We start from the raw sequence: 49,120 nt of genomic DNA on the forward strand, positions 1-49,120 counted from the left end.
CATTAGTGATTGTACTCACTTAACTCAGTGTCCAAAACTGCTGGTGCGGATCATTCGTTTCGAGTATCGGAGATTACAGAGTTAGTTCAACACGATGATATTTACACTCCCTCCCCTAGCTTCAACGAGAAACTAATCAGAGAAGAATTACACTGGAATACTCAGGGTATTGTAGAGGTCATCGCACAGGTAGGTTCTAGTCGAATTGATGATTACCAGAGGTCAGAACAACCTATAACAATTCAAGTGCTGAAAGAGTTGGGTTATGGCTCGACACTTATAAGCATTGAGACATCAGATATTCACGCATTAATGCCAGTCCTCAAATCTTGGCTGCCTGATATCGATGTAATTTCTCCATCATGGGTAAAACAAGCCTTGGTTAGAGATATTGAAGCCTATCTAGCGACTTGTTCATGAGTAGGTTTATCGACGGCGTCGTCATTACGTCGACGACGACACCCTAATCTATCGAAACTTCTATCTCATCGAAGCAGTCCATTCCGACGTAGCTTAGGAAATTGGTTTCCCACATCGAATAGAACTCAGCGACACTGGATTCAATAATGGGAACTTCACCCATGTAACGGATGTAAGCCACACCATGACCAAAATCAAAGTCGATTTCTTTCTCAAGTTCAGGCATCAATCCACAGTAACTAAAGTCAGTGATGTAGTCGAAAATCCACTGGTCGTTAAGTCTAGTGATACGAATCTCGACAGGGTGATACCCTCCACTTTCAGGACAGTAAGCACGTTCTCGAAAATTGATGGTTACAGCATGGGTTGACGGGGTTAGTTTCTTAGAGCGATCAATAACCATGTTAATTACATCTTGAAGGTCGGTACTAATTGGTAGCACTAGACGCTCTTTATCGAAGACTAAATTCATAATGAGATCCTTCTGTTATTTTTTCTGGGTAGGTTTGATGTGATTAACGAGATCGAGAAGCTCCTTTTTCCTATCTTGGTATTTCTCTGAAACGATATGTAAGTAGATAGACGACTCAGCTTTCACGGCTAAACCTAGACCACGAACGATAGCGGCACAGAAGCCCTGGTTGTTAGCGGAGCCAGAAGAATAAAGGGATTTGTAGACCTGACTTTTCCATGGTTTATCACCCTGAGATTCGATAACATCAAATAACTTAGAGCATGGAATCCATTGTTTTGAATGTAACCCTGCCCCTCCTGTCTGCCCAGCAATCCGGAAGTTGAGTTGTTTATCCTCAATATTTTGCGCAATCTCGAAGAGAACTTTCCCTTGAGATTTTGAACCTAGTTTGTCTGCTTCCCCTGATTTGAGGATGTTCGAAAATGGATTGTGTTTTGACGTGGCTTTAGATCCATCAGCTTCTGCATTAGCTGTACTGCCTTTAGATTGGTTCATAGAAACTTTCCTTTATTTATTGAACTAGAAAGAAGAAACTCACCGTTACTAATCGGTAAAAGTTATTCTAATTCAATAATATAAATTCATTTCGAGACTTATTACGCCTAGAGACTTCTTCCTGTCTTTTCCTGTCCGGTTCCTGTCTTTCCACTCAACTTTACCCCCATAACCTCGACGGCGTCGTCGTACTCTACCAACCCCAACAACCCCATAATCCCCGTCGTCGGCGTCAGAGAATTCATGCGGATAATCAGGTGATGTGATTTTGCTGGTGGATTTCGGAGTGATTCGGGGCAGGGTTACTATGTTGATTACAGGGCTGAAGCTTGGCTCATAATCGTTCGGTCCCCAGTTCAAATCTGGGAGGGGCCACCAAATTAGAAAAGCCAGAACAATTCACACTGCTCTGGCTTTTTGCTTTTCTGAAGCTGCACAACTCACAGCTATGTTTCCTACAAATAACCAATCGTCCCACACAATTCCAATTCCCTCTCTGTGACTAAATATACTTTTCTTTTATAAAAAAATCGGCAATATGAGAGTACGTAAATAATTCAATCGTTCAGGGAAGAAACATGAAAGACGAAACGCTCTCGATTCACTTCGGCTACGACACTGATCCAACCACCAAATCAGTTGCGACCCCTATTTACCAAACCGTTGCTTACGAATTCGATGACGCACAACACGGCGCTGACCTCTTCAATCTTGCGGTACCCGGTAATATCTACACTCGCATAATGAACCCAACCAACGATGTGTTGGAAAAACGCATGGCGGCCTTAGAGGGTGGTATTGCAGGCTTAGTGGTGAGTGCGGGCAGCGCGGCGATCAACTACGCCATTCAAACGTTGGCACAAATCGGTGATAACATCGTTTCAACGCCTCAGCTTTACGGCGGTACTTACACTCTATTTGCTCACATGCTGCCAAACCAAGGGATAGAAGTTCGCTTTGCCAAAGACGACAAACCTGAAAGCTTAGCGGCACTGATTGATGAAAAAACCAAAGCGGTTTACTGCGAAAGTATCGGTAACCCCGCTGGTAATATTATCGACTTAGAACGAGTTGCTGAGCTTGCTCACGCACAAGGTGTAGCTGTGATTGTCGATAACACGGTGGCGACACCTGTGTTGTGTAAACCTATCGATTTTGGTGCTGATATTGTGGTGCACTCACTCACCAAATACGTTGGTGGTCACGGAACAACATTGGGTGGCGTGATTGTCGACTCAGGCAAATTCCCATGGGCAGAGCACAAAGATCGCTTCCCAGTATTTAATCAGCCAGAACCTTCTTACCACGGTGTGGTGTACACCGAGGCTTTTGGTGAAGCCGCGTTTATTGGTCGTGCTCGAACGGTTCCACTACGTAATACAGGCGCTGCACTGTCGCCTATGAATGCCTTCATGCTAATGCAAGGTCTAGAAACGTTGTCGTTACGCATGGAGCGACACACAGAGAACGCACTAAAAGTAGCAGAGTACCTTCAGCAACATGAGAAAGTGAGTTGGGTGAGCTACGCTGGTTTATCAACGTCTGAGTCCTATCCGCTGGCTGAGAAATACATGCAAGGTAAGCCGTCTGCCATTTTATCTTTTGGCTTGAAAGATGGTTATGAAGCCGGTGTTCGTTTCTATGATGCGCTACAAATATTCAAGCGCTTGGTGAACATTGGCGATGCAAAATCTCTCGCTTGTCACCCTGCTTCTACAACACACCGTCAATTAAGCGAAGCGGAACAAAAGCAAGCAGGTGTGTCACCAGAGATGATTCGTCTCTCAGTAGGTATCGAGCACATTGACGATATCTTGGCTGACCTTGAGCAAGCACTTAGCGCTTAATGCTTAATGCTTAATGACGCTACAGCTAGCTCTAACACGAATCGTTAACTAGCAGACACAAAAAAGCCCATCACAGGATGGGCTTCTTATTATCTAATTGTCGGAGGACATTAAAGTTTAAAACTTTTCTCTTGTATGGGGCTTATTGCTACGTAATGCTACAAAGATGAAAGTGACAATAAAGATTGAAACTAACTATAAGTCAATGCTCAATATCAAGTAATAAGTGACAATAAAGGTTGAAATTAAACTGCTCCGTTAACCTAAGCATTACCAACAATTGCATTCCTGCAAGCTAAACTCATAACTCTAGCAAACTCACAAGGTAGCGCATTACCAATAATTTGACATACACTATCAACTGTATCAGTGGCAAATTCGAAACTATCCGGAAAAGTTTGCAACCTAGCAGCTTCTCTCACTGATATAGTTCTTAATTTTGTAGGATGCCCGAAACGCCCTTTACTTAAAGTCGTGCAGCCTCCAGTAATGGTAGGTGATACAGTATCAAAACTCATTCTTCCATACACATTTGAAAAGCCACGGTCATTTCCCTTATGACAATTTGGTCTCAACCTATCTGGTATATCAAATCTACTTCCCCCTGGCTTTAAGTATTTCAGACGCTCTATATTAATTGGAGAAATATCTCTACGTACATTCCAATTAAACTTCTGTGGTCCACCATCAACATATGTATCTTTCAACAATACTGGCTCATCAAGACCATCAAAAGCTTCCCTAACCGTTACCCAAGGTTTTGTTCCTGCTTTTAATTTTTCAGAATGTGTAGCACTCGGTATTTTGACTTCAAACCCTAATCCAGCTAATAAGACAAATCTTCTTCGATGTTGTGGAACTCCATAATCTGCAACCTGAAAAACCCCATAGTTTGACAAGTAACCTAGCTTATGTATTTCGTCTAAAAATGCGTCTAGCAACGGTTTTCCTTTACTCATTAAACCAGGTACATTTTCGATCATTATAGTCTTAGGCATTATATCTTTTACTAATCTACCGACTTCATTTATTAAATTGTTTCTATCGTCATCTCTTTTGTACTTTCTTGTCAGAGATGAAAAACCTTGGCAGGGTGGGCAGCCAGCTAAAAGATCAAACTCCCCCTTTAAAATACCACTTCGTTTAAGTATTTCCGTCCCTGATACTAGTCTAATATCGTCTTCAAAGACAAATGAAGCCTCATGATTCGCTCTAAATGTTTCAGCCGCATTTTTATTGTTTTCAACGGCTGATAAAATGCTAAATCCGGCCTGTTTCATCCCTTCAGAAAGGCCACCACCACCAGAAAAAAGATCTATTGAACTAAGCATGCAGTGTCCCACCGGTTTTTCTATCTATACGCTCAAATAGTTCTTGTAACTGCGGTTTAGATTCTGCCATTTTTTTCAATAGTTCCATCGATTCACTTCCACCAAATTCTACAGCTTTTTTAATTCTAATATCATCATAAAACTCAGATACGCCATACAGCATAGAAGCTAGCAGCTCAACATAATCTTTTCTAGATCTTAAGCACACATCCTGCCACGATAGAACATGTACATTTGGATCTCTGTTCTTCTCTCGCCACTGACTAGGGTTCCGACCTATCAAATATCCAAAGACTTCAGCATCTGGATATTGATCTTCAAACCAGCCCATGTAAGTGTTCAGCTGATTTAAATGGGGGCGGGCTAAATCCACTTGAGGGCTTTTTAACTCAATAAGAATAATTTTACTATCATTAGAATCAGAAAAAACTGTAAAGTCAGGCCTAGTCCCTGAGTCTGGTTGATTCTTAACGTCCAAAGCAGTCGAGCCATGAGCCAGCAAATTTCCATCTATAGCTGCTTGTTTCGCGATTTCTTTCATTGTTTGATTAGCAAAAACTTTTCCTTTATCAGATCCAAGAATCCAAGGAAACTGCTCTAACAAATTTTGCAATTGAGGCTCTGTACCAGTTTTTGTTAACTGCTCTAGTTTTGTTAGTGCAAATATCTTTTGAGATACCATCACAGATAAAGACATGGACTCCGGAACTAAGTGTTTATTGATTTCATCTATGGTTTTAATAAATTCGTCTTCATCTTCAATATCTTTGACTCGACTCCAAAGAGATTTAATTACAACTTGGCTAGGAGCATGAGTCCAAGCAGAAGTGAGCTTTTGAATAACCTCAGTTTGTAAGCTTTCATCCTTTTGTATTTTAGGACTCATACTGCAAACAATTTCTGAAATCGCGTTTTGTTCAACCTCGGTAACTCTTAGTTCATTCGGCAGTTGTTTAATCTTATCTTTTACTCGACCTTTATTGTCACTCAGTTGATGTTTTTGAAATAGATTAATCCATTTAGCGGTTAGTTCTGCGCCTTTTGAATACATTTCCTGTGCATCTTCATTCTCCCAGTTAATACTAGTTCGATCTGTCGATACAACATCTTCATCTAATTCATCTAGCCAATCAGCTTCAATTACACCGTACATATATCTTGACCAAATCTCACGCCCTTTCAACCCAAAGACAAATGGACGATCTTGGGCTATTTTACCGTGAGCATATACACCGACCCCAGCCTGATCTTGTGACCAATCAGCCTTAGCAACAAAGCCAACCCAATACCTAATTTCACGGTCAATACCATTGACATTAATAGTTTCGGTTTCCATCCCCTCATTTGGGATACGAAAATTAAACGTAGGCAATGCTTCATCTTTACTTACTTTTTTATCATTAACCAAAACAGAAAAGTCATCTCGTAATAATGTAATAGTAAACCGCTGACCGATAGACTGCTTTAGCTGCTCTAAAGGTATTGATTTTTTTAAAGACAATGTTTCCATGATAATGGCTGTACCGTGTCCAACATTTTTTGTACGTTCAATGAACTGCGCTACCTTACCTGTTTTATCTAAACTCAGAGGTAAATCACTTAATTTAATTCCGTTACTGATAACATTTGGTTCATAAAGAATTGGTGATAATGAATCATCTTCGTTAGATGAAGACAGCATTCCGTTTAGATCAAGTTCAATCCAATAGCACTTTCTATCTTCTTTCGATACTGTAACCAGAGAGAGCTTTTGCGCTATTCCGAATGGCGCTAATTTACCAATCCCTTTTCTTCCCATAACACAACGTTGCTTGCTCGTTTGTTTTGCTAGGTCATCCCCTGAACGTTTTTTCTTACCTATGATCAGATAATTTTCTTGGAGTTCTTTCTCTGTCATTCCAAAACCATTATCTGTCACACAAAGATGGTCACCTCCGATATCTATCCAAACATTTTGTGCATCTGCATCCCAAGAATTTGAAATGAGCTCAGCTATCACATTTGTAGGCTTGTTCTGGTATAGCTTTAACCCTAAATGCTCAATGATGTTATGGCTGTACTGCAGTCAAATTTAGAGGTACCTGACATAGATAAGTTCCTTCTTCGGAGTAGCAAGTATTTCGCTTGTTATCTTCGTTTAATGGGATTAATATAGTTATTCATTAATTCAATAATTCAATAATTCAATAATTCAATAATTCATGAATATATGAATAATTGGAAAGCAAAAAAAGTGCTTCAAGTAGCACTTCTTGATTATATGCAACTAAATAAATTAACTCAGGGGGAAGCCGCTGAGAAGCTTGGGACATCTCAAGCGAGCATTAGTCGAATAGTAAACGGAAGATGGGAGCGTTTAAGAAATAATAAGATTGAATCTATTGCAATGAAGTTAAATGTAACTTTAAAACCAGATTTTTCTTTTGGTATTAAGAATTGTGGTGAAATAGAACAGGCAGTAATTGACGTGTGGGATGGGACCGAACAACATGCAAAAGCGATCGCTAATGTAATAAGAGCCGCAAGTATTTGTTAAGATTACTTTTAAATTATAACTTGCTAGCTACTCTCCTAGCCCAATCTAAGATTGATTCGGTTGGAATCCCCGTTGGGTGCCCTTCTACTGACGTAGGGTGAGAAATACCAATATGCTTATTGATGCCAAACATGGCGTCCATCTCTTGTGTTGGCCACCCCAAAGACTTTGTCACCACGCCTTTTTTGATTCGAGAAAACTGTTCTTTCCAGTTGCGTGTATCTATTTGCCGCACACATTTAGTAGAGATCCATTTATTCAAACCTGTTACATCTATTTCAAGCAAGTAATTAACATGACCGTTCCGTTCAACAACAACGCAACGAATCGTTCTCTTTGCACCAGAGTCAATCAGGTGGCATTTACTACGCCCAACCTGATCCAGTTCATGAGTGTATGAGTCAATGATTGTGCAGGCGTATTTTTCCTCTAGCATTTGCACCATCATGTTGAAGGCCGTAAAACGAGAGGCATACTCCTCTGACCTGTTAGTACAATCTTGCATACCTCCGCCCATGTCTGCCGAAGGTATCTCACCATTACTGCCAGGCTCATTGGTACTGACCTTATCACCAGCTTTCTTAGCTACATCTTTACTTCTATCTGGCCGATGACTCCTTTTGGGCGTTGTTGCTTTCGATGTTGAAAAACGATTTTTAAACCTTACTGAGCAAGTATTTTCACCTAGTAAAAATGCATGGTTAGCATCGGAAGCCTCACGATCATCATCGATAATATGATCTTCTGGGCGCTCGTATGGTTCAGGGCATTTTCCACCACTCGTTGGCTCTTGGCCTTCATCTGGATGCGAAAATGAAGGGTTGTGGAAATAGACCCTAGACGGCATTTGAGCATTAATTTCAATATCCGTGATCCTTTCAACCAGAAAGTAGCGACCACTCGTATCAAGTCTGCCGTCATATGAGAAAGACCACCCAGACATTTGTGGCGGATCAAAGTGAAATAGCCAACGCTTATACCCCGCAGATACACCTTGTTCCTTTTCGACGTTGAAATATCTAAAAATCGACTCAAATGAACGCTTTGCATTGCTATCAATAAGTAGCCAACTCAACATTCCTCTCGTTGCTGAATCATTGAATGCCGAAGGAGGAAAGTTTGATGTTTGCAACACTTCGATATTGGCATAGTCCTCCTTGGTGTTTACTTCGACCTTGAAGTCGGTAAGCAAACGAGAAGACATTAATGACGCTCGCGATAAGTACGAGCTGGCATAAAATAGAACCCTTGCCAGCTCAAGCTGAGGAATAACCAGTTTAGGGGCAGCGCCTCGGTCTAATACAAATGCATGTTGCTCTGACTCTTTCTTTCTCAAAGACTCTGCTGACTCTGAGTCGGGGAACTCACTCAAGCTACTGTGTCGAAGGAACTCATTACCTCTAAATTTGTGACGCCCTCGTTTAGCGTAACTTTCTGATAACCCTCTTTGATTAATTATTTTTCCTCGATACAAAGCAGGAACGTTAGAAAATGCAGTCGCATGAAAATTATTTTTCTGCTGAGGGGGATAGCACCAAACTTCAATTGAAGGCCGGTAAGACGAATCACTTGTTCGTACTAATACTTTACCTGTATGGACTATACGTACATCATCGTCACACTTGTAAAACCTAGCTCCCATATCATTTCCTTATTTGTAATCTGATCCTGTTGTTACCCAGCCAAGTAAATCTGCGATAACTGGCATTATTCTTTCGTTGGGAAGGCTTGCTGAACGCATCAATTGCCAGCGACTCATTCCTGAACCTCTTTTTGATTTTGCGATTACTGCCATGACTAGCCGACGAGCTTGAAACTCAAAGACGCTTTCTTGATACCGATTCAAAGCAAGAGATAGCAAGGGTAATAAGTTCAGTTTTTTGCTCACCGAGCCGTAATCATCTAGCTGCTTAAGTAAGAAATTTTTGCTTCTTCGAGGGCCATCAATAACGGTATCTAATCGTTCGACAATCCTAATAAGCTGCTTAGTTAGTGATCGGTCTCTTGCGCTCCAATCTACTTTTTTCTGCCTTACATGAGATTGGGATTGATGGACTCGATTGAAAGCTAATAGCCAATCTCTATCATTTCGGTACAGCCAAGCATACAGTGCACCACCACCTGGAAGTTTGCGTGCTTTCTTAATAGGGGTCTTACCTATTAAGTTACGCCACAACTTACGTTTTTCTTCACTTGGATTTGGCACAAGATGAGCATCGTCCTTCGAGAGAGATACTGTCACTTTATCTTTTGATTTTACTTTTTTTATGATTTCACTAGCCGACATTTCAGGAATAAAAGCAGACCAAACCGTTAAGTGCTGTAGATAGCTAAAAGCTTTACGATGATAGCGAAATAACGTGCGAAGCCAATTAGTCTCTCTATCAGAATTAATAGTTAGTTCAGGGGTAACGATCTTGCTTACAACTAAGTCTGCAATCTTATCGTGAGCAATCTGCTTATTGCCTTTTCCACACCCAAAGTCGTGCGCTAGATGATTGTAGAAAAGGCTCCATTGATGCTGAGTCGGGGAGTCTTGGACTGGTAAACACATTACCTCTTGAGCTTTGCTCACTAAGTAATCAAACCGCTTCGCTGTTATATTCTGGTCGTCACATAAAATGGGCAGGCATTGTATTCGGTCACATGCATGGTACATGTGCCTACTATCATGGTAAGAGGTTGTCGATTGACTAAGAAGTCCATGCTTAGGGCAGTAAGGTAAAGATGGCAAAAACCACAATCTAGACCAATAACTTTCCCCATATTTTTGCTTTTGTTCCGCGACACAAGCTGGGCAAACACAAAAGTTATCCGACGTTTTTACAATAGAAGCTGGGGCTCCTAGCATTAGATGAACAGAGCCCTTAGCACAATGTTCCATTCGCTCCATCGCTCTAATCCTAATGCTTTCATCAACAAAAGGAGCGTAAATCGGGAACATTGTATGTTCATAAATAAGCTGTTGGACGTCAAATCGTCCCGTGTTAACTAGCTGCTCTGATATCGAAGACAAATGACTAGGCAGGTCAGTTGTCGCAATCACTTTTCTGTCACCATACACTTCATCTAGTAGCTGTTTAGAACTTGTAATCGCACTGCGAATTCCAGCTCTAGCCACCAAGCTATAGATTAATTCATCTGGATAAGGGACAGGGAAGCAGTGCAATATTAAACCGCCTTTTCTAACAGTGACTGAATGTCTAGAATCAAACCCGACTTTGACATTGCTGTGTACACTTCATTATCAGAATCAGATTGAGAGTGAACAAACCTCAAATCCTCACTATCAAGGGTATGCCACTGAGTCTGTTTGATTGCGGATGCCCTCTTGCCCTTACTTGGCTTAGCCTCTTTTTTAGATTTTAACAGCTCAGGATTGGCAAGTTGCTCATGTACCAATGGGAGTAAGCTTATCCATGTCAAATCAGGATGTTGATCAAATAGCTGTCGTATTACAGGAGCTAAAAGCGTTGAGTCAAACTCATCTTTTAGGGCCATATATACACGTCGCTCTTCATCGGTTCTGAGCTGTTGATATGCAAACTCCTCTGGTGTCTGCTGAACAGTTGTTGCTACCTGTTTTTGCAACTCAAGTAACCGTTTATCAGTGTTGCTTAGTTTAAGGTCTGAAAACTTAATCATTTCTTCGACATCACCCGAGCGAAGAGCAGCTAGCATTGGGTGAACAGGTTTTAATTCATCCTCGTAAACCTGTTGCATTAATTTAGGTGTGATCCTTTCTACTTTTGTCGCGATTGCTCTCAGCTGACACAAGACATATAGCTTAACCACAATATCCAAGACACCTTGGCTTAGGTCATACCATAGAGAACGAATGTCATCCGACAACACCTCATCACGTTTTTGTAGCCATTGAAGAGTCCATAACTTATCCGTGAGCGCTTTCCATTCTCTTCCTTCTTCCATTGGATCCCAAAAAATCGCTCCAAGACCAGAGCCTCGCCTTGCAGATCTCATATCAGCCTCAAATATCTCGCGGGCTCGTGGTGTTCCAACCAAAATCACAGGAAGGCCAATGGTATTTACTAATGTCACAAAGAAATTAAGCATTTTCTCAGAGCCTCCCGAGCGAGAACGACTAAGGTGCTGTATTTCATCAATAATAAGAACACCTACTGCATGAGCATTTGCAACCTGAGCCATTGCAGCTAAAAGTGTTTCAATACTCGGTCTTTTGCTCATCGAGTATTGTCTTTCGTAGTTGGATGTCCCTAATGCTCTATCCATCGCACGAAAAAAGTTCAAGCACAGCTCTTTCAGTGATCCATCATGGGAGCAATCAATTTTTAAATAAACGACTTGCTCGAGATTTCTGTCTGGATGGTAAATAACTTGAGGGTATAACGACAAAAGCTGCTTGATCGCCGTTGTTTTGCCATTTCCGCTACATCCAATCAATGTCATGCTTTGGGCTGTAGAACTAACTTCCGTGAACTTTATCGCCTTCAAATCACCAGATAAAACACGCTCGTAACCATTTTGTATATGTCTTGCCCAATCACCTGTTTCGGGATTTCTTCCAACATAGCCACGCCGTATCATCAATGAAAGTCGTTCATGCAACTGTATGTGCTGACTGAGGGGCTGGAAAAAATCATCAATAACACGACAGATACTATGCGCTCTTTCGATGCCATTTCGATGGATATCTTCTGCGGTACACCTTAACGAGCCCTTCAGAGCAATCGAGTCGTCTAGGAAACTATTTATCGGTGGTAATGCCTCTATCAGCGGGTTATTTCGATAAGCTGAGAGCGTAGCACTTTGATAGACGGCTACTACACGATGATCTTGGCTTTTCTTCATCAGTTATCATCCTCGTCATCAAATAGCTCCGGTATGAAGTCAGGCAGTCGATAACTTTCCTCCTCTCCCTTTATAGGTATCACCGACGCGACTTCTTCTTGTTTAGCCCTAACTGGCTGTATTGCTAATTCCTTTCTCTCTTGCTCTCGAACATTCCGTTTATTGCCTTTGATGTCATTTATCTTTTGCGCGTTGCTCAATGTACTGGTTTTACGATTTTTTGTAGCTTTCTTCAGTTTCTTTTCAAGAAGATCATCAAAATCTCGTTCTACGGGTGCAAATTGATAGTTAGCTTCAGCCAAAGTCTGTTTTTGAGCTGCTTGACGTTCCCATACTTGATACCAAGTTAGATCTCGGAACTCTCTACTTCGACTAGAAAGATCACAAACCCAAAATGTGTTTTTTCCTTCTTCAGGAAACAGATATATGTGATTAGCAGAACCAAGCTCATAGGCTGCAAATAGTTTTTTAGGTCTAGACACTTCCGAAGAACGGTGCATCCAACCTGTCTGAATAATTTCTTTTCCTGTGTAGGTTAATCCCCATAACTTTATACCCAATTCAGATACAGTGACTTTTTGACGAGGTAACAGCAGTATTTTTGCAATATCCGTATCAATAGCTCGTAAACGCCCAGTACGATTCTGTAGGCCCCACCTCCAAAGCTCAATAGGGATCGATGGAAGGCTTTCTGGCATATCAGGAGCACGATCGTACTTATCCAATGGCTTGTTTAAGTTGTGAGCAAGTATTGAATAGAGCAGTATTTCAATAAAGTCTGATCTCGCCACAGCAGCTTCAACTCTATAGTCTCTTTCACCATGCTTCTTAACCTTGTTACCAGTTACGACACCTGGCATATAGGGCTTGAACTTAGCCTGCAATGTACCAAATGATCTCTCGACAATGCCTTTAGCATCGCCTCTTCGAGGTGGAGCACTTTCAAGGCGAACACCAATAGCATCAACCAAATAATTTGCTTGGTGGCTCATCAATTCGCCACGATCAGCCAGCAACACATCGGGAATGCCTATGCATGGCCACTGTTCTTCTGAAATATCGATACCATATTTTGCGCAAGTTTCTATTTTGCTGCTAAAGCTGCATATCAGTGCTTTCATTGCAACGGGGAAAGATGGGTTATCGAAACCAATATAAAACCCTGCAACCATACGGCTAAAAACATCAATGACCATATAAATCGTCGGCCGACCGATAACCTTGTCTGCATCGTCATCATCGACTAAGTAAATATCTGCAATGGTGGCATCAATCTCATATCGGCTCCCTGGGCCTAAAGCTTGCTCGGTTGCAGTTCCATGTAGTGGCCTAACATCTTTATTGTAATTGCTTTGAGGTGTTTGAACGGTAAGCTTTGTGACCTTGCTATACTCGGTTTTGTAGAAGTATCTAAATTGGCGGAGTGTTGGAATTTCATGCTCTTCAACATCTGGGTTCTTTAACTTATATGCTTTTGAAAACTTTCTATGTGCATAAGCAACGGAGTTCCCTTTATCATTCATCAAATATTTATCACAAATAATTCGGAACTGTTTTCTGATTTCTTCAGTGACTTGTTTGCCATCACCGACACCGTAAACCCTAGACTTACCAGCTTTATTTGTTGTGAAGTTTCTTCTCTTTCCGGCAGCGCCTGAGTTTTTGTAGTCTGGTATTAGGGCATTTTTTATTTGTCCACGCTGCCAATATCTCCGAACTAAACGATAGATGGTCGATTTGGTTTTATTTGAATTGGCAACCGCATGACTAACCCTTTTTGCTCGAACCCTTTTGTCAAATGCTCCTTCACCATCTACGATAGGCTTAATCAAATCAAAGTCGTTCTGCCTTTTCTGATATGCATTTGACTCTTTGGTCCAAGACTCTCCTTGAAGGTATGAATAAGGGTCCGGAATTTTTTCTATACGCCCTTCATCAACCCAGTTACGGCATTCATCAAAATAGACTCTTTCCGGTAAACCTTTATCCTCATCAATAGCAATCCAATAGAAGTAATTTGTCTCGGTAAAAAGCACGCGGTAAGCCTTACCGTCAAACGCTAGAGTTTCGTTAACTGGCCACATTACGATGCCCCCCGAACAAAGAAACGCTTCTAAACGCAATTTCTTTCGCTTTCAAACTATGAAATGGTAAACGAATATCGAACGTTATAAGCCTTGCTGCACACATTAAACGAATATCATAAAGCGACTGACCAAGATCTTGCTGGTATGCCATGTCATACTCTTTACACAGATCAACGACTTTTCTTTCTGGGTGTTGAACAAAGTAAGCTCTGATATGCTCAAAAGTAAGCGATAGCTCATCCGTTATTACTTCATCAAAGTACCCCTTAACCCCGTATAACCACTCAATATTCGATACGACTGTTTTGTCTATCTCTTTATCTGTTACGAGGAACCAGGGGATTCTTTTTAGCTGCCAATAACGGCGTTCTATTTCTAGCTTCTCAATAGTTCTCAGATCTTTTAAGTCTTTGGAATATTTTGCTTGAATAGCGAACTTGGGCTGAGTTTTAGAAGCGGTGTTAACCAAAAAGTCAGAGGACATGACAAGATTTACCCCTCCTTGCGAAGGGTGCCAAAGTTGACCTTCCTTGGAAATATTGAGAGTGTCATCTCTGTTGAGTGGAAACTGCTCACGAATGTCTGTTACGGCAGGGTTATGGTCTAGAAGGAGAAAGACTGCGAACTCAAGATCCGATAGTACATGATGAATCCGCCCCGTTAGGTGAGAGTAAACTCTCTGAGATCGACCTTCTGAAGGAACCTCATTGACATACAGCCACGGCTTATAGCCAGAAAGCCTTCCTGCACCTCGGCCTTCACTTATCCGCTTGATGATCTGCTTTTCAGTTAAAACGTACTTTGATTTTACCATAACAAAAACCCGGTCAACTTTTAATCAGTTTAACCGGGTTTAAAAAGTTTTCAACTTTAGTGGTACAGTTTCAAACTTTAATGTCACAGTTCCAAACTTTAATGTCTACCGACACTAATTTTCTTAGATAAGCTAACGATTACTCAACAGTAACCGCTTTCGCAAGGTTACGAGGTTGGTCAACGTCAGTACCTTTGATTAGCGCTACGTGGTAAGACAACAACTGCATCGGTACTGTGTAGTAGATAGGTGCTGTTACTTCACTTACGTGAGGCATCTTGATGATCTTCATGTTCTCATCGCTTTCAAAGCCTGCATCTTCATCTGCGAATACGTAAAGTAGACCGCCACGAGCACGTACTTCTTCAACGTTTGATTTCAGTTTCTCTAGCAAGTCGTTGCTTGGTGCAATAACGACGACTGGCATATCTGCATCGATAAGAGCCAAAGGACCGTGCTTAAGCTCGCCAGCCGCGTATGCTTCTGCGTGGATGTAAGAGATCTCTTTCAGTTTAAGAGACGCTTCCATCGCGATTGGGTAGAACTCACCACGCCCCAAGAACAGTGTGTGATGCTTATCAGCAAAATCAGGTGCTAGCGCTTCGATCTCTTTATCAAACGCCAATGCTTTCTCGATATCAGCAGGCAGTTGATGCAGTGCTTGAACGATCTCAGCTTCTTTCTCTTCATTGATGCGACCTTGTAGACGACCAATTGACGTTACCATCATCAGCATAGCCGCTAGCTGTGTCGTGAAGGCTTTAGTTGAAGCAACGCCGATCTCAGTTCCTGCGCGTGTCATGAAGGCAAAATCAGATTCACGAACTAGCGAAGAACCCGCAACGTTACAGATAGTCATTGCTGACATGTAACCTTTTTCTTTTGCAAGACGAAGTGCAGCAAGCGTATCAGCCGTTTCACCAGACTGAGACAGAGTCACCAATAGGCTGTTCGGACGAACAACGAAATCACGGTAACGGAATTCAGAAGCAATCTCTACATCACAGCTTACGCCAGCTAGAGATTCAAACCAGTAACGCGCAGCCATGCCTGAGTTGTAAGACGTACCACATGCGATGATCTGCACGTGTTCAACCTTGCTTAGGATCTCTTCAGCTTTAACGCCGATCGCGTTAGTGATAACCGAAGTGTCAGAGATACGGCCTTCCATTGTATTGATCAGCGCTGTTGGCTGCTCGAAGATCTCTTTCTGCATGAAGTGACGGTATTGACCTTTGTCGCCTGCGTCGTGTTCAGCGTTTGACTCAACGATTTCACGCTCAACACGCTCACCCGCTACATCAAATACCGTAACATCACGACGAGTTACCTCAGCAACATCACCTTCTTCTAGGTACATGAAGCGACGAGTTACGCTCAGTAGCGCCAGTTGGTCAGAGGCAAGGAAGTTCTCACCGACACCAAAGCCGATAACGATCGGGCTACCAGAACGAGCGACTACAATGCGGCTAGGATCTTTGCGATCAACCGCAACCGTGCCGTACGCGCCATCTAATTGTTTTGCTGTTTTCTGTAGCGCTTCAATCAAAGAAGCTGAAGTGCGAAGTTCCCACTCAACTAAGTGAGCAATAACTTCTGTATCCGTTTGTGAAGTAAATACGTAACCACGCTCTTGCAGCATAGCGCGCAGTGCTTCGTGGTTTTCGATAATGCCATTGTGTACAACAGCAATATCACCAGACATGTGTGGGTGTGCGTTCGCTTCAGATGGCTCACCGTGTGTCGCCCAACGTGTATGAGCGATACCAGTACCGCCAATAACATGTTGTTGATCGACTGCGTCTGCTAGCTCTTGTACTTTACCAAGGCGGCGTACACGAGTTAGGTTAGATTCGCTATCAACTACAGCGACACCCGCTGAATCGTAGCCTCGGTATTCTAGGCGGCGAAGGCCTTCTACTAAAATTTCGGCTACATCACGCTGTGCTACTGCACCAACAATTCCACACATAGTTTCACTCCATCAATTTCGTTTTATTCCTATTGGCAGCAAGCAAAGGCCAGATCTTTATCAAGATCAATTATAGGAAGGTAAATGCATAATACTTAAATTTGTTTTTACGCTGGTTCAGTCAAGATCAAACGAACATCATGTGATTCGATACTTGCTTTGGATTCTTCGCCTAAGTCTGTATCGGTAATTAAGATGTCAATGTGCTCCCATGCCAGCTCTAAGTTCGGGATCTTTCGTCCCACCTTTTCCGACTCAACCATCACGATCACTTCTCGTGACACTTCAGCCATTACTTTACTTAGACCAACCAATTCATTGAACGTGGTTGTGCCTCTATCAAGGTCGATACCATCAGCCCCGATAAATAGTTGATCAAAATCGTAAGCTCGAAGTACTGACTCTGCGACTTTGCCTTGGAAAGAGTCCGAATGGGTATCCCAAGTACCGCCAGTCATTAATAACGTCGGCTCGCTTTCAAGCTCATTAAGCGCATTAGCGACGTGCAATGAGTTGGTCATCACAACCAAGCCACGCTTAGCATTAAGCTGCTGAATTAGAGCACCGGTCGTACTGCCACTATCGATCACGATGCGGTTATGGTCGCGAATTAAATCTGCAGCGGCTTTTGCCAATGAAATCTTTCGAGTCGAAACTTGTTGACCCAGTTCTTCGTTGACAACCTCTTTCGGTAACGAAATCGCACCACCATAACGGCGTAAAAGCTGACCGTTTTTCTCTAAAGACGCTAAGTCCTTTCTAATAGTGACCTCTGAGGTTTCGAACTTAGCGGATAATTCATCAACACTAACCTCTCCTTTTTCATTCACTAGGTTAGAAATTGCATGTCTTCTGAGCTGGGTGTTTCGTTTCGACATTTAAAAAAGGCCATTAAGTTTCGATGTGAAACATATTATAGTTACAACGAAACTATTTAGTCCATTTATTTTGATCCAAAAAATTAATAAATAGCGATAAAACCTTGTCCTAAGACAATTGTTAAGCAGTGATATTGAACTCATTAGGTGGTAGAATCCGCACCCGAAAAGAAAAAAAATTACAAAACTGACTGTTATTTTTTTGCAACCTACCCCCTATATAGTGGGGTAAGTCACAGAAAACCGATATTGAATCAAAATCTTTTAGTCATAAAATGACTAAAATTGATGAAAGACTTACAACTCTGAAGGACATATTGGAAGTCCCGCGCTTTTACACAACAGGCACAAAATGTTGATGTAGCGGACCAATCTTCAGAACTTAAATAAATTTCAAATTGTAACAATACTTACCGGAGAGTACCTTCCATGAAAAAGACCAAAATCGTATGTACGATTGGCCCTAAAACTGAATCTGTAGAGAAGCTAACTGAACTAGTAGATGCTGGCATGAACGTTATGCGTCTTAACTTCTCTCACGGTGATTTCGCAGAGCACGGCACTCGTATCGCGAACTTCCGTAAAGTAATGGAAAACAAAGGTGAGCAACTTGCTATCCTTCTAGATACTAAAGGTCCAGAAATCCGTACTATCAAACTTGAAGATGGTAACGACGTAGATCTAGTAGCTGGTCAAGAGTTCACTTTCACAACTGACGCAACAGTTGTTGGTAACAAAGACGTAGTAGCAGTAACTTACCTAGGTTTCGCTAAAGACCTAACAGCAGGTAACACTATCCTTGTTGATGACGGCCTAATCGAAATGGAAGTTATCGCAACAACAGAAACTGAAGTTAAGTGTAAAGTTCTTAACAACGGTGCTCTAGGCGAAAACAAAGGTGTTAACCTTCCTGGCGTTTCTGTTCAACTTCCAGCTCTTTCTGAGAAAGACAAAGCTGACCTTAAGTTTGGTTGTGAGCAAGGCGTTGATTTCGTAGCTGCTTCTTTCATTCGTAAAGAAGACGACGTTAAAGAAATCCGTGAGCTTCTAAACGCTAATGGCGGCGAGAACATCCACATCATTTCTAAGATTGAAAACCAAGAAGGTGTAGATAACTTCGATTCAATCCTTGAAGCTTCTGACGGCATCATGGTTGCTCGTGGTGACCTAGGTGTTGAAATCCCAGCTGAAGAAGTAATCTTCGCTCAGAAGATGATGATCGAGAAGTGTAACCGCGCACGTAAGATGGTTATCACTGCAACTCAAATGCTTGACTCTATGATCAGCAACCCACGTCCAACTCGTGCAGAAGCGGGTGACGTTGCGAACGCAATCATGGATGGTACTGATGCAGTAATGCTTTCTGGTGAAACTGCTAAAGGTAAGTACCCAGTTGAAGCTGTTACTATCATGGCTCAAATCGCGAACCGTACTGATTCAGCTCTTAAAGCTGAGCTAGGTTCTCGTCTAGACAGCCCACGTCTACGCATCACTGAAGCAGTATGTAAAGGCGCTGTAGACACAGCAGAGAAGCTAGCTGCTCCTCTAATCGTTGTTGCAACTGAAGGCGGTAAGTCTGCACGTTCAGTACGTAAGTACTTCCCAACTGCAAACATCCTTGCTCTAACAACTAACGAAAAGACAGCTGCACAGCTAGTTCTAACTAAAGGTGTTAAGCCAGTTCTTGTTGACTCTATCGAGAACACAGACGCGTTTTACATCAACGGTAAAGAAATCGCTCTACAATCTGGCCTAGGTAACAAAGGCGACATCGTAGTTATGGTTTCTGGTGCTCTAGTCGCTTCTGGTACTACAAACACAGCATCTGTTCACGTTCTATAAGAATGAACCGATTCGCATAAAATATAAAAGAGGGCTTCGGCCCTCTTTTTTATGAAACAAAATCTTGCCTAACTTTTCAGTACGCTGTATTATCAATCACATTAGAACTACGTACTGTTAAACTCCAATAAACTCTTCCTAAGAAACGGATTAGCAGACTAGAAATCAAATATACATGAGGTTTGTAATGTCTAGTCCTACGCTTACTGACAAAGTATCAAAGATGATTCGCCAAGATATTCTCAATGGTGAATTAACCCCAGGTAAAAAACTCGTTGTAGCTGATCTCAAAGCACGATACAACGTCGGCGCATCTCCAATTCGCGAAGCCTTAGTGCAACTATCTTGGAGTAAATACGTAAAGCTAGAGCCACAAAAAGGCTGCTGGGTATCACCGGTATCAAAGAAAGAACTCAATGACCTATATGAAAGCCTTCGTGTTGTCTCTTCTGTTCTGCTTAAAAAGGCAATTTCAGCAGGCGATGAAAGCTGGGAACTGGAAGTATTAACCTCCTACCACAAGCTATCACGCATACAATATGTCTCAGAAGAGTTTGATTGTATTGAGTGGGAAGAACGTCACCAGCAGTTTCATGCAGCGTTACTTGAAGGCGCAGACTCAGAGAACATGTTTAAGTTCTTTGATGATCTTATCAATCAAGTAAAACGCTACCGCTTCCTAGCGATGTCAGCGAAAAGCGCACCTGATGATCTGTTCAATATTGATGAGCATGAAATGATCATGAAGCTGGTACTTGCTAAAAATGTCGATCAAGCGACAGAACTATTGGATCAACACCTGTTAAGTTCAATGAAACGAATTGAAGAAGTTATCGAAGCCGCATAATGTCAAGATAGATTCTAACCACATAAAAACGGAGCCTAATAGCTCCGTTTTTTATTTCCAGCATTACGGCTGAACTACCACCCAAAAAACTCTTTGTGATGAGTATTGAGTAGCACAACCATAGGTAAAAAATACAATGCACTCAGTTGAAAGCCAAGAACGGCTAATGTACCTATGGTTAACCTCACTAAAAAATCGACAAACATACCACGCCTCTTTCAATCAGACTGTATGCTCCCTAAACCCTTGCTTCAGCGAATCTGATTCAACTAATGCCTTTCAAGACTTTGATAGGGTTAGCTAACCAGTTAAATTAAGTTAAATTAAGTTAACGGTGCCATCCTTTTACATCTAGCAAACACTCTATTAATTGCATCTTTTATCATAAGATGACATGAAGCAAGACTATTTGATTATTGTTCAGTTTAGCTCAAATCACCGCGAGCATTAGACTTTAGTCTAATCATATAAACTTTGTGATTTAAGTCTCTCAAAAATGAGATTCCCAATAAATATGGATGCACGGCACTGGGGGGATCAAGCACAGTAAATAACAGGGCACTCTATAAACAGCGCAATAGCGCTCTAATGGAGAGTTACAAAGAAATGAATGGCAATAAGAAAGTGTGGACAAACGATGCTTACTTCCAGAAAGCAAAACGGCCCAAATTAAGGGCCGTTCGTATCAGTAAAATCGCTATTTTTTTCAAACGATTAAATGCTCAGTTTTAGCTTAAAAGTAGCTTTAAATCTTTCTTCGTTAGGCTTTCAACGCTCGTTCACCACGTGCGATGCCAACAACCCCACTTCGAGCCACTTCAAGTACTTCCGTTACTTCAGACAATGCCTGAATGAAAGCATCCAGCTTCTCGCTAGTGCCGGCCATTTGAACCGTATATTGCGAAGCCGTCACATCAACGATTTGACCACGGAATATATCCGCTGTGCGTTTCACTTCAGCGCGAGCAAAGCCGCTAGCGCGTACTTTTACCATCAGAAGTTCACGCTCGATATGCTCAAGCTCAGACACTTCTTGTACCTTAAGTACGTCGATTAACTTGTGTAGCTGTTTTTGGATCTGCTCAAGCTGCATTTCGCTTGAGTTAGTGGTGACATTCAGACGAGAAAGCGTTGGATCATCCGTAGGGGATACATTCAAAGACTCGATGTTGTAGCCACGCTGAGAAAACAAGCCAACCACACGAGATAGTGCACCTGGTTGGTTTTCCATTAATAGTGAAAGGATGTGTCTCATATTATGTTCTCTCCGTTTTACTTAGCCACATGTTATCCATACCCTCGCCTTTGATCTGCATTGGGTATACGTGCTCGGTGTCATCCACACTAATATCGACAAATACCAAACGGTCTTTCATCGCCAGTGCTTTTTCCAAACCTGATTCCAATTCATCCGGAGATGAAATACGCATGCCAACGTGGCCATAAGCCTCAGCGATAGCAGCAAAATCAGGAACAGAGTCCATATATGAATTAGAGTAACGACCTTGATAAACAATGTCTTGCCACTGTTTTACCATGCCTAAGAAACGGTTGTTAAGATTAATAATCTTAACGGGGATATTGTATTGCAGCGCAGTCGACAGCTCTTGGATATTCATTTGAATACTGCCGTCACCAGTAACAATCACAACTTCTTCATCAGGTTTCGCAAACTTAACGCCCATACCAGCTGGTAAGCCAAAGCCCATCGTACCTAGACCACCAGAGTTAATCCAACGGCGTGGCTTGTCAAACGGGTAATACAAAGCAGCAAACATTTGGTGCTGACCAACATCCGAAGCAACATAGGCATCACCATTGGTTACTTTATGCAGTGTTTCAATAACTTGTTGTGGCTTAATTCGACCCGACGTTTTGTCATACGCTAAGCAGTCACGTTCTTGCCACTGTTTAATTTCACTCCACCAGCTTTCCATCGCTTCTGCATCGTTAGTTCCACCTTGCTCAATAAGCAGGTTAACCATGCTTTCTAGTACTTTTTCCGCTGAACCTACAATCGGAAGATCCACTTTAACGTTCTTAGAGATAGAAGATGGATCGATATCAATGTGCATGATCTTCGCATCAGGACAGTATTTATCTAGGTTATTGGTCGTTCGATCATCGAAACGTACGCCAATACCAAAGATCAAGTCCGCATTGTGCATCGCCATATTGGCTTCATACAAACCATGCATGCCCAACATACCCAAAGAGTTCTTATGAGTACCAGGGAAAGCGCCAAGCCCCATTAGGGTACTTACCACGGGTAAATTCAGTGCCTCTGCTAATTTTAACAGCGGCTTATCTGCCTCAGAAATAACCGCACCACCACCGACATAAAGTACCGGTTTCTTCGCTTCAAGAAGGGCTTTTAGCGCCTTTTTGATCTGACCTTTATGACCCGTAACCGTTGGGTTATATGAACGCATTTTGATCGTTTCTGGGTATTCATAAGGAAGCTTAATTTGTGGGTTTAAAATGTCTTTTGGCAGGTCAATAACCACAGGACCTGGACGTCCTGTCGTTGAAATATAGAATGCTTTTTTAACGACTTCAGGGATATCTTCCGCTTTCTTAACGAGGAAGCTGTGTTTAACGATCGGGCGTGATACACCTACGATGTCACACTCTTGGAAGGCGTCGTTACCAATAAGGTTATTTGGTACGTTACCAGAAATAACAATCATTGGGATTGAGTCCATGTAGGCTGTTGCAATACCAGTAACGGTATTGGTGGCACCCGGACCAGAACACACAAGTACTACACCCGGCTTACCGGTAGAACGAGTATAGCCATCTGCCATGTGGGTAGCGGCTTGTTCGTGTCGTACTAATACGTGTTTAATTTCAGCAGTTTTAGCATGCAGCGCATCATAGATATCAAGTACAGAACCACCTGGGTAACCAAAGATTTGCTCTACACCCTCTTCAATTAGAGACTGCACCACCATCTCAGCGCCGGATAACATTTCAGCGCCGGATGACATGGCTGTTTCAGGTTTTGTTGTCATATTGCTCTCCTCACCAGTTTCCAATCACATTTGGTGAACATGTTGGGCTGGTTTTTCATAGTCTAGGGCTTATTCGTAGCCTAATTCGAAATACTTCCACTTTTTCGGCTATGGCTGTCTGTTGTGATAACAACAAACAGTAATACGAAACAACTTTAACGCTTTATTATCATCTGGTCTAACGCCTGTTATTCGGCAACTGTGCCAAAAAACCAACTATTAGCTCAAAGCATCAAATAAAACCCAATACAGGCTTTTACACTAGGCTTAAACACTGCTTACTTGATAAAAAAAAGCACTTAATATTTCAACAGATCGCTATTTATCGATAAACAGCGAGCTTGTTGGTGTGCGCTTTCGCACATTGTGCTGTGTCATTAGATACAAAAAATCCCCCTAAAAATGCAATCACATTCGTAGGGGGATTTTTAAACAACTGAAAATTTATCTAAACAGAAAACTACTTATCTTTAGGCTTTTCGTTGTACATTTCTTCGATTTCGTCTTGATACTTATCGTTAATAACCTTACGACGCAGTTTCTGGGTCGGTGTTAGCTCACCATCATCCATAGAAAACGCTTTTGGCAGCAACTTGAACTTCTTCACTTGCTCAAACTTCGCTAGTTCTTGTTGTAAGTCATTCACACGCTTCTCTAGCATCTCTACTATTTGGTGATTTTTAACAAGTTCCACACGGTCATGATATTTGATATTAAGCTCTTTGGCATAATCTTCTAGCGAGTCATAACAAGGAACAATCAGTGCAGAAACGAATTTGCGCGTATCAGCGATAACAGCAATCTGCTCGATAAAGTGATCTTTACCAATTGCGCCTTCAACCACTTGCGGTGCAATGTACTTACCGCCAGAAGTCTTCATTAATTCTTTGAGGCGATCAGTAATGAATAGATTACCATTTTCATCAAAATGACCCGCATCACCCGTTTTCAGGAAACCATGCTCGTCAAATGTCTTAGCTGTCTCTTCTGGCATCTTGTAGTAGCCACGCATCACCATTGGGCCACGAACAAGGATCTCATCCTTAGCGCCAATTTTCACTTCAGCGCCCGGCATCGACATACCGATCGAATCAGGGTTAAAACAACGGTCATCCCAGCACGATACTGTTGCCGTGGTTTCTGTCATGCCGTAGCCAAGTTTTACATTGATACCAATCGCGTGGAAGAAGCGACCAATGGTTTCATCAAGCTTCGCGCCACCACATGGCATGAAGTTGATGTTACCACCTAACAGAGCTCGCAGTTTAGATAACACAAGCTTGTCAGCAAGCGCATGGCTCTTCTTCAGCATGAATGATGGTGTACGACCTTCTTGATGACAAACAGAAAGCTTCGCGCCCATGTTCACCGCCCAAGTAAAGAGTACTTTACGAATAAACGGTGCTTTAGATACTTTCTCGTGAATCGCTGAGAAAATCTTCTCGTAGAAGCGAGGAACAGCAGACATAACCGTTGGTTTAACATCACTCAATGCATCACGAACTTGCATGGTGTCTTGCAAATAGCAGTTGGTTGCGCCTTTATAAAGGACATAGAAAGTCCAAGCGCGCTCAAATACATGTGATAGAGGTAAGAAACACAATGAGACGTCGTCTTTGCTTAAGCTGAGACGCTCATCATGGCCTTTTAGTTGATAGCCAACATTAGTGTAATCAAGCATTACACCTTTAGGCTGGCCCGTTGTACCAGAGGTATAGATAAGCGTCAGTAAGTCATCCATGCTGGCATCCGCAAGACGAACATCAAGCTCAGCTCGCTGCTCTTCAACACCACGAGCCATGAACTCTTTCCAAGAGACGGCAAAGCGATGTCCTTGCAGATCGATATCATCAGACATCGCCACAACAACTTCTAGCTGTTCACACTCTTCAAAAAGGCTAACCGCCGCATCGAACTGAGCTTGCTCGCCAACGAATAAGATCTTCACATCTGCATTTTGGATAATGTAAGAAGACTGTGCCGCTGTGTTGGTTGGGTAGATTGGTACCGTTACAAGACGCGCTTGTAAGGATGCGAAGTCAGCCACAGTCCACTGAGGCATATTGTTCGAGAAGATACCGATCTTATCCTGAACTCTCAATCCTTGAGCCAATAGCGCTAATGAAAGCGTATCGATTTGTTGTCCAAATTGTTCCCAGCTAATACCTTGCCATACATTGCCTACTTTGTGCTTCAAAGCTGTACGGTTGCCACCTTGGGCAATTTGGTCACGAAGTCTTTTTACGATATGAAAATCTAAATTGGCCATCTCTTTACCTTTGGCTTACACCTGTAAGCTTTTTTGAGCGCACAAGTGTACCTCTGATCATGGAAAAGGCAACTGATGAAGCTCAAAGTTATAAGTAATACTACGTCTCACGCTAAGTTTTCTATCAACAAAAATAGCAGGTACAAAAAAACCCCAAGCCAGACTCCTAGCTTAGGGCTTATAAATCATAGGAATTAGTGTCTAGTTAAGCGCCACTACTTCGCCACAGATCATCATTAACTGATCTCGTAACCAGATGTGTCCTTTGTCCTTTTCACTTGATTCGTGCCAGCTAAGGAAGCCAGAAATCGCCGCATTATCGAATGGGAAATCTAGAATCTGAAGCTGATCTTTGTTTGCTGCATGTTCTACCATCCAACGAGGAGCGATTGTTACTAATTCAGATTGACCAACAACGTAAAGTACGTTGCTTAAGCTCGTACCTTCGTAGAAAGGTGTGCAATCGAGGTCACGGTAAGCTTGCTCAGAGAAGCTACGTTGACCATGGATGCGAGACAGTTTAGCGTGCTTTTCGTTAAGCAACTCTGCCGCTGAAACTTCACCGTTGATGCGTGGGTGAGAAGCAGAAGCGACCACAACCAATTCATCTTGGAAGATTTCAGTGCTTGAGAAACCTTGCTCATCAAAACGCGAGTAATCAATAACGAAGTCAATTTCTTGGTAACGCATGCGCTCAGAAAGTTGACGGTCAAATTCCGCATCCATGTGCAGATTAACGCTAGGTGCTTGGTCGTTGATTGTCGACATAATCTTAGGTGCAAAACGCATGTCGCAAGGGCTACAAATTGCAAGTTTGAACAAACGAGAAGACGACTCTGGTGAGAATACAGAACTTGGCAATTCGTTGCGTACTAACTGCAGCGCTTGGCGGATTGGGCCAAACAACTGACGAGCACGTTGAGTCGGTTGAATACCACGACCTTGACGCATGAATAGCTCGTCGTTGAACATTACTTTCAAACGAGCAACAGCATTACTTACCGCTGGCTGAGACATGCCCAGATTATGAGCTGCACGTGTAATATTTTGCTCTTGCATAACTGCATCAAATACAGTCAAAAGATTTAAGTCGACTCCACGAAGTGTGCTTTCCATTCTGTAGCTTGCAATTGCACTCATTGCGTCTTTTTTCTCTAACATTCAAGTTGCCTCTTGTCGGTTCGACAGGGTTAAATTGGTAATGGTGTGGGAATAGATAACCACTAATTCTTATATTTATCAGACCGATGTTTTTCGGATTGCCATTACTATTAACCAATAAATCTCGAGCTACCAACAAGATTGATAAAGAATAATTTAATTTTACCTTAATGATTAAACAACACCTAAAAATCAGTTGCTTATGGAGTTATAAAAAAACATAAAATGCGTCACTTATGAGTTTCATTTCGACTTATTTAGCTGTTCTATCGTTTTGGTTACATTTGTTACAAATTATTGAACTCGTGAATCGTTCAGCTAGGCAATTCAGAAATAACACTTATGGGTTACGTGAGTGATGCATAACTAGGAAAATCCACCTTATCCCAAAGTTGCTTTCTTAAGTCATCTTGGTTGGACCAATTGCCCGCTAACACCCACTCAACAAGTGCACTTGCCACGTCAGGGTAAGTGACCCTTTCTGCCTGCTTTTCACCGAGCCAACCACGCAAGGTAACCGCGTCTAAAAAGCTCATGGTTTGAGCTAACCCGAGCGCTTCAAGCGTCGCCACATTACTTTGTTGTTCGAACTGTCCCTCAAGAGGCTTAAGAAGCAACTTCTTACCTAAAGTTAAGGCTTCAGATGGCAATTCAAAACCGCCGTTGGCCACCACACCAGAGCACTGATTGAGATCGAATTGGAAGCCGGCATGACTGAGTGGTTTGAACTCTATATTTTCGACTCGGCTATGCTCAATCACATTCGGGTGATAACAGACAAAGTGATGAGAAACAAACTTCATTAACAACTCAGAGATAGCCTCAAGATCCTCAAATGGTAGATAAACCAAGGTGAAGTCTTGTGTTGCTTTAGCTCGCTCATCACACGCAGGCGTGTGAACGATAGGTGGCAATATTGGCTGTTCAAAGTGATACCAGTGTAAACCAATAGAGTGCTCAGTTGGGGCGAAATGTTGAATCACGGAATGTTCAATCCAGTTGCCCCCTTCTTTAGGTACATCATAGCGGAACGCATTCTGGTGGCTTATACCAATACATGGCACACCTTGCCTCTTAGCCGCCCATGCCGTCACAGGTTCAAAATCATTAAGCACTAAGTCATAAGGCGCAAGATCGATCTGGTTAACCTCGCGGAGAAATCGCCAGATGTTGTTCTTGATGAATGTCTTGCCGTATTTAACCTGCCCCTGCTCGCTGTAAAAAGTTAAGCCGCTGCGGGTCTGATAATTGCCAAATGCTTCCATCGAAAAGAATTTACTCTCGTCTCGCCCAGAGAACAGAAAGTCGACATCAATATTATGTTGGCGAAACGCGACAGCCATTGCTCTCGCACGAGCGATGTGACCATTCCCTGTACCTTGTACGCCATATAAAATTTTCATTCAGGTTCCTTGAAGATTAACAATTCGAGATCTGCTGTCTTTTCCTGTGTCTTTTTAATATGAACAACAGAACAAACAGCCATACGACTAAGCGCTATAAAATGAAGTAAATGGCTAGGCTTGTGCACGCTATACCCAGCGCTGCACCAATTAAGACATCCGTTAAAAAGTGCACACCGAGTAGGATTCGAGATCCAGCAATCGCTGTCGCCCAAATCAAGCTAAAGAGATAGAGACTTGGATAAAAATGTCCGATTAGAGTCGCCATAACAAATGCAGCAGCGGAATGCCCAGAAGGCAGGCTGTATTTATCTGACGGCACAATGTGAGAGTGAAGTAATGAAGAGAATTCAGCGGGTCTGCGGCGCTTTAGGGTGTTTTTGGCTACCCAATAAATCGGTAGCTCTATCGCAAAAGCGGCTAGACCAACCATTAAAAATTCACGACCTGTGTAGCCATCAGCTAACAGCGCAATCAGAGCGATCAACACATATAGATGACCATCCCCGGTATGAGACACCGCTTTACTCAATGTTGCATGTTGCCCGCTATAACGGTTCTTCAAACAGAAAACAGAAAATGCCACATCCCAGCGGACAACAGGTTCGATAGTACGCATACGATCTCCTTAACAATCCTTATTCAGTTAAGGCTCAAGGTATGCCCCTGAAATGACAGTTAAGTGACGTTTTTAATGAACTAAAATGAATTTTGAAGCGAATTAACCGCTTTCACTAAGTAAGCTAATAGGAGCCTAGAAGCAGCCGATAAAAATAAAGCGACACAAGGCCGCTTTATTCTTCTATGTTTTTGCTTCTTTATATAAGCAAACACTACTTCTATCGTGCTAATGGTTATAGAGCTCGCTAAAGATTATAGCGCTAATGGCTCATGCTTCTTCACCAACCCGAAGTCAGCCAATATCGCGTAAGCGGCAGGGATCATAAACAACACCAGTAAGGTTGAAGCAAATATGCCAAACACAATTGAAATAACCAATGGCTGGATAACCTGAGCTTGCAAGCTGGTTTCCGTCAACAGCGGTAGCAAACCTGCCGCTGTGGTCATTGAGGTCAAGAATACCGCACGGAAACGCTCGCGACTGGCCTTCACCACCGAGTCATGAACGCTATCTCCCTCATCAACATGGTGACGAATGTACTGCACCAACAAGATGGAATCATTAACCACAATACCGGCAAGCGACACAAAGCCCATCATGCTCGGCATACTTAACGCGTGCCCTAACAGCCAGTGACCAACAACTACCCCAATGAAGGCCAGTGGAATTGCCAACATTACGACCACAGGTTCCAAGTAGCTTCTGAATTGATAACTCAGAATCGCAAATACGCCGAATAAGCCCAATAAGAAACCTTTGCCCATCGAAGCTCCAGTCTTAGCTGCATCTTTGGCTTCGCCTTCGAAATCAAAACGTAAGCCTGGGTATTTTTGAATCAGCTTAGCGGCTTCTTCTTTTTGGAACTGAGCCAAAATTGCTGAAGAGCTCGCTTTCTTATTATCAATATCACCAAAGATACTGATGGTTCTCAGCCCATCGATACGTTGGATTCGTACGTAGTTACGTTGGAAATCTAGCGTTGCCAATGTCGCTAGCGGAATCTGGCTGCCATCTGCAGTGATGATTGGGAAGTTAGCCAGTTGCTGTAAATCACCCGCTTGTTCTTTATCAAGGCGTACCTCAATCGAAATGTTCTCAACCCCAATTTGGATTTCATCCGCAGTCTGACCAAAGAAGGCCGCACGCAATTGGGAAGCAATCATCTGCCCATTCACATTGTAGGTTTCCGCACCTGGGCGAAGTTTAACTAAGATCTCTTCCTTACCCATGCGCATGTCATCAAGAACACCATGCACACCATCAAACTGATTAAGGTACTCCTGAATATCTAAAGAAGCCGATTTCAATGCAGCAAGATCATCATGTTTGGCGCGGATCTCGATAGCACGACCGCCCGGCCCCATCGTCGGTTGTTTGAAAACTAGCGAGATAGGGTCAGCCAAATCGCCGATGTCCTCCCGCCATGCATCAATAAAATCATCAATTACAGTATTACGACTCTCTGCACCTCGTAAATCTAAGCGCACGGTAGCTAAGTGTGGGCCTGATTCATTGGCATCTGCGTTTGCATTGAATTGGCTGGTGATATGCTCAACCAATTTATTACCGTCCTCGACGTCTTCACTCCACTGCTCATTCAAACGTTCAGCAGATGCGACTATTTTATCGACCACTTTCTCGGTTTGAGACAGTGATGCGCCCGGTGGAAGAATGATGCGAGCCTCGGCAATATCACCATCCAACTCAGGAAATGGTTGGAACTTAACAACACCACCAGCAATCAAGGAGATAGATAGAAGTAATAAGGTTATCACTCCGCCCATAAAGGCGTAGCGGAACGTCACGACCTTCTCGACCATGTTCATCAAAGTTGTGTTGCGAAAGTTTTCGAACTTCTCTAACAACACAACTTTAAAGCGCAGCGCGGGCTTATCATTTTTTTCTTTATGTAATGAATGAGATAAGTGATTTGGTAGAATAAGAAACGCTTCGATTAAGCTCAGCGACAACACCAAGATAAGCACCTGAGGCACCGCTTTAAGCACCGCGCCCATTTCCCCATCAAGGAACAACAAGCTACCGAAAATACACACCGTGGTTAAGAAAGAAGACAGTACTCCGGGAAGCACTTTCTTTACGCCGTTGTACACCGCATCATCGACGCTTTGTCCCCTATCTAAGTGGGAAGCTATCGATTCGGCTATCACTATGGCGTCATCCATCATGATACCAATCGCCATTAACAAGCCGACTAGAGACATGATGTTGATCGACAAACCTAGGTTGGCCATTAAGAACAAACCACCAAGAAAGGCTACTGGCAAACCTGCCGCAACCCAGAATGAATATCGCAAACTGAAGAACAACCACATGGTGGCAAACACCAACACAATACCTTGCCAGCCATTGCGCGCCATCATGGTTAGACGATCCCAAAGTACCGAGGAGAGATCGTTGGTCATTTTCAGTGTCACGCCATCGGGGGCAATCGCGCTCTGGTCTTCCACGAATCGGGTCACGTTCTCTTTGATTCGTAACGCATCATCTTCTTTGTTTTTACTGATCTTCAATAGTGCAGATGGCTTACCATCAAACAGAACCTTCTGTTCATCCAGTTCAAAGCGATCGGTTATTTTTGCAATATCCCTCAGACGGATCACTGATCCATTAGGCGCAGAGCCAACCACGATACTTTCTAATTCAACCGGCGTAATGCGTCTTTCATCAAAACGAATCAGGAAGTTTTTGTCTGGCGTCTCAACGTTACCACTCGGCAGCTTTACATTCTGACGACCAATTTGGTCGGCGATATCACCGACGCTCAAACCCAACTGGCGAATAGCTTGGGTATCCAGTTCGACTCGATATTGATGATCAGAGAAGCCGCTGACCTCAACCAAAGAGACATCATAATCAAGCTTCATGGTCCGTTTAAGATCTTCGGCGTAAGCTTTGAGTTCAGGCCATGAGGTTTCGGCTGTAATCGCGATATCAACTACCGGTTCATTCCAATCCAGCTCTTGAACAACAGGCGATTCAATCTCGCTCGGGAAATCATTGATCGAGTTGATCTGAGTTTGAACGTCCACCAGCATTCGGCCAATATCCGCTTTCTCATTAAGCTTCAGAATAAGACGAGCACTGCCTTCGATCGCCTCACACTGAGTTTCCTCAATGTTGGCCAGACCATCGACGGCATCTTCCATTCGTACACACAAGCTCTCTTCCACTTCTTGTGGTGATGCACCGGGATAAACTATCGCCGCCATAATGTAAGGTGGGTCATAGGCGGGAAAGGTTTCGCGCTTGATGGTCGATAATGAGGTCAAACCCATGATCAACAAACCAAGCATCAATAAGTTTGCAGCCGTCGGGTGTCGGGAGAAGAACCGAATCATGACGCATTCTCCTGCACATCCGCTGCTAATTCAGTAGAGTTTGACTCTTTGAGCAGCATGCCTTCAATCGCAGGTAAAACGTCATTGAGAATTAACTTATCACCCGCGTGCAGTTCACCATCCACCACCACTTGGTTATCTCGACGATAAAGCACTTCAACATTCACCACTTGTAAGCGCTGGCTGTCATCCATCAGATAAACCTTATCACCGTGCAGAGCGCGCTCTGGGACAACCCAGCTAAGGTTGGCCAAGCCTTCAATCTCCGCTTTAACAAACATACCATTGACTAAAGGCGTTGCGCTGTCTGGTTGCAGTTGTGAGTAGTCTTGAGCGATTTCAAGAATGATCCCTGCTGTTGCTTGGTTCTCATCAACGGTTTCGCTGATTCTCGCCACCTTTGCAGGCCAATTGAGGTTAAGGCTGCCACTGTTTAACTGAATACTTGCTTTGATCGGCGCTTCATAAGGGTTTGGTATGTCTGCGGCATCACGAGGGAATTGAGTAAAGCTTGAGGCTAAAGTTTGCATATCGTGAATAGAGAGTTGCGCCTCAACTTCCATAACCTTAATCCCGTGAGCAACAAACATCTCTTGCTGAAGATTAACCACTTGGTTTTGTTCAATATCGACCTGCGCAATTCGCATCGCTCTAGGCAAGGTGATGGTCGTTTTATCCAAAGAGCGTTGCGCCTCTTTTACTTTAGAGACATTCACCTTAATCACTGCTTCCGCAACACGCTTTTCATCTGGCATCAATGCAATTTGGTTATCAATATCCAATACAAGCTTCTGTTGAGACAACGCACTTTGTTGTTGCAGGTCGACATCCGATTGAGAGGTGAGCCCTTTCTTGCGCAGATCTTGTTTACGTTGCAGTTCTTTATTGCTGATCACTAAGCGATTCTTTTCGATCTTAAGAGTCTGATTCAAGTTGTCTTCTTCTTGATTCAATTTTGCTAATGAGGTTTGGCTTGATTTAAGATCCGCTTCAGCTTGTACCAACTTCAACTCGTAATCCAAGGGATCGATCTTAAGTACCTCAGTTCCCGCAGGAATTATCTGCCCTTTTTCTAGGTCTGGATGTCGATAAACAATCTGCCCAGTCACCTCGGCAATGGCTTTCCATTCAACTTTAGGTACTACTTTGCCAAAGCCCACTGCCAATGGCGCGATCATTTGTTGTTCTAAACTGACTGTTTCAACTAGACGAGCCCGATCTCCCGCGGGCTTAGTCGGCAGATCCGGCTTTAAGCTAATCGCAATCACAAGGCCGATGACACCAACCGCAAGTGCTGGAAAGAAGAGTAGTTTTTTATTTATTTTCATTATCTTTTGTCCTGCACTGCAGAAGGGCTTGGTGCGTTGATAAAGCCTTCGGTCATCAATTGAATGTTGTGTTCGATTAAACGGTTAAGAAATTCTTCATTAATCTCAATACCATGGATTGCTAATAGAGGGGGCGGAGCAATGAAAGGGAACACCATCAAACTTATATACGAAACTCGACACAATTTTGGATCCATGTTCTGTTTTAAGATGCCTTGTTCAACCAGCTTTTCAAAAATGACATCTTGGGCGGGCTTGGCGACATCGAGAAAAACCTTTTCGAGCAACTCTCTTTGCACTTCAGAGGGAGGCATATTCATTACTTGAGCAATCAAGCGAGGAAACTTGGGCACCTTGACCATTTCTTTATAATAAGTCCGCATTAAATCAAGAAAGTTCTCATGGCTGCTTTCTTCAACCAACCTCTGCATTTGCAATTGCATCGGTCGTAGCGTTTCACGCAGCATCGCCTCAAATAATCCAGCCTTACTGCCAAAGTAATAACGGATCATCGCAATGTTCACACCCGCGCGATCAGCAATCAGGCGTGTCGAGACCTTGTCGTACGACTGAACTACAAACAGATCACGAGCATGCTCAATCAATAATTGTCGAACATCTAAGTTCTGTTGAGGTCGCCCCGCTTTTCGTGCTGTCATGGCATCAACCTATCTCTATAATTAATCATTCGATTAATTATAGAGATAAACAGGCATAACAGTAGAAGATTAATTACTCACTATTTAATCAATTGATTAATTACTTTAGTCACGCTTATGATTTTTTTGGTGAATCGTTCCATTAAAAATATTTACTACAAAGTTTTAACCTACACATCAGCCAAACGATAAACTAACCCGCCAATACAAAACCACCATTTAGTTGATATCGCTAACACTTAAACAAAAAACAGCACAAACAAAACCAAAACACTGCCAATGCACGCTGATATTGGATTTTCTTGTTTGACGCTCAGAATAAATTACGGTAAATATGGTGTTAACAGTTTATTTACGGATATTTGTGTAATGATTTTTTCTTCTTCTCTACTGCTGAAACTTCTCCTTATCGTGAACCAATCGCGCGGGTAAGTTGTGGGTCAAGAACTACACAAATATTAAAACCCGCACTGAGCGGGTTTTTTTGTAACTGGCACTTTTAAAAGAACATCATTCTTAATAATAATTTGGATAGCAATCGATTCATTATCGATATAAGGAAGCACCCATGAACGATCAAGTAATAATTTTTGATACTACCTTACGTGACGGCGAGCAAGCATTGGCTGCAAGCCTTACGGTAAAAGAGAAGTTACAGATCGCTTATGCTCTTGAGAGACTGGGTGTAGATGTTATCGAAGCTGGCTTCCCTATTTCTTCTCCAGGTGATTTTGAGTCAGTACAAACCATCGCTAAACACATCAAAGACAGCCGTATTTGTGCACTTTCTCGTGCCGTAGCGAAAGATATCGATGCCGCTGCAGAAGCGCTTAAAGTTGCTGATCAGTTCCGTATTCATACATTCATCTCAACATCAACGGTTCACGTACAAGACAAATTACGCCGCAGCTACGACGATGTAGTAGAGATGGCAGTAAAAGCTGTCAAACATGCGCGTAACTATACCGATGATGTTGAATTCTCTTGTGAAGATGCCGGTCGTACCCCTATCGACAACCTATGTCGTATGGTTGAAGCCGCGATTAACGCAGGCGCTAAAACCATCAACATTCCAGATACGGTGGGCTATACAGTACCGAATGAGTTTGGTGGCATTATCAAAACGCTATTTGACCGCGTACCAAACATCGACCAAGCGATCATCTCTGTTCACTGTCACGATGACTTAGGTATGTCGGTTGCAAACTCAATTGCTGCTGTGCAAGCGGGCGCTCGCCAAATTGAAGGAACAATCAATGGTATTGGTGAGCGTGCGGGTAACTGTTCCTTAGAAGAAATCGCAATGATCATCAAAACTCGTCAGGAGCTATTAGGTGTTCATACTGGCTTGGACCACAAAGAGATTCACCGTACCAGTAAGTTGGTTAGCCAGCTTTGCCACATGCCAATTCAAGACAACAAAGCAATCGTAGGTGCCAACGCATTCAGCCACTCTTCAGGTATTCACCAAGATGGCATGCTTAAGAACAAGAACACTTACGAGATCATGACGCCTGAGTCTATCGGCTTGAAGAACAAGGCATTGAACCTAACAAGCCGTAGTGGCCGAGCGGCTGTTAAGAGCCACATGGACGCGATGGGCTACAAAGACAACGAATACAACCTAGATTCATTGTACGAAGACTTCTTGAAGCTGGCTGACCGTAAAGGCCAAGTATTCGATTACGACTTAGAAGCATTAATGCATTTCGCGAACCTACGCGACGAAGATGACTTCTATAAACTTAACTACCTAAGCGTACAATCTGGTAGTGTTATGTCTACCACCAGCATCAAGCTGCAATGTGGCGATGAAGAGAAATGCGAAGCGGCTGTCGGTAACGGCCCTGTAGATGCTTTATACCAATGTATCTACCGCTTAACGGGTTACGAAATTGCATTGGATAAATTCGACCTGACCGCGAAAGGCGAAGGCGAAGATGGCTTAGGTCAAGCCGATATTATTGCGAACTATAAAGGCCGTAAGTACCACGGTACGGGCGTTTCAACGGATATCGTTGAAGCTTCTGGTCAAGCGCTATTGCACGTTATCAATAGCATTCAACGTGCAGACACCATCGCTGAAATGAAGCAGCAAAGAATCGCGACAGTTTAAGCACCCAATAACAGAGCCCTAGAGCCGCTGTTGTTGGCTTTAGGGACAAAATTTAAAACGAGCCAACTAGCTCAGTAACAAGAATTAAAGGATTAACATGACTGATAAATCATACAAGATTGCCGTACTACCTGGTGATGGCATTGGCCCAGAAGTAATGCAGCAAGCACATAAAGTGCTAGACGCGATTGAAAAGAAGCACGCGATTAGCTTTTCTCGCGAAGAGTATGATGTTGGTGGTATCGCAATTGATAATCACGGCTGTCCACTTCCAGAAGCGACAGTAACGGGTTGTGAAGAATCTGACGCGGTACTTTTCGGCTCGGTTGGCGGCCCTAAGTGGGAACACCTTCCACCAAACGATCAACCAGAACGTGGTGCCCTACTTCCTCTGCGTAAGCACTTCCAACTGTTCTGTAACCTACGTCCTGCGCAAATCCACAAGGGTTTAGAGTCGTTCTCTCCTTTGCGTGCTGACATCTCAGGTAATGGTTTCGACATCGTTGTTGTTCGTGAATTAACAGGCGGTATCTACTTCGGCCAACCTAAAGGTCGTGAAGGAGAAGGCGCAACAGAGAAAGCCTTTGATACTGAGGTTTACCACCGTTACGAAATCGAACGTATTGCGAAGATTGCTTTTGAATCTGCTCGTCTACGTAACAAAAACGTTTACTCAATCGATAAAGCAAACGTTCTTCAGAGCTCTATCTTATGGCGTGAAGTGGTTGAAGAAATCTCGAAAGATTACCCAGATGTCACGTTAAACCACATGTACATCGACAACGCGACCATGCAGCTAATCAAAGATCCATCTCAGTTTGACGTAATGCTATGTTCAAACATCTTTGGTGACATCATCTCTGATGAATGCGCAATGATCACAGGCTCTATGGGTATGCTTCCTTCTGCAAGCTTAAACGAAAGCAACTTCGGCTTATACGAACCAGCAGGTGGCAGCGCACCAGATATCGCAGGTAAGAACATTGCGAACCCAGTCGCGCAAATTCTTTCTGCAGCACTAATGCTTCGTTACAGCCTAGGCGAAGAAGCGGCAGCACAAGACATCGAAGCCGCGGTATCTAAAGCACTTTCTGCAGGCGAGCTAACGGCAGACCTTGCAGGTAAGAACCAAGCGCTAACTACCTCTGAAATGGGTGACAAGATCGCTGAGTACATCTTAGCTTCATAAGCTAAATGCTCCGATTAGAAGCAAGTACATAAGAATAATATCAAGCCAAGTCAGCGTAAACCGCATGGCTTGGCTCGAAACAAACACTGGGACTGATGCTCCCAAGGAAGAAAAGCTATGTCGACAAACCAGCAAGCAAAAACCTTATACGAAAAAGTTTATGACGCTCACGTTGCGGTTGCAGCGAAGGGCGAAACGCCAATTCTTTATATTGATCGTCACTTAGTCCACGAAGTAACGTCGCCACAAGCCTTTGATGGTCTGCGTGAAAAAGGCCGTAAAGTTCGCCAAGTAGGCAAAACTTTTGCGACCATGGATCACAACGTATCGACGCAAACTAAAGACATCAACGCTTCTGGTGAGATGGCTCGTATCCAAATGGAAACGCTATCGAAGAACTGTGAAGAGTTTGGTGTCACGCTTTACGATCTAAACCACAAATACCAAGGTATTGTGCACGTAATGGGTCCTGAGCTAGGTATTACGCTACCGGGCATGACCATCGTATGTGGTGACTCGCACACGGCTACACACGGTGCATTTGGTTCACTAGCATTCGGTATCGGTACTTCAGAAGTTGAGCACGTTCTAGCTACTCAAACGCTAAAACAAGCTCGCGCAAAAACCATGAAGATCGAAGTAAAAGGCAAGGTTGCTCCGGGAATCACGGCAAAAGACATCGTATTAGCGATCATCGGTAAAACAACGGCTGCTGGCGGTACAGGCTACGTGGTTGAATTCTGTGGTGAGGCAATTACCGACCTTACGATGGAAGGTCGTATGACGGTATGTAACATGGCAATCGAGCTTGGCGCTAAAGCAGGCTTAATCGCTCCAGATGCAACGACATACGAATACATCAAAGGTCGTAAGTTCTCTCCAGAGGGCGAAGACCTAGAAACAGCTATTGAATACTGGGACACATTGAAAACCGATGCAGACGCTGAATTCGATGCGGTTGTTACATTAGAAGCAGCAGATATCAAACCACAAGTCACTTGGGGTACTAACCCAGGTCAGGTTATCTCGGTAGACACACCTATCCCTGCACCAGAAAGCTTCGCAGACCCTGTAGAAAAAGCGTCGGCTGAAAAAGCGCTGGCTTACATGGGTCTTGAAGCCGGTAAATCTCTATCTGATTACAACGTAGATAAAGTGTTCGTGGGTTCTTGTACTAACTCTCGTATCGAAGACATGCGTGCAGCAGCAGCGGTTGCGAAAGGCCGTCAAGTAGCGAAACATGTTCAAGCATTGATCGTTCCGGGCTCTGAGCAAGTTAAAGCACAAGCTGAAGCTGAAGGCTTAGATGTAATCTTTAAAGAAGCCGGCTTTGAATGGCGTTTGCCAGGTTGTTCTATGTGTCTTGCAATGAACAACGACCGTCTAGGTCCACAAGAGCGCTGTGCTTCTACATCAAACCGTAACTTTGAAGGTCGCCAAGGCCGTGATGGTCGTACGCACCTAGTTAGCCCAGCAATGGCAGCCGCAGCGGCTATCGCTGGTCACTTTGTCGATATTCGTGAACTTTAATTAGAGGATTTAACATGTCAGGTTTTCAACAACACACCGGATTAGTCGTTCCTCTAGATACGGCCAACATCGATACTGATGCGATCATTCCAAAGCAGTTTCTACAGAAAGTAAACCGCATCGGTTTTGGTAAACATTTGTTCCACGATTGGCGCTTCCTAGACGATGCAGGCCAACAGCCAAACCCTGAGTTTGTAATGAACGAAGCTCGCTACCAAGGCGCTTCAATTCTTTTAGCTCGTGAAAACTTCGGTTGTGGTTCATCTCGTGAACACGCACCGTGGGCGCTTGCCGATTACGGTATTCAAGTGATGATCGCGCCAAGCTTTGCCGACATTTTCTACGGTAACTCGATCAACAACCAAATGGTGCCAGTTCGATTGACAGAGCAAGAAGTGGATGAGCTATTCCAATTCGTTGAAGCGAATGAAGGTGCAGAAATTACGGTTGATCTAGAAGCAATGAAAGTCAGCGCGAACGGTAAAGAGTACTCGTTTGAAATTGATGAGTTCCGTCGTCACTGCTTACTGAATGGTTTAGATAATATCGGCCTTACACTTCAACACGCCGATAAGATTTCAGAGTTTGAAGCTAAGATTCCTAGCTTCCTAAAATAATGAGACGTTTCTGAATAAATCTAAAGGTTGGCCAAGTGCCAACCTTTTTTATTTGGCTAAGCTTTTAACTTAACTTCATATGTTTATTTAAATGAAGGGCAATGAAAGAAAATGGTAAGCCTTAAGGTCTTAGTAGTCAGTCATCAGGAGAATGCCATGAAACAACTGCTTTTTATTGTCAGCCTACTTTTCTCAACCTTAGCTTGGTCTGCGCCTAAATCCGATCTTTGGCCATACTGGAACCAAAGCGACGAAACCAACCTAGAACAGGTATCTCATCAAGATTGGCAACAATTCCTCGATAGCTACTTGGTTAAACAGGGGCAAAATACGTTAGTTCGCTACAAAGCAGTTAACACTGCCGATAAGACAAAACTCAAGCAGTACATCAAGCGAATGGAGCAAGTGAATCCGCTCGACTATTCAAAAGCGGAGCAGTATGCCTATTGGGTAAACCTATACAACGCCGTGACTGTCGATTTGATTCTTGAAGCTTACCCGATCAAATCCATCACTAAACTTGGCGGACTATTTAGTTTCGGTCCGTGGGGAGATGATGTGGTAGTCGTTAATGGGAAATCACTGACACTCAATGACATTGAACACCGAATCCTAAGGCCGATTTGGCAAGACCCACGCACGCATTATGCAGTGAACTGTGCCAGCCTAGGTTGCCCTAACTTACAACCTGACGCTTTTACCTCTGACAATGCTGAAGCCTTGCTTGAGCAAGCTGCAACTGAGTTTGTAAGCAGTGACAAAGGCGTGATGGTTACAAACAATAAGCTTAAACTATCATCGATTTACGAATGGTTTGCTGTGGATTTTGGTACGAAGAAACAACTTATTCAGCACTTAGAACAATATCGAATTGAAGCAGTAACCAATACTCAAAACATCAGTTATGAATACGATTGGTCGCTTAACCAAGCAAACTAGCTCTAACGCTAACGTTCACCACTAAAACAAAAAAAGAGGCTAGAGGTTTTTATTAACCGCTAGCCTCTTTTTTATCTATTGAACTGTGTTTCTACAATTAAAAGCTTGAGCCCGGTTGCTGCAAGAATTCAATTTCTTCGGGAGTCGAAGCTCGCCCTAACACCTCATTACGGTGCGGATAGCGACCAAATCGCTCAATGATAACCTTGTGCTTAAACTCAAAATCCAGATTATGCTCTAATCCCGTTTGAGAAAAGAGTTCCACGGCTTGTTCATGGACTAACAAAGACTCACTGTGCATATAAGGCATATACAGGAAGCTTTTCTGTTGCTCGTTAAGCTGGTGATCAAAACCACCCGCTACCGCCTCTTGGGCTAGAGCCAACGCCATCGGATCAGCCGAAAAAGCTGTCGGACTGTTTCTACCAATATTTCGAGAAAACTGATCAAGCACGATAATTTCAGCCAATCGTCCTTGTGCGTTTTGTCGCCATTCAAATAGCTCACCTTGAGCCGCTGCCTTGTGCACCTCAGCAAATCGAGACTCTATCAAAACATCAATTTCTTCGCCGCCAGTAAACCAGTCTTTTGGCGTCAATTCATCGAACCAAAACTCTAGAACATCCTGATACGTTACCATCATATAATTCCTTTTAATAAAAAACCGAATCATTTAATAGTATGACTCGGTCTATGTTCGATTACTTAAAACCTTTTACTTTCTTTATCAGATCATAAGCATTCTGAATTTCTTGCGATTTTTCTTTCGCGACATTCATCATTTCTGGTGGCAAACCCTTCGCCATCAGTTTATCTGGGTGATGCTCATTCATCAGCTTGCGGTAAGCTTTCTTCACCTCTTTACCCTCAGCACTTTCACTCACACCAAGAACTTTAAACGCATCGGCCAATTGGTTTTGTTGCGAAGCCTGTTGCCAACCAGATGACTGCCCGTGACCTTGATGACCACCAAAGCTTCCACCCTGCTGTTGAAAACGGAATGCTGCTTCTTGCATCTGTAAACGGCGTTCTAGTTGTTCTGCAGAAAAGCCAAGACCTTGCGCTATCTTATGCAGAACTTGGCGCTCACTAGGATGCAAACTTCCATCAGCAAATGCAGCAGATACTTGTAGCTCTAAAAAAAACTGCAGGAGATCAAAACGGCCACCCGATGAGATCTTCACACGCTCAAGTACATCGCTTAACGGGAAGTCACTTTCTTTGCCATCACGAAACGCATCTTGCGCCGCTTTACGTTGCTCGCCATGCAGGTTCATACGCTCCATCATTGTAGAAGCGAGCTGAATCTCTTCCGGAGTTACCTGCCCCTTGGCTTTAGCAACATGTCCCATAACCGCAAAGGCGGATTTAAAAAACTCGTTTTGTCTTTCAGCTTGGTTTGGACCTCGTCCAAAACCAGAGCTATTGAAGCCCGATTGGTTCAATCGGCGAGCTTTATCGAACTGGTGCCCTAAGAATAGGCCAAAAACTAAACCGAGCGGCCCCCCAAATAAAAAACCAAAAAAAGCGCCCAAAATTTTGCCAAATATTTGCATTATGTGTTCTCTATCTATGAATTTTGTCTGAGTAATGCTGTCTGATGATGCTGAATGCTAATATTTCCTTTATCATAAGGAAAATGCTTTATTAATTGGATTGATACTAGATCAACCCTTCATCTAGTGACACAGGATAGTTCAACTTCATGCAATCTTTTTCCCGCACCTTGTTAGCCGCGTCTATAAGTACGGCATTATACGTATCGACAACTCAAGCTGAAACAATCACCGATAGTAGTGTGCAGGAAATGCCCTCTATAGATCAATGCTTGATCGAGCCCGCTGCAGAAAACGAGACACAACTTCCCGCTCATGTTGAGTCCGATCGCTTAGAGGCTATCAATGGTGACAAGGCAATCTACTCAGGTGATGTAAGAGTTACCCAAGGAAACAAAACCATCCTTGCCGACAATGTAACGCTTCACCAACAAGAAAATATCGTTGTAGCTGAAGGCAACGTAAACTTTAGCGATGGTCAAATAAAGTCAGTGGCAGACAGAGCCACTAACAATCTGACCACCGATGAAATGACGCTCGAAAATACCGATTATGAGTTCCTCTGTGAGCAAGGGCGAGGAGATGCGGTTTACATCGCGAAAACCGGAAAAGCGGTTTATGAGATTGAAGATGGCTCAATCACCTCTTGCCCTATCGGCGACAATGCATGGCGACTAAGAGCGTCAAGTATCGATGTCGACCAAAATGAAGAAGAGGCTACGTTCTACAACCCAAGGTTTGAAATTCAGAGCGTTCCTGTTTTTTATCTGCCGTACTTAACCGTTCCGATTGGTGATACACGTAAAACAGGTTTCTTATATCCAACCGTATCATACGGTTCAAGTGATGGTTTTGAATTTGAGATCCCTGTTTATTGGAACTTGGCACCAGAGTATGACCTGAAAACCACTTTTAAGCACATGAAAGAGCGTGGTACTCAGCTTAACAGTGAATTTAGATATTTAAGCGATTTTGGTTCCGGGATGATCAAGTCTGAATACTTACCTGATGACAAAAAATACCCAGAGAAAGGCAAACGTTGGGGGGCTCAACTTTATCACTCAGGAATATTCCAAGAATCTTGGTTGTTTGAAATTGATTACTCAAAAGTTGGCGATATCGAGTACTTCACAGATGTCAACGGAAGCGGCATTGGTAACCGTGAGGACGGTCAGTTACTTCAAGAAGGGCTAGCAACCTATCGATCTCAAAATTGGGATGCCTCTGTACTTGTGCGAGACTTTCAGGTTCTTACAAACTCAAAAAACAACCTCCCTTACCGCCTGCTCCCACAGCTTGAATACAACTATTATGCCCCTGAGGTAACGGAGTATTTAGACTTCGATCTGATCAGCCATGTGTCTCTGTTTGATACCGATGCAAAAGGCAAACCATCAGCAACTCGTATTCACGTTGAGCCGGGTATTACTATCCCTGTAGGCAACACTTGGGGGACTTGGACCACAGAAGCCCGACTGCTTGGTACTTACTACCAACAAGATCTTGATGGTGTTGATACCACAAGTGACAAATATAAAGATTTAGAAAAATCAGTAAGTCGAGTAATCCCTGAGTTTAGGAGTCATGCCGGTATCGTTTTAGAAAGAGATACCAAGGTCATTGGTAACTACACTCAAACTCTAGAACCCCAAGTTCAATACCTGTACGTACCAAAAGAAGATCAAAACAACATTGGTCTTTACGATACGACACTTCTGCAGACTGATTATTATGGTCTCTTTAGAAGCCGTAAATACAGTGGTGTAGACCGTATCGCTGCAGCTAACCAAGTAAGCTACGGTGCATCATCTCGTTTCTTTGATGATGAGTATAAAGAGCGACTCAATGTGTCTTTTGGACAGATCTTTTATATCGACAAAGATACGAAACAGAATTTACAGCTCGATCCTAAAAATAAGAACTCGAACTACTCATCTTGGGCGGTAGAGGTCGACTTTAATTACGACGACTACCTGTTTTATCATGGTGGTGTGCAGTACGACATCGACACCACAGCAATGCAACTAGCCAACAGCACCATTGAGTACCGTTTTTCTGGTGGTTATATCCAAACCAACTACCGCTACGTAACCAAAGAGTATATCGAAGACACTGTTGATTTTAATGTTGGATCGATTACTAAAGATGGTATATCTCAAGCAGGATTACTCGGAGCCTACCAGATTTCACGTAAGTGGAGTGCCAGCGCTCAGTACTTCTATGATTTAACAACCGAAGAGAACCTTGAGTGGTTAGCTAAACTCAATTACAAGTCAGATTGTTGGTATATCGGCTTCACCTACAGTAACCAATTACGTAGATGGGAAGGTGATTACATCAACACATCGAATGCGACACCAGTATACGAGAAAAACTTTGGCTTTAGCTTCGGTATTGTTGGCTTTGGTACCAACATAGGCTCAGACTCAAGCGAAGTAAGTGAAACAAGCTCAGGTAACGCACTCAGCTACGGTCGTCCATTCTTCTTAAACAACTAATTTTCTTTACTGATAAAACATCGGTGAATATAAAGGATTACACATGACATTGTGGAAACGCACATTAATTGCTATCGCAGCGGCTTGTACTGTCTCAATAAGCTATGCTGCACCGGTTGAACTCGATAGTGTAAAAGTGATCGTCAACGAAGGCGTGATCTTACAAAGTGACATTGATACTTCAATGAAGACACTACGTGCAAACGCGAAAAAAAGTGGTCAAACATTACCATCACAAGATGTACTGAATGAGCAAGTTCTAGAAAAGCTGATCATTGATACGATTCAAACTCAAGAAGCGGAACGTATCGGTGTTCGTATTGATGATGCTCGACTGGATCAAGCGATTGAAGGCATTGCAAAAGATAACAACCAAACAGTACAACAACTTACTGCATCGGTCGCTGAAGAAGGCCTGAGCTACAATGCATTTCGTGAGCAAGTAAGAAAAGAGATTGCGGCAAGTGAAGCGCGTAATGCTTTAGTTCGTCGTCGTATTAATATCCTTCCAGCAGAAGTCGACAACCTAGCGGACATTTTAGCGCAAGAAACCAATGCGACTGTTCAATACAAAATTGGCCACATTCAACTGCGATTCAATGACGACCAAACCAAAGAAGAATTAGAAGCACAAGCGACTGATTTAGTGGAAGAGCTAAACAACGGCAAAGACTTTAGCAGCATGGCATATACATACTCTAAAGGCCCTAAAGCGTTGCAAGGTGGTGATTGGGGTTGGATGCGTAAAGAAGAGATGCCTACGATTTTTGCAGACCAAATCAAAATGCAGAATAAAGGCAGCATCATCGGTCCTTTCCGAAGTGGTGTTGGCTTCCATATTCTAAAAATTGAAGACGTAAAAGGTTTGGAAACCGTTGCAGTTACCGAAGTTAATGCACGTCATATTTTGATTAAGCCAACGGTTATCTTGAGTGATGACGGTGCGAAAGAGCAGCTTGAAGAAATCACTCGTCGTGTAAACGCAGGTGAAGCGAGCTTTGGTGATCTTGCACAGCAATACAGCCAAGATCCAGGTTCAGCAGTACAAGATGGTGAGTTAGGCTACCAAACTCCAGATTTATACGTTCCTGAGTTCAAACACCAAGTAGAAACGCTACCTGAAGGTAAGATCAGTGCGCCATTCAAAACCGTGCACGGTTGGCACATTGTTGAAGTACTAGACCGTCGCGAAGTCGACCGTACCGATTCAGCATTGAAAAACAAAGCTTATCAAATTCTATTTAACCGTAAGTTCAACGAAGAAGTCGGTGCTTGGCTGCAAGAAGTAAGAGCTAGCGCCTTTGTTGAAGTGGTCGAGGATGACCAAGATGACAACTAAACGCCTTGTCATTACAGCAGGTGAACCGGCGGGAATTGGGCCAGATTTAACTCTCGCATTATCCCAAGAAAGCTGGCCACATCAGCTCGTGGTTTGTGCGGATAAAAGCCTATTAGCAGAGCGAGCTGAAATGTTAGGGATTGAGGTTGAGCTGTTGGATTACGACTCAACCGCGCCCAAGCAACCTCAACGCTCTGGAACATTGGTTGTGAAACACGTTCCACTAGCTGAAGTCGCCGTTGCAGGCCAACTCAACGAGGCTAACGGTCATTACGTATTAAATACTTTAGAAACCGCAGCAATTGGCTGTATGAATGATGAATTTGATGCTATTGTCACCGGCCCTGTTCACAAGGGTGTAATTAACCGAGCTGGCGTTGCTTTTAGTGGCCATACCGAGTTCTTTGCAGAGAAATCCAATACTCCACTTGTCGTGATGATGTTGGCAACAGAAGGGCTGCGTGTTGCTCTAGTAACAACGCACATCCCGCTAGCTTATGTATCTCAAGCAGTGACCGAAGACAGATTAGAGCAAATCATTGCTATTCTGCATAAAGACTTGGTTGAAAAATTTGCTATTGAGAAACCAACTATCTACGTGTGTGGTTTGAATCCACATGCTGGTGAAGATGGTTGTTTGGGTCGTGAAGAGATAGAAACTATCACCCCTACGCTAGAAAAAATTCGCCAGAAAGATGGTATTAATTTAGTTGGCCCATTGCCAGCAGACACCATCTTTAATGAAAAATATTTGCAAGATGCAGATGCTGTTTTAGGTATGTATCACGACCAAGTACTCCCGGTATTGAAATACAAAGGGTTTGGTCGCTCAGTGAACATCACGCTTGGCTTACCGTTTATTCGCACATCAGTCGATCACGGTACCGCCTTAGACTTGGCAGGGAAAGGCCAAGCCGATACAGGGAGCTTTAGAACAGCGCTCACGCACGCCATTGAATTAGTAGAGAAAAAACAATGAGAAATGATGTCCACTTAGGGCACAAAGCGCGTAAACGTTTTGGTCAAAACTTCCTTAACGACCCATACATTATTGATGGAATCGTATCGAGTATTAACCCACTACCAGGCCAGAACTTAGTAGAAATCGGCCCCGGTCTTGGTGCGATTACTGAGCCTGTTGGCAAGCTTGTCGACAAGTTCACAGTAATTGAACTGGATAGAGATCTTGCTGAACGTCTGCGTAATCACCCTGATCTTGCTGAAAAGTTAACGATCTATGAGGGCGATGCAATGAAGTTCGATTTCGAACAACTTGTTAAGCCAAACAACAAGCTGCGTATCTTCGGTAACTTGCCATACAACATCTCTACACCATTGATGTTCCACCTTTTTGAGTTCCATAAAGACGTGCAAGACATGCACTTTATGCTTCAAAAAGAAGTCGTTAACCGATTAGCAGCGGGTCCTGGTACTAAAGCTTACGGTCGTCTAACGGTTATGGCTCAATATTACTGTAAAGTCACTCCTGTTTTAGAAGTGCCACCAACAGCATTTGTTCCGCCACCGAAAGTAGACTCTGCAGTCGTTCGCCTTCAGCCTTATGAAGTACTGCCTTACCCGGCAAAAGATCTTAAGTGGTTAGATCGCGTATGCCGCGAAGGCTTTAACCAGCGTCGTAAAACAGTCCGTAACTGCTACAAGAGCCTAATCGACAAGGAAGTGCTTGAAGAGCTAGGTGTAAACCCTGGCATGCGCCCTGAGAACCTGACGCTCGAACAGTTTGTCGATATGGCGAACTGGTTGCACGACAGTCACAACGCTGACAAATAATCGAAAAAGGCTCCTACACTTCGGTGAGGAGCCTATTTTTTATGTAATACTTAAAGCATACCAACAACAAAAGGTGCGAATATGGATATATCTACGCCTTGTATCAAATGCCAAGTTCATTCTAAATATATTGAAGAACAATCAGAGCCATCTAAGAGTCGCTACGTTTTCGCTTACATCATTACCATCAAAAATCTAAGTAAAACAACGGTACAACTTATGTCTCGCCGCTGGTTGATTACCGACTCTAACGGTAAACAACTCACCATAGAAGGTGATGGCGTGGTTGGACAGCAGCCTGTAATTGAAGCCAATGACGAATACACATATACCAGCGGTACGGTCATCGAAACCCCTGTGGGTGTTATGCAAGGTCACTATGTGATGACCGATCATAAAGGCATTGATTTCATAACAGAAGTCGACCCATTTAGACTGGCTATCCCCAATATCCTTAACTAGTACGCATCTCTACCACTTACAGGAAAATACTGTGTCGAATTATATTGTCGGAGACATTCAAGGATGCTTCGACGAGCTTCAGTTACTGCTTGAAACCATCAACTTTGATAAACAACAAGATACTTTATGGGTCGCCGGAGACTTAGTTGCTCGTGGCCCTAAATCCTTAGAGACGTTACGTTTTGTTCGTAGCCTTGGCAGTTCAGCGAAGGTGGTATTGGGTAACCATGATTTACATCTACTTGCGGTATCCTTAGGCCTCTTTTCAGCCAAACCAAAAGACAAGACTCAACCAATTCTTGATGCTGAAGACCGTGACCAATTGCTGGAATGGTTAAGACAACAACCATTGATGCAAGAGCACCCAGAGTTTGTCATGACACATGCAGGCATCTCACCTCAATGGGACTTGGAACAAACACGTACAGAGAATCGAGAGATAACGTCATTACTGAAATCGAACCGCTGGCAATGGCTTGTCGAGAACATGTACAGTAACACGCCAGACCTCTGGAACAACGAGTTGCAAGGCATAGAGCGCTATCGCTATGCGATCAATAGCCTGACAAGAATGCGCTTCTGTTTTGAAGATAGCCGACTCGACATGGCATGTAAGCTACCACCGAATGAAATTACCGATGAACCATTAGTGCCATGGTTTGACCTTCCGCAACGCATAAAGCTCGATAAAACCGTTGTTTTTGGACACTGGGCTGCGCTAGAAGGTTACTCAGGAAAAGAGGTGATTGGACTTGATACTGGGTGTGTGTGGGGGGGAGACTTGACGATACTTCGCTGGGAAGACAAACAGTTTTTCACTCAAAAAGCGCTATAGAAACACGAGATACGAGATACGAGATACGAGATACGAGATACGAGATACGAGATACGAGA

Annotated in this window: 38 protein-coding genes; 16 read left to right on the forward strand and 22 right to left on the reverse strand. The window is 43.2% G+C overall.

The genetic code is table 11. The features are described 5' to 3' along the window. Positions 1 to 27: 27 nt before the first annotated feature. The gene (locus tag AB6C75_RS11225) at positions 28 to 420 is read left to right on the forward strand and encodes a WYL domain-containing protein (RefSeq protein WP_372107796.1); all 393 of its coding nucleotides are present in this window, start codon (positions 28 to 30) and stop codon (positions 418 to 420) included. A 43-nt stretch (positions 421 to 463) separates the two neighbouring features. On the opposite strand, the gene AB6C75_RS11230 is transcribed toward AB6C75_RS11225, so the two are convergent. Then, the gene (locus AB6C75_RS11230) at positions 464 to 892 is read right to left on the reverse strand and encodes a DUF2787 family protein (protein WP_132941240.1); all 429 of its coding nucleotides are present in this window, start codon (positions 890 to 892) and stop codon (positions 464 to 466) included. A gap of 15 nt (positions 893 to 907) precedes the next feature. Then, positions 908 to 1,390, reverse strand: a complete 483-nt coding sequence (locus AB6C75_RS11235; protein WP_102465817.1) for a hypothetical protein — start codon at positions 1,388 to 1,390, stop codon at positions 908 to 910. Positions 1,391 to 1,968: 578 nt separating this feature from the next. On the opposite strand from AB6C75_RS11235, the gene AB6C75_RS11240 reads away from it, so the two are divergent. Then, positions 1,969 to 3,237: an O-acetylhomoserine aminocarboxypropyltransferase/cysteine synthase family protein gene (locus AB6C75_RS11240; protein ID WP_372107797.1), complete on the forward strand. Its 1,269-nt coding sequence runs from the start codon at positions 1,969 to 1,971 to the stop codon at positions 3,235 to 3,237. Between the two features lie 263 nt (positions 3,238 to 3,500). Here the strand turns inward: AB6C75_RS11240 and AB6C75_RS11245 are convergent, their stop codons facing one another. Both AB6C75_RS11245 and AB6C75_RS11250 read right to left on the reverse strand, forming a co-directional pair. Further along, complete coding sequence (locus AB6C75_RS11245) at positions 3,501 to 4,568, reverse strand: DNA cytosine methyltransferase (RefSeq protein ID WP_372107798.1); 1,068 nt, start codon at positions 4,566 to 4,568, stop codon at positions 3,501 to 3,503. Continuing rightward, positions 4,561 to 6,567, reverse strand: a complete 2,007-nt coding sequence (locus AB6C75_RS11250) for an ATP-binding protein (protein WP_372107799.1) — start codon at positions 6,565 to 6,567, stop codon at positions 4,561 to 4,563. The genes AB6C75_RS11245 and AB6C75_RS11250 overlap by 8 nt, the downstream gene beginning before the upstream one ends. A gap of 210 nt (positions 6,568 to 6,777) precedes the next feature. Here AB6C75_RS11250 and AB6C75_RS11255 point away from each other — a divergent pair, with 210 nt between their 5' ends. Next, on the forward strand, positions 6,778 to 7,104 hold the full coding sequence (locus AB6C75_RS11255) for a helix-turn-helix domain-containing protein (protein ID WP_372107800.1): 327 nt from the start codon (positions 6,778 to 6,780) through the stop codon (positions 7,102 to 7,104). A 13-nt stretch (positions 7,105 to 7,117) separates the two neighbouring features. On the opposite strand, the gene AB6C75_RS11260 is transcribed toward AB6C75_RS11255, so the two are convergent. The 7 genes from AB6C75_RS11260 to AB6C75_RS11290 form a co-directional block, all read right to left on the reverse strand. Further along, on the reverse strand, positions 7,118 to 8,746 hold the full coding sequence (locus AB6C75_RS11260; protein ID WP_372107801.1) for a Tn7-like element transposition protein TnsE: 1,629 nt from the start codon (positions 8,744 to 8,746) through the stop codon (positions 7,118 to 7,120). A gap of 9 nt (positions 8,747 to 8,755) precedes the next feature. Beyond that, positions 8,756 to 10,273, reverse strand: coding sequence for a TnsD family Tn7-like transposition protein (locus tag AB6C75_RS11265; RefSeq protein ID WP_372107802.1), 1,518 nt, complete (start codon positions 10,271 to 10,273; stop codon positions 8,756 to 8,758). Between the two features lie 2 nt (positions 10,274 to 10,275). Then, positions 10,276 to 11,934, reverse strand: coding sequence for an AAA family ATPase (locus AB6C75_RS11270; RefSeq protein WP_372107803.1), 1,659 nt, complete (start codon positions 11,932 to 11,934; stop codon positions 10,276 to 10,278). After that, positions 11,934 to 14,018: a transposase gene (locus tag AB6C75_RS11275; RefSeq protein WP_372107804.1), complete on the reverse strand. Its 2,085-nt coding sequence runs from the start codon at positions 14,016 to 14,018 to the stop codon at positions 11,934 to 11,936. Before AB6C75_RS11275 ends, AB6C75_RS11270 begins: the two co-directional genes overlap by 1 nt. Then, positions 14,005 to 14,835, reverse strand: coding sequence for a TnsA endonuclease N-terminal domain-containing protein (locus tag AB6C75_RS11280; protein ID WP_372107805.1), 831 nt, complete (start codon positions 14,833 to 14,835; stop codon positions 14,005 to 14,007). Before AB6C75_RS11280 ends, AB6C75_RS11275 begins: the two co-directional genes overlap by 14 nt. Positions 14,836 to 14,974: 139 nt before the next feature. Further along, entirely contained in the window at positions 14,975 to 16,807 is a 1,833-nt protein-coding gene (gene glmS, locus AB6C75_RS11285) for a glutamine--fructose-6-phosphate transaminase (isomerizing) (RefSeq protein WP_372107806.1), read from the reverse strand. A gap of 107 nt (positions 16,808 to 16,914) precedes the next feature. Next, the gene (locus AB6C75_RS11290) at positions 16,915 to 17,685 is read right to left on the reverse strand and encodes a DeoR/GlpR family DNA-binding transcription regulator (RefSeq protein WP_372107807.1); all 771 of its coding nucleotides are present in this window, start codon (positions 17,683 to 17,685) and stop codon (positions 16,915 to 16,917) included. 429 nt (positions 17,686 to 18,114) lie between these two features. On the opposite strand from AB6C75_RS11290, the gene pykF reads away from it, so the two are divergent. Both pykF and AB6C75_RS11300 read left to right on the forward strand, forming a co-directional pair. Beyond that, positions 18,115 to 19,527 carry a pyruvate kinase PykF gene (gene pykF, locus AB6C75_RS11295; RefSeq protein WP_017104457.1) on the forward strand — a complete coding sequence of 471 codons (1,413 nt, stop codon included), beginning with the start codon at positions 18,115 to 18,117 and terminating at the stop codon, positions 19,525 to 19,527. A gap of 175 nt (positions 19,528 to 19,702) precedes the next feature. Continuing rightward, a complete protein-coding gene (locus AB6C75_RS11300) occupies positions 19,703 to 20,374 on the forward strand; it encodes a GntR family transcriptional regulator (protein ID WP_372107808.1) in 672 nt (223 codons plus the stop codon). A gap of 760 nt (positions 20,375 to 21,134) precedes the next feature. Here the strand turns inward: AB6C75_RS11300 and ilvN are convergent. The 9 genes from ilvN to AB6C75_RS11345 all read right to left on the reverse strand — a co-directional run bounded on the left by ilvN (position 21,135) and on the right by AB6C75_RS11345 (position 34,189). Further along, on the reverse strand, positions 21,135 to 21,629 hold the full coding sequence (gene ilvN / locus AB6C75_RS11305) for an acetolactate synthase small subunit (protein WP_004735875.1): 495 nt from the start codon (positions 21,627 to 21,629) through the stop codon (positions 21,135 to 21,137). 1 nt (position 21,630) lies between these two features. Next, positions 21,631 to 23,388, reverse strand: a complete 1,758-nt coding sequence (locus AB6C75_RS11310; RefSeq protein WP_009847808.1) for an acetolactate synthase 3 large subunit — start codon at positions 23,386 to 23,388, stop codon at positions 21,631 to 21,633. Positions 23,389 to 23,848: 460 nt separating this feature from the next. Then, complete coding sequence (locus AB6C75_RS11315; RefSeq protein WP_372107809.1) at positions 23,849 to 25,657, reverse strand: long-chain fatty acid--CoA ligase; 1,809 nt, start codon at positions 25,655 to 25,657, stop codon at positions 23,849 to 23,851. 201 nt (positions 25,658 to 25,858) lie between these two features. Then, positions 25,859 to 26,818 (reverse strand): transcriptional regulator LeuO, encoded by a 960-nt coding sequence (gene leuO / locus AB6C75_RS11320; protein WP_017100430.1) that lies wholly within the window; start codon positions 26,816 to 26,818, stop codon positions 25,859 to 25,861. A gap of 347 nt (positions 26,819 to 27,165) precedes the next feature. Continuing rightward, the gene (locus AB6C75_RS11325; RefSeq protein ID WP_372107810.1) at positions 27,166 to 28,221 is read right to left on the reverse strand and encodes an MJ1255/VC2487 family glycosyltransferase; all 1,056 of its coding nucleotides are present in this window, start codon (positions 28,219 to 28,221) and stop codon (positions 27,166 to 27,168) included. 94 nt (positions 28,222 to 28,315) lie between these two features. Next, complete coding sequence (locus AB6C75_RS11330; protein WP_009847812.1) at positions 28,316 to 28,840, reverse strand: phosphatase PAP2 family protein; 525 nt, start codon at positions 28,838 to 28,840, stop codon at positions 28,316 to 28,318. 254 nt (positions 28,841 to 29,094) lie between these two features. Then, entirely contained in the window at positions 29,095 to 32,202 is a 3,108-nt protein-coding gene (locus AB6C75_RS11335; protein ID WP_372107811.1) for an efflux RND transporter permease subunit, read from the reverse strand. After that, positions 32,199 to 33,530, reverse strand: a complete 1,332-nt coding sequence (locus AB6C75_RS11340) for an efflux RND transporter periplasmic adaptor subunit (protein WP_372107812.1) — start codon at positions 33,528 to 33,530, stop codon at positions 32,199 to 32,201. Before AB6C75_RS11340 ends, AB6C75_RS11335 begins: the two co-directional genes overlap by 4 nt. After that, positions 33,530 to 34,189: a TetR/AcrR family transcriptional regulator gene (locus AB6C75_RS11345; RefSeq protein WP_009847815.1), complete on the reverse strand. Its 660-nt coding sequence runs from the start codon at positions 34,187 to 34,189 to the stop codon at positions 33,530 to 33,532. The genes AB6C75_RS11340 and AB6C75_RS11345 overlap by 1 nt, the downstream gene beginning before the upstream one ends. Before the next feature lie 568 nt (positions 34,190 to 34,757). Here AB6C75_RS11345 and leuA point away from each other — a divergent pair. From leuA to AB6C75_RS11370, 5 genes are all read left to right on the forward strand, one after another. Then, on the forward strand, positions 34,758 to 36,305 hold the full coding sequence (gene leuA / locus AB6C75_RS11350) for a 2-isopropylmalate synthase (protein ID WP_004735885.1): 1,548 nt from the start codon (positions 34,758 to 34,760) through the stop codon (positions 36,303 to 36,305). 97 nt (positions 36,306 to 36,402) lie between these two features. After that, positions 36,403 to 37,494, forward strand: a complete 1,092-nt coding sequence (leuB, locus tag AB6C75_RS11355) for a 3-isopropylmalate dehydrogenase (protein WP_248368463.1) — start codon at positions 36,403 to 36,405, stop codon at positions 37,492 to 37,494. Between the two features lie 117 nt (positions 37,495 to 37,611). Continuing rightward, positions 37,612 to 39,024: a 3-isopropylmalate dehydratase large subunit gene (leuC, locus tag AB6C75_RS11360; RefSeq protein ID WP_372107813.1), complete on the forward strand. Its 1,413-nt coding sequence runs from the start codon at positions 37,612 to 37,614 to the stop codon at positions 39,022 to 39,024. Positions 39,025 to 39,038: 14 nt separating this feature from the next. Then, complete coding sequence (gene leuD, locus AB6C75_RS11365) at positions 39,039 to 39,641, forward strand: 3-isopropylmalate dehydratase small subunit (protein WP_017061388.1); 603 nt, start codon at positions 39,039 to 39,041, stop codon at positions 39,639 to 39,641. Positions 39,642 to 39,797: 156 nt separating this feature from the next. Next, complete coding sequence (locus AB6C75_RS11370) at positions 39,798 to 40,580, forward strand: DUF547 domain-containing protein (RefSeq protein ID WP_372107814.1); 783 nt, start codon at positions 39,798 to 39,800, stop codon at positions 40,578 to 40,580. Between the two features lie 97 nt (positions 40,581 to 40,677). On the opposite strand, the gene AB6C75_RS11375 is transcribed toward AB6C75_RS11370, so the two are convergent. Together AB6C75_RS11375 and djlA are read right to left on the reverse strand one after the other, a co-directional pair. After that, positions 40,678 to 41,223 carry a DUF924 family protein gene (locus AB6C75_RS11375; protein WP_372099221.1) on the reverse strand — a complete coding sequence of 182 codons (546 nt, stop codon included), beginning with the start codon at positions 41,221 to 41,223 and terminating at the stop codon, positions 40,678 to 40,680. A gap of 58 nt (positions 41,224 to 41,281) precedes the next feature. Next, complete coding sequence (gene djlA / locus AB6C75_RS11380; protein ID WP_372099219.1) at positions 41,282 to 42,136, reverse strand: co-chaperone DjlA; 855 nt, start codon at positions 42,134 to 42,136, stop codon at positions 41,282 to 41,284. Between the two features lie 149 nt (positions 42,137 to 42,285). On the opposite strand from djlA, the gene lptD reads away from it, so the two are divergent. From lptD to apaH, 6 genes are all read left to right on the forward strand, one after another. Continuing rightward, a complete protein-coding gene (gene lptD / locus AB6C75_RS11385) occupies positions 42,286 to 44,634 on the forward strand; it encodes an LPS assembly protein LptD (RefSeq protein WP_372107815.1) in 2,349 nt (782 codons plus the stop codon). Between the two features lie 43 nt (positions 44,635 to 44,677). Then, on the forward strand, positions 44,678 to 45,973 hold the full coding sequence (surA, locus tag AB6C75_RS11390; RefSeq protein WP_372107816.1) for a peptidylprolyl isomerase SurA: 1,296 nt from the start codon (positions 44,678 to 44,680) through the stop codon (positions 45,971 to 45,973). Then, complete coding sequence (gene pdxA, locus AB6C75_RS11395) at positions 45,963 to 46,952, forward strand: 4-hydroxythreonine-4-phosphate dehydrogenase PdxA (RefSeq protein ID WP_198592280.1); 990 nt, start codon at positions 45,963 to 45,965, stop codon at positions 46,950 to 46,952. Before surA ends, pdxA begins: the two co-directional genes overlap by 11 nt. Further along, positions 46,949 to 47,764 carry a 16S rRNA (adenine(1518)-N(6)/adenine(1519)-N(6))-dimethyltransferase RsmA gene (gene rsmA / locus AB6C75_RS11400; RefSeq protein WP_009847826.1) on the forward strand — a complete coding sequence of 272 codons (816 nt, stop codon included), beginning with the start codon at positions 46,949 to 46,951 and terminating at the stop codon, positions 47,762 to 47,764. The genes pdxA and rsmA overlap by 4 nt, the downstream gene beginning before the upstream one ends. Before the next feature lie 81 nt (positions 47,765 to 47,845). Next, positions 47,846 to 48,226, forward strand: a complete 381-nt coding sequence (apaG, locus tag AB6C75_RS11405; protein WP_017098907.1) for a Co2+/Mg2+ efflux protein ApaG — start codon at positions 47,846 to 47,848, stop codon at positions 48,224 to 48,226. 31 nt (positions 48,227 to 48,257) lie between these two features. Continuing rightward, on the forward strand, positions 48,258 to 49,061 hold the full coding sequence (apaH, locus tag AB6C75_RS11410; RefSeq protein ID WP_372107817.1) for a bis(5'-nucleosyl)-tetraphosphatase (symmetrical) ApaH: 804 nt from the start codon (positions 48,258 to 48,260) through the stop codon (positions 49,059 to 49,061). Positions 49,062 to 49,120: the final 59 nt, after the last annotated feature.

The organism is Vibrio sp. 10N.237.312.B06 (assembly GCF_041464685.1).
Taxonomy (GTDB): domain Bacteria; phylum Pseudomonadota; class Gammaproteobacteria; order Enterobacterales; family Vibrionaceae; genus Vibrio; species Vibrio tasmaniensis_A.

Bases quoted from the DNA above. Each gene is read 5' to 3' on its own strand.
- AB6C75_RS11375 (WP_372099221.1), bottom strand. From the start codon at position 41,223: ATGATGGTAACGTATCAGGATGTTCTAGAGTTTTGGTTCGATGAATTG.
- leuD (WP_017061388.1), top strand. From the start codon at position 39,039: ATGTCAGGTTTTCAACAACACACCGGATTAGTCGTTCCTCTAGATACG.
- pykF (WP_017104457.1), top strand. From the start codon at position 18,115: ATGAAAAAGACCAAAATCGTATGTACGATTGGCCCTAAAACTGAATCT.
- glmS (WP_372107806.1), bottom strand. From the start codon at position 16,807: ATGTGTGGAATTGTTGGTGCAGTAGCACAGCGTGATGTAGCCGAAATT.
- AB6C75_RS11240 (WP_372107797.1), top strand. From the start codon at position 1,969: ATGAAAGACGAAACGCTCTCGATTCACTTCGGCTACGACACTGATCCA.
- AB6C75_RS11245 (WP_372107798.1), bottom strand. From the start codon at position 4,568: ATGCTTAGTTCAATAGATCTTTTTTCTGGTGGTGGTGGCCTTTCTGAA.
- djlA (WP_372099219.1), bottom strand. From the start codon at position 42,136: ATGCAAATATTTGGCAAAATTTTGGGCGCTTTTTTTGGTTTTTTATTT.
- AB6C75_RS11290 (WP_372107807.1), bottom strand. From the start codon at position 17,685: ATGTCGAAACGAAACACCCAGCTCAGAAGACATGCAATTTCTAACCTA.
- AB6C75_RS11270 (WP_372107803.1), bottom strand. From the start codon at position 11,934: ATGAAGAAAAGCCAAGATCATCGTGTAGTAGCCGTCTATCAAAGTGCT.
- AB6C75_RS11230 (WP_132941240.1), bottom strand. From the start codon at position 892: ATGAATTTAGTCTTCGATAAAGAGCGTCTAGTGCTACCAATTAGTACC.
- pdxA (WP_198592280.1), top strand. From the start codon at position 45,963: ATGACAACTAAACGCCTTGTCATTACAGCAGGTGAACCGGCGGGAATT.
- AB6C75_RS11330 (WP_009847812.1), bottom strand. From the start codon at position 28,840: ATGCGTACTATCGAACCTGTTGTCCGCTGGGATGTGGCATTTTCTGTT.
- surA (WP_372107816.1), top strand. From the start codon at position 44,678: ATGACATTGTGGAAACGCACATTAATTGCTATCGCAGCGGCTTGTACT.
- apaG (WP_017098907.1), top strand. From the start codon at position 47,846: ATGGATATATCTACGCCTTGTATCAAATGCCAAGTTCATTCTAAATAT.
- AB6C75_RS11235 (WP_102465817.1), bottom strand. From the start codon at position 1,390: ATGAACCAATCTAAAGGCAGTACAGCTAATGCAGAAGCTGATGGATCT.
- AB6C75_RS11370 (WP_372107814.1), top strand. From the start codon at position 39,798: ATGAAACAACTGCTTTTTATTGTCAGCCTACTTTTCTCAACCTTAGCT.
- AB6C75_RS11315 (WP_372107809.1), bottom strand. From the start codon at position 25,657: ATGGCCAATTTAGATTTTCATATCGTAAAAAGACTTCGTGACCAAATT.
- AB6C75_RS11275 (WP_372107804.1), bottom strand. From the start codon at position 14,018: ATGTGGCCAGTTAACGAAACTCTAGCGTTTGACGGTAAGGCTTACCGC.
- AB6C75_RS11300 (WP_372107808.1), top strand. From the start codon at position 19,703: ATGAGGTTTGTAATGTCTAGTCCTACGCTTACTGACAAAGTATCAAAG.
- AB6C75_RS11310 (WP_009847808.1), bottom strand. From the start codon at position 23,388: ATGACAACAAAACCTGAAACAGCCATGTCATCCGGCGCTGAAATGTTA.
- AB6C75_RS11280 (WP_372107805.1), bottom strand. From the start codon at position 14,835: ATGGTAAAATCAAAGTACGTTTTAACTGAAAAGCAGATCATCAAGCGG.
- leuB (WP_248368463.1), top strand. From the start codon at position 36,403: ATGACTGATAAATCATACAAGATTGCCGTACTACCTGGTGATGGCATT.
- AB6C75_RS11345 (WP_009847815.1), bottom strand. From the start codon at position 34,189: ATGACAGCACGAAAAGCGGGGCGACCTCAACAGAACTTAGATGTTCGA.
- leuA (WP_004735885.1), top strand. From the start codon at position 34,758: ATGAACGATCAAGTAATAATTTTTGATACTACCTTACGTGACGGCGAG.
- AB6C75_RS11255 (WP_372107800.1), top strand. From the start codon at position 6,778: ATGAATAATTGGAAAGCAAAAAAAGTGCTTCAAGTAGCACTTCTTGAT.
- AB6C75_RS11325 (WP_372107810.1), bottom strand. From the start codon at position 28,221: ATGAAAATTTTATATGGCGTACAAGGTACAGGGAATGGTCACATCGCT.
- AB6C75_RS11260 (WP_372107801.1), bottom strand. From the start codon at position 8,746: ATGGGAGCTAGGTTTTACAAGTGTGACGATGATGTACGTATAGTCCAT.
- ilvN (WP_004735875.1), bottom strand. From the start codon at position 21,629: ATGAGACACATCCTTTCACTATTAATGGAAAACCAACCAGGTGCACTA.
- lptD (WP_372107815.1), top strand. From the start codon at position 42,286: ATGCAATCTTTTTCCCGCACCTTGTTAGCCGCGTCTATAAGTACGGCA.
- AB6C75_RS11335 (WP_372107811.1), bottom strand. From the start codon at position 32,202: ATGATTCGGTTCTTCTCCCGACACCCGACGGCTGCAAACTTATTGATG.
- leuC (WP_372107813.1), top strand. From the start codon at position 37,612: ATGTCGACAAACCAGCAAGCAAAAACCTTATACGAAAAAGTTTATGAC.
- rsmA (WP_009847826.1), top strand. From the start codon at position 46,949: ATGAGAAATGATGTCCACTTAGGGCACAAAGCGCGTAAACGTTTTGGT.
- leuO (WP_017100430.1), bottom strand. From the start codon at position 26,818: ATGTTAGAGAAAAAAGACGCAATGAGTGCAATTGCAAGCTACAGAATG.
- AB6C75_RS11340 (WP_372107812.1), bottom strand. From the start codon at position 33,530: ATGAAAATAAATAAAAAACTACTCTTCTTTCCAGCACTTGCGGTTGGT.